The sequence below is a fragment of the Prevotella sp. P2-180 genome (assembly GCF_002251435.1).
GTDB lineage: Bacteria > Bacteroidota > Bacteroidia > Bacteroidales > Bacteroidaceae > Prevotella.
In genome coordinates this window covers 1-57,671 of sequence record NZ_NPJI01000076.1, presented here as the reverse complement: position 1 = coordinate 57,671, position 57,671 = coordinate 1, and the positions used below count along the sequence as shown (strand labels likewise).

General features: G+C 45.4%; 42 protein-coding genes and 1 pseudogene (1 of these 43 running past the window's edge). 25 read left to right on the top strand and 18 right to left on the bottom strand.

Annotated features, from left to right (window positions below; genetic code table 11):
* The 7 genes from CIK98_RS10960 to CIK98_RS10930 all read right to left on the bottom strand — a co-directional run.
* Positions 1-1,054, bottom strand: the 5' portion of a protein-coding gene (locus CIK98_RS10960; protein ID WP_094384276.1) for an ATP-binding protein. The gene continues 2,339 nt to the left of window position 1, outside the view; 1,054 of the gene's 3,393 nt are visible here — the first part of the coding sequence; the start codon lies at positions 1,052-1,054; the stop codon falls past the left edge of the window.
* A 231-nt stretch (positions 1,055-1,285) separates the two neighbouring features.
* Positions 1,286-2,278 carry a hypothetical protein gene (locus CIK98_RS10955; RefSeq protein WP_094384275.1) on the bottom strand — a complete coding sequence of 331 codons (993 nt, stop codon included), beginning with the start codon at positions 2,276-2,278 and terminating at the stop codon, positions 1,286-1,288.
* A gap of 46 nt (positions 2,279-2,324) precedes the next feature.
* On the bottom strand, positions 2,325-4,022 hold the full coding sequence (locus CIK98_RS10950; RefSeq protein WP_094384274.1) for a SusD/RagB family nutrient-binding outer membrane lipoprotein: 1,698 nt from the start codon (positions 4,020-4,022) through the stop codon (positions 2,325-2,327).
* Between the two features lie 25 nt (positions 4,023-4,047).
* Positions 4,048-7,140 carry a SusC/RagA family TonB-linked outer membrane protein gene (locus CIK98_RS10945; RefSeq protein ID WP_371683265.1) on the bottom strand — a complete coding sequence of 1,031 codons (3,093 nt, stop codon included), beginning with the start codon at positions 7,138-7,140 and terminating at the stop codon, positions 4,048-4,050.
* A 99-nt stretch (positions 7,141-7,239) separates the two neighbouring features.
* Positions 7,240-8,370 (bottom strand): glycoside hydrolase family 5 protein, encoded by a 1,131-nt coding sequence (locus CIK98_RS10940; RefSeq protein WP_253249708.1) that lies wholly within the window; start codon positions 8,368-8,370, stop codon positions 7,240-7,242.
* Between the two features lie 113 nt (positions 8,371-8,483).
* Positions 8,484-12,437 carry a hybrid sensor histidine kinase/response regulator transcription factor gene (locus CIK98_RS10935; protein ID WP_094384271.1) on the bottom strand — a complete coding sequence of 1,318 codons (3,954 nt, stop codon included), beginning with the start codon at positions 12,435-12,437 and terminating at the stop codon, positions 8,484-8,486.
* Between the two features lie 62 nt (positions 12,438-12,499).
* Positions 12,500-13,075, bottom strand: a complete 576-nt coding sequence (locus tag CIK98_RS10930) for a uracil-DNA glycosylase family protein (protein WP_094384270.1) — start codon at positions 13,073-13,075, stop codon at positions 12,500-12,502.
* Positions 13,076-13,360: 285 nt separating this feature from the next.
* Here CIK98_RS10930 and xyl3A point away from each other — a divergent pair, with 285 nt between their 5' ends.
* Genes xyl3A through CIK98_RS10910 form a run of 4 tightly spaced genes read left to right on the top strand, consistent with a single transcriptional unit; the run spans position 13,361 to position 20,642 of the window.
* Positions 13,361-16,000, top strand: a complete 2,640-nt coding sequence (gene xyl3A / locus CIK98_RS10925; RefSeq protein WP_371683262.1) for a xylan 1,4-beta-xylosidase — start codon at positions 13,361-13,363, stop codon at positions 15,998-16,000.
* A 6-nt stretch (positions 16,001-16,006) separates the two neighbouring features.
* The gene (locus CIK98_RS10920) at positions 16,007-16,699 is read left to right on the top strand and encodes an acetylxylan esterase (protein WP_094384269.1); all 693 of its coding nucleotides are present in this window, start codon (positions 16,007-16,009) and stop codon (positions 16,697-16,699) included.
* On the top strand, positions 16,696-18,147 hold the full coding sequence (locus CIK98_RS10915; protein WP_094384268.1) for a family 43 glycosylhydrolase: 1,452 nt from the start codon (positions 16,696-16,698) through the stop codon (positions 18,145-18,147). Before CIK98_RS10920 ends, CIK98_RS10915 begins: the two co-directional genes overlap by 4 nt.
* The gene (locus tag CIK98_RS10910; RefSeq protein WP_094384267.1) at positions 18,144-20,642 is read left to right on the top strand and encodes a glycosyl hydrolase family 8; all 2,499 of its coding nucleotides are present in this window, start codon (positions 18,144-18,146) and stop codon (positions 20,640-20,642) included. The genes CIK98_RS10915 and CIK98_RS10910 overlap by 4 nt, the downstream gene beginning before the upstream one ends.
* 18 nt (positions 20,643-20,660) lie before the next feature.
* Here CIK98_RS10910 and CIK98_RS10905 read toward each other — a convergent pair whose 3' ends face one another.
* The 8 genes and pseudogenes from CIK98_RS10905 to CIK98_RS10865 form a co-directional block, all read right to left on the bottom strand.
* Positions 20,661-21,944, bottom strand: a complete 1,284-nt coding sequence (locus CIK98_RS10905; protein WP_094384310.1) for a M18 family aminopeptidase — start codon at positions 21,942-21,944, stop codon at positions 20,661-20,663.
* Between the two features lie 4 nt (positions 21,945-21,948).
* Positions 21,949-22,509 carry a hypothetical protein gene (locus tag CIK98_RS10900; RefSeq protein ID WP_094384266.1) on the bottom strand — a complete coding sequence of 187 codons (561 nt, stop codon included), beginning with the start codon at positions 22,507-22,509 and terminating at the stop codon, positions 21,949-21,951.
* 38 nt (positions 22,510-22,547) lie between these two features.
* Complete coding sequence (gene folE, locus CIK98_RS10895; protein WP_094384265.1) at positions 22,548-23,126, bottom strand: GTP cyclohydrolase I FolE; 579 nt, start codon at positions 23,124-23,126, stop codon at positions 22,548-22,550.
* A gap of 3 nt (positions 23,127-23,129) precedes the next feature.
* Positions 23,130-23,714, bottom strand: coding sequence for an SPOR domain-containing protein (locus tag CIK98_RS10890; protein WP_094384264.1), 585 nt, complete (start codon positions 23,712-23,714; stop codon positions 23,130-23,132).
* A 46-nt stretch (positions 23,715-23,760) separates the two neighbouring features.
* Positions 23,761-25,834: pseudogene (locus CIK98_RS19070) on the bottom strand (BT_3928 family protein).
* A gap of 4 nt (positions 25,835-25,838) precedes the next feature.
* The gene (locus CIK98_RS10875; RefSeq protein ID WP_094384309.1) at positions 25,839-26,381 is read right to left on the bottom strand and encodes a DUF1599 domain-containing protein; all 543 of its coding nucleotides are present in this window, start codon (positions 26,379-26,381) and stop codon (positions 25,839-25,841) included.
* A gap of 118 nt (positions 26,382-26,499) precedes the next feature.
* Complete coding sequence (locus CIK98_RS10870; RefSeq protein WP_141210515.1) at positions 26,500-26,970, bottom strand: hypothetical protein; 471 nt, start codon at positions 26,968-26,970, stop codon at positions 26,500-26,502.
* 19 nt (positions 26,971-26,989) lie between these two features.
* Positions 26,990-27,697 carry a HesA/MoeB/ThiF family protein gene (locus CIK98_RS10865; RefSeq protein WP_094384260.1) on the bottom strand — a complete coding sequence of 236 codons (708 nt, stop codon included), beginning with the start codon at positions 27,695-27,697 and terminating at the stop codon, positions 26,990-26,992.
* Positions 27,698-27,847: 150 nt separating this feature from the next.
* Between CIK98_RS10865 and CIK98_RS10860 the strand changes: the two genes are divergently transcribed.
* On the top strand, positions 27,848-29,272 hold the full coding sequence (locus CIK98_RS10860) for a CCA tRNA nucleotidyltransferase (RefSeq protein WP_094384259.1): 1,425 nt from the start codon (positions 27,848-27,850) through the stop codon (positions 29,270-29,272).
* A gap of 2 nt (positions 29,273-29,274) precedes the next feature.
* Here the strand turns inward: CIK98_RS10860 and CIK98_RS10855 are convergent, their stop codons facing one another.
* Genes CIK98_RS10855 through CIK98_RS10845 form a run of 3 tightly spaced genes read right to left on the bottom strand, consistent with a single transcriptional unit; the run spans position 29,275 to position 31,082 of the window.
* On the bottom strand, positions 29,275-29,667 hold the full coding sequence (locus CIK98_RS10855; protein WP_094384258.1) for a CrcB family protein: 393 nt from the start codon (positions 29,665-29,667) through the stop codon (positions 29,275-29,277).
* A gap of 19 nt (positions 29,668-29,686) precedes the next feature.
* A complete protein-coding gene (locus CIK98_RS10850) occupies positions 29,687-30,628 on the bottom strand; it encodes an aldo/keto reductase (RefSeq protein WP_094384257.1) in 942 nt (313 codons plus the stop codon).
* Between the two features lies 1 nt (position 30,629).
* Positions 30,630-31,082, bottom strand: a complete 453-nt coding sequence (locus CIK98_RS10845; RefSeq protein ID WP_094384256.1) for a nucleoside deaminase — start codon at positions 31,080-31,082, stop codon at positions 30,630-30,632.
* Between the two features lie 259 nt (positions 31,083-31,341).
* Between CIK98_RS10845 and CIK98_RS10840 the strand changes: the two genes are divergently transcribed.
* From CIK98_RS10840 to CIK98_RS10745, 20 genes are all read left to right on the top strand, one after another.
* The gene (locus tag CIK98_RS10840) at positions 31,342-32,547 is read left to right on the top strand and encodes an efflux RND transporter periplasmic adaptor subunit (RefSeq protein WP_094384255.1); all 1,206 of its coding nucleotides are present in this window, start codon (positions 31,342-31,344) and stop codon (positions 32,545-32,547) included.
* Positions 32,548-32,562: 15 nt separating this feature from the next.
* Entirely contained in the window at positions 32,563-35,853 is a 3,291-nt protein-coding gene (locus tag CIK98_RS10835; protein WP_094384254.1) for an efflux RND transporter permease subunit, read from the top strand.
* Between the two features lie 12 nt (positions 35,854-35,865).
* Complete coding sequence (locus CIK98_RS10830) at positions 35,866-37,245, top strand: efflux transporter outer membrane subunit (protein WP_094384253.1); 1,380 nt, start codon at positions 35,866-35,868, stop codon at positions 37,243-37,245.
* A 62-nt stretch (positions 37,246-37,307) separates the two neighbouring features.
* Positions 37,308-38,084, top strand: coding sequence for an acyl-ACP--UDP-N-acetylglucosamine O-acyltransferase (lpxA, locus tag CIK98_RS10825; protein ID WP_094384252.1), 777 nt, complete (start codon positions 37,308-37,310; stop codon positions 38,082-38,084).
* A gap of 225 nt (positions 38,085-38,309) precedes the next feature.
* On the top strand, positions 38,310-39,479 hold the full coding sequence (locus tag CIK98_RS10820; protein WP_094384251.1) for a helix-turn-helix domain-containing protein: 1,170 nt from the start codon (positions 38,310-38,312) through the stop codon (positions 39,477-39,479).
* A gap of 171 nt (positions 39,480-39,650) precedes the next feature.
* Entirely contained in the window at positions 39,651-40,187 is a 537-nt protein-coding gene (locus tag CIK98_RS10815; RefSeq protein WP_094384250.1) for a hypothetical protein, read from the top strand.
* 79 nt (positions 40,188-40,266) lie between these two features.
* A complete protein-coding gene (locus CIK98_RS10810) occupies positions 40,267-40,509 on the top strand; it encodes a hypothetical protein (protein WP_141210514.1) in 243 nt (80 codons plus the stop codon).
* 86 nt (positions 40,510-40,595) lie between these two features.
* Positions 40,596-40,916 (top strand): hypothetical protein, encoded by a 321-nt coding sequence (locus CIK98_RS10805; RefSeq protein WP_094382192.1) that lies wholly within the window; start codon positions 40,596-40,598, stop codon positions 40,914-40,916.
* A complete protein-coding gene (locus tag CIK98_RS10800; protein WP_094382193.1) occupies positions 40,913-42,784 on the top strand; it encodes an Omp28-related outer membrane protein in 1,872 nt (623 codons plus the stop codon). The genes CIK98_RS10805 and CIK98_RS10800 overlap by 4 nt, the downstream gene beginning before the upstream one ends.
* Positions 42,785-43,106: 322 nt before the next feature.
* Positions 43,107-43,934, top strand: a complete 828-nt coding sequence (locus CIK98_RS10795) for a hypothetical protein (RefSeq protein WP_094384248.1) — start codon at positions 43,107-43,109, stop codon at positions 43,932-43,934.
* Between the two features lie 206 nt (positions 43,935-44,140).
* The gene (locus CIK98_RS10790) at positions 44,141-46,141 is read left to right on the top strand and encodes a hypothetical protein (RefSeq protein WP_141210513.1); all 2,001 of its coding nucleotides are present in this window, start codon (positions 44,141-44,143) and stop codon (positions 46,139-46,141) included.
* Between the two features lie 422 nt (positions 46,142-46,563).
* Positions 46,564-47,829, top strand: coding sequence for a site-specific integrase (locus CIK98_RS10785; RefSeq protein WP_094384246.1), 1,266 nt, complete (start codon positions 46,564-46,566; stop codon positions 47,827-47,829).
* Between the two features lies 1 nt (position 47,830).
* On the top strand, positions 47,831-48,226 hold the full coding sequence (locus CIK98_RS10780) for a hypothetical protein (protein ID WP_042517421.1): 396 nt from the start codon (positions 47,831-47,833) through the stop codon (positions 48,224-48,226).
* A gap of 744 nt (positions 48,227-48,970) precedes the next feature.
* Positions 48,971-49,699 (top strand): UpxY family transcription antiterminator, encoded by a 729-nt coding sequence (locus CIK98_RS10775; RefSeq protein ID WP_094384245.1) that lies wholly within the window; start codon positions 48,971-48,973, stop codon positions 49,697-49,699.
* Between the two features lie 66 nt (positions 49,700-49,765).
* Entirely contained in the window at positions 49,766-50,848 is a 1,083-nt protein-coding gene (locus CIK98_RS10770) for a C39 family peptidase (protein WP_094384244.1), read from the top strand.
* A 96-nt stretch (positions 50,849-50,944) separates the two neighbouring features.
* On the top strand, positions 50,945-52,732 hold the full coding sequence (locus tag CIK98_RS10765) for a dynamin family protein (protein ID WP_172409910.1): 1,788 nt from the start codon (positions 50,945-50,947) through the stop codon (positions 52,730-52,732).
* A complete protein-coding gene (locus CIK98_RS10760) occupies positions 52,733-54,358 on the top strand; it encodes a dynamin family protein (protein ID WP_094384242.1) in 1,626 nt (541 codons plus the stop codon). It abuts the gene before it with no gap.
* A gap of 3 nt (positions 54,359-54,361) precedes the next feature.
* Entirely contained in the window at positions 54,362-55,402 is a 1,041-nt protein-coding gene (locus tag CIK98_RS10755) for an Hsp70 family protein (RefSeq protein ID WP_094384241.1), read from the top strand.
* Positions 55,403-55,405: 3 nt separating this feature from the next.
* Positions 55,406-56,320, top strand: a complete 915-nt coding sequence (locus tag CIK98_RS10750; protein WP_141210512.1) for a hypothetical protein — start codon at positions 55,406-55,408, stop codon at positions 56,318-56,320.
* Positions 56,321-56,323: 3 nt separating this feature from the next.
* Positions 56,324-57,439 carry a hypothetical protein gene (locus tag CIK98_RS10745; RefSeq protein ID WP_094384239.1) on the top strand — a complete coding sequence of 372 codons (1,116 nt, stop codon included), beginning with the start codon at positions 56,324-56,326 and terminating at the stop codon, positions 57,437-57,439.
* Positions 57,440-57,671: the final 232 nt, after the last annotated feature.

The following is a 57,671-nucleotide window of genomic DNA, read 5'->3' as shown; positions in this document are numbered from 1 at the left end:
CATATTCTGCAAGGTTATATTCCGCACTGTTGCGTCTTACGGCCCATTCCACTTCGCAAGCCCTTTCCATGTATATAGGGTAAGCCTTGTCGAATTGTCCTGTAGCGACGTAGATGTCTCTCATCGCCTCGTCCTTATAAGCCTTTGTTTTGTGTTGCCCTGCCAATTTGAGAGCCTTTTCGGTGTCGTTGTCCACAAGGGCTCTCATCACCCTTAGGTTCAGAATGTCCTCTTTGTCAAAGCCTTTGTTGAACTGTTTTTCCGCCTCGGCGAATGTCTTCCTGTATTCATCGTATTTCTTGTCCCAAAAGAGAAGTTTGCAGAGTCGGAAATACATTGCAGATTTAGCGTAAGGGTTAACAGTATTTTCGAGTCCCTTTTTTATCAGGTCGATGGCCTCATTGCGTCTTGTAAGCTTGTCAAGACACTGTGCGAGGTCTATATATAAGTTTGAGCAGTATAGTTTCTCTGCATGATTATGATGGATGTTGATAGCTTGTTGATAGCATTCGGTAGCCTTCACATAGTCGCCGTACACATAGTAAAGGTTGCCCCGCAACTTGTGGTATGTATATAATCCATAGTGGTCGTTTTCGGCATAAGCCTGGTCGCCCATTTCCTTTATTACCTGCAATGCCTTTATCGTGCGGTGGGTGTTGAGGTAATAAACAGATAGAATCGAATAGGCGTAATAGTAGTAGGTGTTCAGTCTGGCATTCTTTGCCTCGTTCTTAAGCATTTCGACAGTATGCTCAAAGTTTTTCACGTCGTTATGTGACCGATAGTATGCCGCGGTGATGGAGAGTGATAGACAAGCTGCTTTTCCGTTGTTCCTTTTCTTAGCGAGGCTGTATAGGGAGTCGGCAAATGTTAGTCCGCTCTTGTCTTTTTTGGCGTTGTAAGCTTTTTGGTAAAGGTTGTAGAGGTCGTTGTCTATCTTGTAAGGATTGTCTTGAGCAGCTATTTTATATGGCGAAAAAAACATCATCATAACAACGAAAAACGCTGTTATGACAATCTTTAGTTTTAGTTCAATATTCAGGTTCGTATCCATATTTCTGTATCTCAACGCTGCAAAGTTACAACAAAATTGAATATAATACAATAGTAAGCAGTCTTTTTTTCTGAATAATGCAAAAAAAACGGGTCTATGGTTGCATATTGTTGACTAATACAAACAAAAAGGCGCACCGCTATTCACATAGAAGTGCGCCAAAGGTTGAAAACCTACTTCATAAATAATACGAAAAGTATTACTAACAAACTAACCTAACAATCATAATTCTCACTCTACTGTTATCTTGGTAATGGTGTATCCATCGCCTACGAAGAGAGCACCATTCTGTTCATTCATCAACTGTATTGAGTAGTCGGTGAGCTCATATTCGAGCACTGCAGAACCGTTGATCATGATGTCGCCACGATTCGGATCGCCCTGTCCGGTGATGATATTGTTCCACCATGCAGTGGTCATGGCCCCCTGTCCATTACCATTGACGTATGCACGAACAATGTTTCCTGCTTTTACAAGACTTGCGAACTGGTCTTTGAGCTGATCGAAAGGAGTGCCCCATGTCACGTTGAACGAACCCTCCCAAAGTGTTTCTTCCTGCACGACAGGAGCCTCATCGCTTACAACAATCTTATTGCCTCCATAGGCATTTCCTGCCGCGTCGTAGAGAGTGATGCGATAGGTGCCGAGAGCGAGGTCGGCTGGCACTGTATATTCCAGATAGCTTTTGTCTCCCTTGTTCACAAAGGTTGTAGAAGCTTCTTTGTCGCCGAAAGAAATCTTGGTCACTTGGTCCAAATTTGTTCCGTGGAGCTTTACCACAGAGCCTGGCACTACCTGGCGGTCGCGTATGTCGTTGCCAGGATTAGGGTCGCCATCGAGCGGACGAACCTGTACAAGTGCTATTCTATATGTTTCTTTGCCCTTGGTAGTGGTGGCAACCACTTTCAGAGTGTATTCTCCGGCGAGCAGAGAGTGGTTGATGGAAAGTCCCTCTGCCACCTCCTCATCGTCGATATACCATTTTACTGTGGTATGGTTGGCCGGTGTTACTATGACTTCAGCCTCGAGGTTCAGGTTGCGGGCAAAGTTTTTGAACACTCCTGGCTGTCCGTCGCTCCAGTCTGGGAAATAAGGGTCGAGGATGCGCGGTTCGTCGTCCTCTGTTGCTGTAATGAACGGATCGTCGTCAGAGCTACAGCTTGTCAGTGCGAGGCTGCTGGTCATAAGCAGCATAAACATCGCGAGAAAATATATCTTTTTCATAATTTTTCTTTTTTTTATCTTCAATTTTCAATCTTCAACTTTCAACTTATTGAAAGTTTTGTTCTGCCACGTCCCACCACATGCGCTTGTGCCAGTCGTCACTGCCTCCAAGTCGTTCAATGGCATCCTTGTAGTTCACGCTATTGTATTGCATCTCGAGGTTTGGATATTTCAGACGCACAGGAGTGTTGAAACCGTCAACGCAAGGATAGGTGAAGTTTCCGAACTTTGCACGGTCCTGGAGTGTAGGATAGTCAGAGCGTCGAAGGTTTGACCATGCCTCAGAAGGATTGGTGAGGTGTAGGATATAAGCCTCCTTGTTAATCTGCTCCTTCGGATTGCTTCCAAGCGGATTGGCAGCGATATAGTCATTGATTTCCTCGTCGCTAATCTTGCCTTCTATCTTATAGTTGTCGTTAAGGAACTTCATGGCCGCACGCACTCCAGCCTCATAATGGCTATTGACAGAACCAGGCACGTTCCAACCCTTCAAGGCTGCCTCGGCTAATAGGAACTGTGTCTCGGCATAGGTCATGAGAACTCCGGGACAGTCAGGCTGCTCGAAAGCCAGTGCAAGGAACGGACGAACCATGCGGGCTGGATAGTTGCTTTGGTCGTAACCCTTTTCAGGATAGTCGTTTACAAGGCGGTTGAGTGTGGGTATTTCTGAGTTGGCGGGAACGGTAGGCCACTGGTCCCACCATGCTGCTCCCGGGTCGTTGGCCTGTGGACCTGTACCTCCAGCATTGCCCCATGCAATCACCTCGTCGGTCACATCGTAGCTTCCCTCTGGTTTGTCCTCGCTACGTGTTGTGTTGATATAGTGACGGCAGATCTTTAGTAGGCGAGGGTCGTTGTTGTCCTTCAGCATGTTATATAAGGTTGAGCATATGAAGGTTGGTGATGTCGGGTCCTGACCGTAGAGTATTTCGCTCAGTGCGTTGGCGCGGAAGTCGAGGTCGCGTGATCCGTCATAGAGAGTGAAAGGTGAGTTCATGTATTTCACGAGCGCATCCTCGCTGCTGTTGGCTATGCATCCGCTGTTGACAGCCTTCTCAAACTCTTCCTGAGCCTTAGATTGGTTGACGTCAGAGATTCGCATTGCGAAGCGCATGCGTAGAGAGTTGGCAAACTTTTTCCATCCGGTCACGTCGCCGGAGAGAGTAGTCACGTCTCCAGAGATACGGTCGTTGCCACTGCCAAGCTGTGCTACACAAGCATCCAATTCGGAGAAGAACCAGTTGTAGATGTCTTCCTGCTTATCGTACTTTGGATTTGAGATACCCTTAATGTAACCAAGTCCAGCCTCAGTGCAAGGCACGTCGCCATAAAGGTCGGTGAGCACCGACATCATGTATACTCGTGTGATGCGCAGGGCGGCATTGGTGTTTGGGCTCTCCTCGGAGTTATAGATGGCGTCCACGAGGTTCTTGATTCCAACGCCATAGTACTGGTCCCACACGAGACGGAGCTGGTCGTTGTCTGGATTGACAGAACCTGCATAGAAGCTGACGTTCCATCCACCGGCATAGTACTGGGTGAATCCGGTGATATAGCTGCGGAAGGTGTCCATCAGACCAAAGTCTCCATAGGTCTGCAACAGTGCTGTGGTGAGCTGTGCGTTAGGGTCGATGGTAGGTGACTTGGTGTCGTCGGTGTTCACATCTTCCATGTGGCTATCGCTGCATGAGGCGAGGCTGCCTCCCATAATTGCAAGTGCAATAAATATCTTTGTTAGTTTCATATCTTTCTTTTTTTTTATTAGGGAGTTAGAATTTCATGTTCACGTTAAGACCATAGCTGCGGCGAGATGGCAGCGAACCATATTCAAGTCCCATGCCAGAGGTATTGTAGCCAGAGTCAGGGTCGATGTTCGGGATGTTCTTCCAGATGATGAACGGGTTGCGTGCCACAAACGATACGTTGAGTCCCTTTACAAATTTGCCAAGCATCTTTTCTGGGAAGGTGTAGCCGAATGTTATCTCGCGGCACTTCACATAAGAGTTGTCGTATATAAACATGCTTGGTGCGTTGCGTGATACGCTTTCCCAATATGTCTGCGGGTCGATGGCAATGTCGTTTTTGCGGTATGTGCCATCGCCATTGTCAATGACACCAGGTGCGTAGAATCCATCGCACTTGCCGGCTGCGCGCCACTGTTCGATAGTCATACCTTCCGCCATGCGTTTCTCTTCAGAGGTGTACCAAGCCTCGCGGCCTTCAAGGGTTTCAGGAGCTTTTCCTGTTTGGAAAGCCGAGCGCATAGACATTGAGAATATGTCGGCGCCTACCTTCACGTCAAACGCTGCCGAGAGACGGAAGTTCTTGTAAGTAAGAGTGTGGTAGAAGCCGCCTGTCCAGTCCCATGAGGCGTTGCCAAGGGTGCGTGTGGTCTCGTCATACTGTGGCAGACCGGTCTCGGGATTGATGAGTATGTCGCCGTTGGCATTACGCTTGAAGTCAGGGCCAATGATTGAACCGAAGTTCTTACCTACCTCGGCACCGACCGATACATTACACCATATGGCTCTTTCGATTTCGAAGTAGTCCATGCCTTCGGTAAGCGACTTTACCTTATTGCTGTTCTTTGAGAAGTTGACACCGAAGTCCCATGCGAAGTCTTTAATCTGCAAGGCTCGTCCGTTGAGTGCCACCTCGATACCCTTGTTCTGTATCTCACCGGCATTGATCAGGCGATACTGGTAGCCCGAGGTTGATGATGAGGCGAGGTTGATAATCTGGTCGCGTGATGTCTGGTTATAGTATGTCACATCGAGACTCAGTCGGTTGTGGAAGAACTTCATCTCAAGACCCAACTCATAGGATGTGGTCATTGTAGGTTTGAGGTCCTTGTTGGGCTGGGTGTTGTTATTTATCATACCGATGGTGAAGCCAGAGTAGGAATACTTTCCGGTAGAGTAGTTGAGAGCGAGCTGGTAGGGATCGGTGTCGCTACCTACCTTTGCCCATGATGCACGGAATTTTCCATAGTTGATGATGTTCTTGTTCTTCAGATACTCTGAGAACACCCAGCTGGCCGATACAGAAGGATAGACGTAGGTGTTGTTGTTTACGGGAAGTGTTGACGACTTGTCGCCACGCAGTGTACCTTCGAGATAATAGGTGTGGTCGTAGCCGATGCTTGCACTACCATAGATAGAGTTTATCTGCTTCTTGTAAGTGCTTTGCTGCACGCTCTGCTCTTGATAGTTCATAATGGCTATCACGTCCTTCATCTGCTGTCCCAGTCCAGTGAGGATGTTGGTTTTGTTGTCCACCTTATATATATTGCCTCCGAGGGTGGCGTTAACGTCGAAGTCGCCAAACTGGTTGTTGTAGAGGGCGAGGATTTCGGCGTTGAGTGTGCGGTTCTGGAACACGCTTTCCTGTAACTGTCCTGCCGATTTTCCTGGTGTGGTTCGGGCTATGTAGTCTTGGAAGTTCATGTTGTTGATGTCGGTACCGATGGTTCCCTGTATCTTCAAGTGGCTGTCGATGTTGTAGATCGCCTTAGCTGTGAAGCGGAAAACGTCTTTGTCAGACTTGTTGCTGTTCTTATATAGGTCCCAGTATGGGTTGCGGTTATACTGGTCGAGACCGTTCCAGTTGGCATATTCGCCGTCGGCGGTCTGATAGTTCTTCAGCCATGCCTGATTGTAGGTGTTGGCAAGAGTCATGAGGTTTTTTCCCACGTTACTCTGCGAGTCGCCAAGTGCTGGACGGTTTTTCACGTTTTCGCGTGTGTAGTTGGCAGTGAAGTCGAAGTCAATCTTTCCGAGCGATGTGTTGACACGTAGGTTGAAGTTGTCGCGGCTCATGTTTGTCTCGGGCAGGATGTCACGGTTGCGCATGTCGGTCACTGAGAAACGCATGCCCGTCTTGCCTGAGTTGGCAGATATAATGGCAGTGTTCTGAGTGGTGAAACCAGTGCGGAAGAAATCGCTGGCATTGTTGGGATAGATATAGAACGGGCGTGACTCTCCGTCGAAATATGTCATATTGAAGTCGTCGGCCTTTGGTCCCCAGCTCATGTTTGTACCGGTAGTGGCAGTCTGTGAGTATTTCCCATTATTACCCATACCGTACACCTGCTGAACGTCGTCCCACTTGGCGAGCTGGGTGTCGAAGGTGAACGAGCCGTTGTATTCCACTGACAGTTTGTCCTTGTCAGCCTTTTTGGTTGTGATAAGAATCACACCGTGAGAGGCACGGCTACCGTAGAGAGCCGATGCGGCAGGACCCTTAAGCACTGTCATTGTCTCGATGTCGTCGGGGTTGATGGCAGAGATACCGTCGCCGAGGTCATATCCACCCTCAGTTCCTGCAGATCCGAAGTTAGTATTGTCCAATGGCACACCATCAACTACATAGAGCGGTTGGTTGTTGCCAGTCATCTCAGTGTTACCGCGGAGCAACACGCGTGTTGAACCCGATGCGCCACCGGCAGTGTTCTGTACCACGAGACCAGCCACTTTTCCCGATAGAGAATTGATGACATTGGTTTCCTTTGCCTTTGTGAGTTCCTCACCTTTCACCTCAGAGAGGCCATAGCCGAGAGCTTTGCGGTCGCGCTTCACTCCAAGAGCAGTTACAACCACTTCGTTAAGCACCTTTCCGTCAGCCTCCATCGTCACTGTCATGCCATCTTTAGCCTTTGCTGTGATGGTCTTATAACCGACATAAGAGATTTCAAGAGTAGTGCCAGGCTTACATTGGATAGAGAAATTTCCGTTAAAGTCTGTTACTGTTCCGTTGTTTGTTCCGGCCACTTTTACTGTGGCTCCAATCAGAGGACCATCGGCGTCAGCCACTGTGCCCTTAATTACCTGGTTGTCAGGTGCGGCAACAATACTTGTCCTCATGTTAGCATCTGCTTTTGCAAAGGCCAAGGAAGGTGTCCATGCCATGCCTGCTCCGAGCAGGCATAGAAGTACTTGATTTTTTCTCATATAGTTTTATGTTTAATTATTAAATAATCCTTTCAGAATCCATGGAGACTTTACCTTCATGCCACGCTCGCGGTCGAAGATGCCAAACATCTCCGGTCCACTGCCAAACTTGTTGTTGTCCCAAATGAATGTGGAAAAACCTCGCTTGCGGGCCTCGGTAACGAAGGTCTTGCAGTAGTAGCTCATGTTTTCGTGTTGTTTGTCGGCATCTCCTTTATAATGGTCGGTAACACCCCATTCTCCTATACAGATACCAAGACCTTGTTTTCCCCATACGTTTACTACTTTGTCGAAGAAGTCGGTCATGTTCTTCTCTGTCGTAGGAGAAATTTCGCCATACTGCCTGTAAGCCTCACCCCACCAAAAATACTTACATTCTCCACAATAGTCGTAGGGATTGTAGTAGTGGAATTCAACGGTCATATAGTCGTTGCCGTTGCCCTCGATGTCAGTGGGAACGATAAAGTCGCCATTGTTGATTCCGAAGTCGGGGTTGCACACATAGGTCTGTACCAAGAGATTGCGTTTTAGGTTGTTGCCGCCCGTGGCACGCACTACGTCAACAAACACCTGATTGTAAGCGTTCTGCACTGCGAGGTTCTCGGCATCAGGAGCTCCCCATTTACCTGGCTCATGCACTTCGTTTGTACCAGCAAACGCCACGCGGTAGTCATAGTTGGCAAATTCCGTTGCGATGTTCATCCACAGTAGTGCGAGCTTTTGGCAGTTTTCTTCTTTATTTTTATAATAAGGAGTACTCTCGAGCCATTTCTCGTGATGCACGTTAATGATAACCTTTAGGTCGTTGGCAAGACACCAGCCCACGACCTCCTTTATGCGTGCTATCCATGTCTTGCTGACAGACATCGCCCTTGGGTTAGTGATGTGACACTGCCATCTTACTGGTATGCGTATGGCATTGAATCCAGCATCCTTTACAGCTTTTATGGTTTTCTTTGTTACCACAGGGTTTCCCCATGCTGTTTCGGCGTTGTCGGCATTGTCGGGGTTGCCGATAGCCATCGACTCTCCATCTTGTCCTGGAGCCGAACATTCAAACTGATTGCCCAGGTTCCAACCTATTAGGTTGCGATTCCATTCTTGGGCTTTTTCTTGCGCATAAGTTGGTGCACTGGCAAACATTATGGCCAGTGCTGAAATAAGTAATACTTTCATATTGTTAATTATAAGTTTTCGGCTGCAAAGGTACAGCGAAAACTTATAATCAGGGTTCGTATACTATCATTTCAGGGTTTCTATTCTATCAAACTCGCATTTTCCTTTATTTTACTTGGAGAAACGCCGAAATGTTTTTTAAACACGGTGCTGAAGTGCTTTGTATTCGTAAATCCCACAAGTACAGATACTTCCTGCACACCCTTGCCATCGCGAAGCAAGGCTGCTGCACGTTCTAATCGTATGGTACGCACGAAATCCTGCGGTGTCTGGGCAGTGAGTGTCTTCAGCTTTCCGTAGAAAAGGGTTCGGCTCATAGCCATCTCGCGACAAAGCTCTTCAATGCCGAAATTTTCGTCGGAGAGGTTAGAAATGACTATCGAGGTGGCCTTGTCGATAAAAGCGGAATCGGCTGCATTTTCTGTTGTGTCATGTTCTGTCGTATGACAAACTTGTGCTATCGACACAATCCTTCTTCTGTAGTATTCGCTTGCTCTACGTCGGTTGGCAAGCGTTGTGGCAATCTTGCTTTTCAGTATATCTGTGTCGAAAGGCTTTGTCACATAGTCGTCGGCGCCAATGTTTAGACCTTCTATCATGAACTCCTTGCCGGCCTTGGCGGTGAGAAGTATAACAGGCATCCATGATGTGTCGGGATTGTCCTTTATTCGTCGGCAGAGTTCGTCGCCGTTCATACCTGGCATCATCACGTCCGACACCACAATGTCGCACTCGTTGTTTTTCAGCCACTCCATCGCAGCCTCTCCGCTATCTAAAGTCACCACTGTGTATATGTCTGAAAACGCTATCTGAATATAGTCTCTCAGGTCGTTATTGTCGTCTACGAAGAGGATGGTGTCTTGGGTGGAGCAAGGCGTGGCTTTGGAGGGGAGTGCAGTTTGGTGTGGGGAGAGAGTAGAGATGAGAGAGGAGAGTGGGGTGGTGAGTGAGGAGCGAGGAGTGGTGAGTGAGGAGTGTGATGTGTTTGTAGAGGGAAGGGTGATGATGAAGGATGTGCCTTTGCCTTCCTCACTCTTGAATGTGAGTTTACCGTCGTGTAGAGTTACTATCCTGCGGGCGAGCATCAGTCCAATGCCACTACCTGTCTCACTGCTGTTGATGGCATTTTCTGCACGGTAAAAATTCTTAAAAATATTCTTCTGCGCAGCCTTAGGTATACCTATGCCGTCGTCTTTCACTTCTATGTATACCTTGCGTGTTTCAGTCCATGCCTTTAGCCACACATGCCCTCCTTCTGGTGTATATTTTATGGCATTGGAAAGGAGATTGTCGAAGAGTTTGCCAGACAGATTCACGTCCATCAGCACTTTAGCATTCAAGTCACAGTCGGTTATTTCCATTGAGATTTTTTTCTCGTTGGCAAGATGCTGAAACTTCTCTACCTGTGTTGTTAGCATTGTATTCACCATTATCTCCGTTTTTACAAGTCCTTCGCCCATTGTGTCAGCCTTTTGGAAGTCGAGAAGTTCTGTAATAAGCCCGTGTAGCTTGTTGCCGTTGCTCTGAGCTATCTCGATGCAGCGACGGCTTTTCTCGCTAAGCGTCTTGTCGGAGGCAATGTCGGAAAGAGGTGCCAGTACAAGACTTAGCGGTGTGCGTATGTCGTGGGCGGCATTCACAAAGAAGTTTATCTTCTCGTAGAAATACCTTCGTTCGAGTCTGCCATGATAGTTGCGAAGCAGCAGAACCGCGATAGTTGTCAATATCATGATATACAAAGTCCATGCCCACAGTGAGTTCCACCAAGGTTCGGCCACAGAAATATCTACAGCACGGGAGTCTATCACTCTACCGTTGCTACTGCTCACTGCCCTTACCTCAAGTTTGTAGTTTCCGGCAGGCAGGTTGGTGAATTCCACAGATGATGTTTCGGCCAGAGCGCTCCACTTCTCATTGAATCCGTGTAGGCAATACTGAAACAAGATATCTTTTCTGAATCTGTAGCATATACATTCGTAGTCTATTCGAAACGTGTTCTGTGAGTTGCTAAGAGATATTTTACCATTTGTAAGTTGTGTAAAGAGTTTTTGTTTCGAATCGTCATCCAGTTCTTCGCTTTGGATATTTAAGCCTAAAAGTCTTAGTTTGCCCTTATAGTCAATCATATCGATAAGCCACGAGTTGACAATCACTGCACCGCTATTGCTTCCGCACACCACTCTTCCGTCGTCGAGTATCTCCATTGCCATTCGGTTGTATTCTCGGTCAATACCATTTATGAAATTGAAGTTCACCACTTTCTCTGTGTTTGGCTTTATGAACGAGAGTCCAGCATCGGTTCCCACGAAGATGTTGCCTTTAGCCCCTTGTGCAAGCGAATATACACAGTTTGATGGCAGTCCATCTTCCATGTTAATGTTTTTTATCTTTTTGCTTTTAAGGTTGTAGGTGTAAATTCCTCCTCCATCTGTGCCGATCCAAAGCTTATGGTCGTTGGCTGCGAGCATTGATGTGATGTAACTATTTATGCCCTTGCCCTTTAGTTCTTCTGTATGGAAATGATGCACAGTGGTTCCGGTATTCGGGTTAATAACGAAAAATCCGTTGGCTGTGCCTACCACCACGCTCCCGTCGGCAATGTTTATGATACACTGCACTGTCTTTATGTCAAATTGCTTGCATTCCTTGTTGGGAGTCATCTGAATAAGGTTTCCGTCAAGTCCTCCTATCCAGATGTTTCGATATTTGTCTTGCTTTATGCTGTACACATAGTCAGTGGTGAGTGTTCCTGCCGCAACAGTCCATAGCGGTCTGCTATCTCCTCCGTTTATGACATAAACGCCGCTGCCGTATGTTCCTGCCAGTATACCTAGGTGTGTGTTGGCCAATGTCAGCACCACTTTCCCGTCAAGCGTGTGTCTCCATTGTGATTTTTTTGTGTCGAAAATGCTTACGCCCCTGTCGGTGCCGAAATAGATTAGTCCGTTGTTTGCCATCACGGAGTTTACTCCATTGTTTATTAGCGACTGGCTGTTGTCTTTTCTGTGTTGCAGGCTTTGCACCACGGTTCCTACGGGATATGCGATGTCTATTCCTCCGGTGTATGTCCCGATCCAAATATTATCATGAGAGTCACGCAACACTTGATACACACCATTGCCGTGTATTACGTTGTTGGTCTTGTCGTCGTCACTCCAAAGCAGTCTGATGTCGGTGCCGTTGGTAGATGCGGTATACACTCCATTGCCATCGATGCCGAGCATCATCACTTCGTCGTTTAGTCTTTCTATAGTTCTCACTGGTGTGTGTGGCAGTTGTCGCTCCATGTCGGTATGCACTGTTTTCCATGTATTCATGTCCACTATCACTGCTCCGTTTGAGAATGTGCCTAACCATAGCCATTGTTTTTTATTGTCACAATAAGCTGTTTCGGTGTTTTCGTTGAGCAGTGTCTTGATTATGGTGTTTGTCTTTAAGTCGAAAAGGAATGTTCCTGTAGTAGTGCAAATAACAAGATGTCGATTGTTGACAATCGTGTTGTTTACATATAGATGGTTGAAATATCGTCTAGTGCTGCCTTTGGCTATCTTGAATATGCCACGACTGGTTGAAGCCCAGATAGTGCCTTCTGAATCGATGTCTATGTCCTTGAGAATCAAGCCGCCGGGCTTGTTGTTTATCTCGTTGAATGTATTAGTGAAATCTTTAGCTATGGGAACATATCGGTCAATATTCTCCACATATTTATATATAGCCCCTTTGTTGTCGTACGCCACGATATCGCCGTTGTGGTCTTTGGTGAGACGGACAATCATTCCTCCGTTGTTATACCATTTGTCAGGTTCCCATAGCGAATAGTTTACGAGTGTGCGTCCGTTGTATCTGGCCACTCCGTTTTTCATTCCTATCCACATGCCTCCATGCCTGTCCTCTACCATTGAATACACTCTCTGGCTTGCCAGTCCCTGTTCCAAACCTACATGGTCGTACATAAACTGGCGATAGTCCACCATTCCCTTGATTGGAATGGCGGCAGATATCAACATCATGATTATGAGCGGCAGTATTTTCATATATTTTGTATATTTGCAACGATTATGTTATATCAATAAAGAAGCCATTACTAAGCAAAAAACTATTTAAGTGCTGAAAGTGCCTTCATATATTGTTCAGCCTTGCGCTCTGGCTTCATGGGGTAGGCACGTGAACTACTTGGCATTCGGTAGATGCGGATTTTCCGTTCCTTATACTCCACTACCGCACAGTCACCCACTTTTGGCTCCCTAACGTAGAAACGGCGACAGAGTGTGGTGGTGGCGAGTTGGCCAGCAGTGATAATGACATTGCATTGGGGCATGCCATCGAGTATTGCCTCAATGTCGGTTTCCTCGATTATCTTAAGGTCTTTGTCAGAGGCAGTGTTCTTGGTACGCACAATCCTTGTGGCTGTGTCATACATTGCAATGCCTTTTTCTCTAAGAAACGCCTCTATCCTATGCTGGTCGAACCGTTTCTCTCCCTTGACGATAAAATGCTCCTTGTCGTTGAAGAAGATAATGCCCATAATACGCCACATGTCATTCTGGAAATTGGGGTAATAGAAAGGCATACACCAGCGATGTTCCGCCGGTGGAAATGTGCCTAACATAAGTACTTTTGCTCCTTCTGGTACAAAAGGGGCAAAAGGGTGATTCTCGATATTCTCATTCATATTTCAATCTTACTTCTGTGGTTGCAAATATACATATAATCGAAGGAATCAACAAGCAATTTGGACATCAAACTCCCAAAAACAACAATATTTAACAAAAAACTTCTATGTTGAAATTGCGAGTCCCGCCCAGTCAGCAGTGAATGCTGACTATAATAGATAACGATTTTTTTGGAAATGTTACATATTTGATTAAATATGATACAAATCAGTTGTTGTCCTTCAGCAAAAAGTAGTTACCTTTGCAAAAATTTTTTTTATTTAGTAATCAATATCAGTAAATCTATGTCATTTTCAAAAACCAAAATCAAAATTAACAAGAAATCGAAAACATTGTTGCTTCTTGCCGTTATCATGTTTGGCGGAAAAGCATCAGCACAAGTATTGCCGTATAAAAACACGAACCTCTCCGCCCACGAGAGAGCCGTTGACCTCACTTCAAGACTGACATTGAAGGAGAAGGCCGACCTTATGTGCGACGAGTCGCCTGCCATCCCACGCTTGGGAATAAAGCCGTTCAGCTGGTGGAGCGAGGCTTTGCACGGACTTGCCAACCAGGGTAATGTCACAGTCTTCCCCGAACCAATCGGCATGGCGGCATCGTTTAATGTGCCTCTTGTTGAGAAGGTGTTCTCGGTGGCGAGCGACGAGACCCGCGCCAAGTGGAACGAGCAATATCAGAACGGCATTCCCACTACAAGATTCCACTGCCTTTCGGTGTGGACTCCCAATGTAAACATATTCCGCGACCCTCGCTGGGGACGTGGACAGGAGACATACGGCGAGGACCCTTATCTGACTTCGATGATGGGACAGGCTGTGGTGCGTGGACTCCAAGGACCGGAGACTGCCAAACACCGCAAACTGCTCGCTTGTGCCAAGCACTACGCCATTCATAGCGGTCCGGAATGGAGCCGACACGTGGCAAATATAAATAATGTGACGCCACGCGACCTGTGGGAGACATATATGCCAGCATTCAAGGACTTGGTGCAGAAGGCAAAGGTGAGGGAGGTGATGTGTGCCTACCAGCGTTGGGACGACGAGCCTTGTTGCGGTAGCACCAAGCTTCTTCAGCAGATACTGCGCGACGAGTGGGGATTCAAGTATATGGTGGTGAGCGATTGTGGTGCCATCGCCGACTTCTTCACTACCCATAAGTCGTCATCCACACCTCAGCATGCAGCTGCCAAGGGCGTCATTGCCGGCACCGATGTGGAATGTGGATTCGGATATGCATACGCCAAACTGCCCGAGGCGGTGGCAAAGGGACTTATCACCGAGAAGGAGATTGACAAGCATGTGGTGCGTCTGCTCGAAGCCCGATTTGAACTGGGTGAGATGGACGCTCATGAGGATTGCGAGTGGTCGAAGATTTCTCCTTCCATACTCAGTTGCAAGGAACATCGCCAACTCTCTCTGGATATGGCAAGGCAGAGCATTGTGCTTCTCAAAAATGAAGAATGTAGAATGAAAAATGAAGAATTGTTGCCTCTTTCAAAGAAACAGAAGATTGCTGTTATTGGTCCTAATGCCGACAATATCCCGATGATGTGGGGAAATTATAATGGAACTCCAAATTCAACAGTGACTATTCTTGACGGAATACGCGCCAAGGTAGGTAAGAAGAATGTAACATACCTTAAGGGATGCGACCTTACTGAGGAGTGTGTCGTAAACAGCTTCCTGACGCAATGCAAGGCCGACGGCAAGAAGGGTATCAGAGGTACGTTCTGGAATAATACCACACGCTCGGGCAAACCGGTGACTACGGAATATTACGTCAACCCAATCGCTGTGACTACAAGCGGTCAGCATACCTTTGCCAACGGGGTGAGGATGGAGGACTTTTCTGCTATGTATGAGACTACATTCGTGCCCGAAAAGTCGTGCAAGGCTGTGATACGTATGCAATACACCGGTGCCTTCTCGCTCAAGGTGAACGGCAAGACCCTCGCAGCCGACAGTACATGGCGCGACCAACCGATGCGCTTCGAACTCGACGTGGAGAAGGGAAAGACATACGACGTGGAACTGGCTTACCATACAGTGAAGACTTGGGGAGCAAACATGAAACTGAACATCGGCGAGGAATTGCCCATCGACTATAATGAGACAATCGAGAAACTGAAGGGTATTGAGACCGTTGTATTCGTAGGCGGTATTTCATCTCAGCTCGAGGGCGAGGAGATGCCAGTGAAGATTGACGGATTCAAGGGTGGCGACCGCACTCATATCGAACTGCCGAAAGTGCAGCGCGAGTTCATACGCCATCTTGCCGAGGCTGGAAAGAAGATTGTATTTGTCAACTGCTCCGGTTCTGCCATTGCCCTTGCTCCCGAGGCAGAGCGTTGTGCAGCCATTGTGCAGGTGTGGTATCCCGGTATGGAGGGCGGTACGGCAGTGGCTGACGTTCTCTTCGGTGACTATAATCCCCACGGTAAGTTGCCAGTGACATTCTACAAGAGTAGTAGTCAGTTGCCCGACTTTGAGGACTATTCGATGAAGGGTCGCACATATCGCTACTTCTCTGATCCGCTCTATGCCTTCGGATATGGATTGAGCTATACAACATTTAAAAATGATAATATAAAGATAGAGAAGCAACCCGTAGGCGATTCTTCACTCTTCACTCTTCATTCTTCATTAATGAATACGGGCAAGCGTGAGGGCACCGAGGTCGTTCAGGTGTATGTGCGTCGCTGCGACGATGCTGACGGTCCGCTGAAGACCCTCAAGGCCTTTGAGCGTGTAACATTGAAGCCAGGAGAGACCAAGAACGTGGAAATCAAGCTCGACGAGGAAGCGTTCACTCTCTTCGACCCTGCTACAAACACTATGCGCGTAGTGCCTGGAAAATACGAGGTGTTCGTAGGTAGCAGTTCACGTCCGGAGGACTTGAAAAAGTTGAACGTTGAAATTTGAAGATAGATGAAGAAATATTGTATGATGGCTATTGCACTGATGATGTCAGTGGCAATGCATGCACAACGAGAAAACTGGAAGGTCGCCGACAAGGGGCCTTCCATTGACAATTATTTCATTCCAGCCACATCCGAAGCAGTTTGTCCCGACAATGAGGGCTTTATACGCAGATGGACATTGCTTGAGCCTATCGACAAGCCCAATAGGGGAAATACGGTGTTTACCGATTCTTATATCAAGCAACATCTTGGTATGGAATATTTTAAAGGGCAATTCTCTCTGCTACCTAAGGACGGACAGAAAGTGAAAGTGGGTAAGCAGAAACTGCAATGGCATAAGATGGACAGTAAACTGTATAATGTCAAACTGTTCCGCTTTGCCACAGGACTTGACAAAAAGTATTACGGCATCGTCTTCCTTGCCACGACAGTGATAGAGTGTGACGAGGATATTGATGGTGTGCGACTTTCTGTTGGTTCCAATTCCGCCTCGTTGTGGTGGCTAAACGGCGAGGAGACACTGATGCTCTCGGGCGACCGACGTATGGTGGCCGATGACGGTATGTCGAAGAGGATTACCTTAAAGAAGGGAATGAATGTGCTGCGAGGTGCAGTAATCAATGGTCCTGGAATGAGTGATTTCTGCGTGAGATTTATTGATGAAAACGGTAATCCAGTGAAAAATATCAGAATAAGATGAAGGCAAAAAATATTATCGCATTGGCAGTCACAATGATGGCGACAATGGTAGCTGAGGCACAGATAGGACAACCATGGATTCACGACCCATCGACACTCGTGGAGTGCGATGGAAAATACTATACCTTCGGCACTGGCGGCGGTGGACTTATCACCGAAGACGGATGGACATGGAAGGGTGGGGCAGAGCGCCCTGGCGGCGGAGCTGCTCCCGACGCATTGAAGATAGGCGACAGGTATCTCGTGGTGTATGGAGGTACGGGCGGTGGTCTCGGTGGAGGGCATTGCGGTATAATATATACAATGTGGAACAAAACCCTCGACCCGAAGTCGCCCGACTTTAAGTATTCGGAACCTGTTGAGGTGGTGCGCTCTGCCGACCTTGAAGATTGCGATGCCATCGACCCCGGACTCCTGCTCGACCCGACCACTGGACGCCTGTGGATGAGCTATGGCACATACTTTGGATTCATCCGTATGATAGAGCTCGATCCCAAGACAGGACGACGGGTGGAGGGCAACAAGGAGAAGGATGTGGCTATCGACTGCGAGGCCACCGACCTTATCTACCGCAACGGATGGTATTATCTGCTTGGCACCCACGGCACTTGCTGCGACGGTGTGAACTCTACATATAACATTGTGGCGGGACGCTCGCGTCAAGTAACCGGACCATATCTTGACAATGTGGGACGCGACATGATAAAAGGTGGCGGAAAGATGGTTGTGCCAGCATCGAGAAGAGCCGTAGGCGCAGGACATTTCGGTCGCACCATCATCGACGAGGGTGTTGAGGTGACCTCGTTTCATTATGAGGCCGACTTCGAGCGTAGCGGCAGAAGTGTGCTCGCCATCCGTCCGCTGTTGTGGAAAAACGACTGGCCAGTGGCTGGCGAACAGTTTGAGGGTGGCACAATGAGCATCGAGTCGGAACGCCGTGGTTATGCCTTGGAGTTGGCAGTGGACTTCGTGCGCATAGAACAGGAACGACGCATGTGGTGGAAGATAGATCCCGCAGAACCCACCAAACCGCTGCCATCGCAGACTCTCGACGAGGTGAGGCGAACATGGCCAGAGGGGGACATAGCTGTGAGAGCGGGCGACAATATGTTCCGACCGCATCAGAGATGGACAATCACGCCAGTGCCTGAGGCTGGTGGATATCTTAGCAATCCTTATTTCAAGATAACCATCGAGGGAACCAATCGTGCCTTGGCAGCAACAGCCGACAAGGAACTGACCACTGTGCCGGAATATTCAGGAGCGGCTGAGCAGTTATGGCGCATAGAACAGCTCACCGACGGCACATTCCGCATCATGCCAAAGGCTATCCCAGGCATCGATGGAGTCAACACCAAATATTGCATCTACTCAGTGGCAGACAGTACGCCGACATTGGCTGAATATGATTTCAACAGTGATAACTCTAAATGGAATTTCCGTAAATGAAAAAGAATATATTGCTATTGACAATGATGGGCATGGCAACCTCTGTTGCCTTGGCGCAAAATCCTATCATACGCGACCAATATACCGCCGACCCAACGGCAAGAGTATTCAACGGCAAGATGTATGTATATCCATCGCATGACATCGTCAGTCCGGTGGAACCCGAGAAAAAATGGTTTTCGATGGAGGACTATCATGTCTTCTCGTCGGAGAATCTCACCGACTGGACCGACCATGGGGTGATTGTCACACAGAACAAGGTGCCATGGGTGAAGAGAGACTCATACGCCATGTGGGCTCCTGACTGCGTGGAGAAGGGTGGCAATTATTATTTCTATTTCCCTGCGGCACCTCGTGGCGAGAAGAAAGGATTTGGTGTGGGAGTGGCTATTGCCAAAAGTCCCGAAGGACCGTTCCGACCTATGTGGCGACCGATAGATGGGCTGAATGGTATTGACCCTTGCGTGCTTATCGATCCCAAGGACGGTAAGTCATATATCTATTGGGCTGGTATGGGAATGTGGATGGCACGACTCAAGGACAACATGATGGAACTCGACTCCAAACCAGAACAGGTGAAGAACTTGCCCGAGGGATTCAAGGAAGGACCCTTTGTCTTTGAGCGACAGGGGAAGTATTACTACACCTTCCCGTGGGTGCGCGACTCAACAGAGACTCTGGCATACGCTATGGGCGACTCACCTATGGGACCGTTTGAGTTCAAGGGAGTTATTATGGACGAATCGCCAGTGGCATGCTGGACCAATCACCATTCCATCGTGGAATATAAGGGACAGTGGTATCTCTTCTATCATCATAACGACTATTCACCTGAGTTTGACAAACTGCGCTCTGCACGTTGCGACTCGCTCTTCTTCAATGCAGACGGAACAATCCGCAAGGTTACGCCCACACTGCGAGGAGTGGGAGTGACTTCGGCACGCAATCGTATAGAGATTGACAGATATAGTAGAATATCTGGTGGTGCTGATATCGCGTTTGTTAATCCTTCTGCACCATTCGAGGGATGGAAGACGATATTCCCCAAGAAGGGAGCATCGGTGGATTATAATCGTGTTGACTTCGGCAATGACGCTGTAGGCGAGATTGTCGTTAGGGCAAAGTCGGCTTCGGCAGCACGCATTGCCGTAAAGGCAGGAGGCAAGGTTGTGGCTATGGTAGATATCCCGAAGACCGACAAATGGCGCGACGTGAGAGTAAAGGTGAAGGAATCACCGAAGGGTATCAAAGATATTAATGTAACGCTTATGAAAGGAACAAAAACCGAAATCGACTATATAGGATTCGGCATGATGCCATGGGCGCAAGGGGCTATGAAATCAGGGAAATACCGCAATCTGTTAGCCGAAATGGGATATTCGCAGACAGCCATCGACGCAAAGTTGCAAGAGGCCTTCAACGGACTTTTCACAGGCAAGAACAAGGTGTATTTCGAAGTGGGCGACTCTATGGCATACATCTCAGACATCAAGAACAACGATGTGCGCACCGAGGGAATGTCATACGGAATGATGATTGCAGTGCAATGGGACAAGAAAGAAATGTTCGACCGTCTGTGGAGATGGGCGAAGAAGTATATGCAGCATCAAAAAGGGCAGAGAAAGGGATACTTCCGTTGGAGCTGCAAGACCGACGGAACGCCAAATGCACAGGGCGCTGCATCCGATGGCGAGCTCTATTTCATCACCTCCCTTATCTTTGCCTCAAACCGTTGGGGCAACGACACTGGTATCAACTATCATGCCGAGGCACAGAACATTCTCAACTGCTCTATGGAGAAAACAGGTATGTCGGAGGCCTCTCCGCTTATCAATATTGAGCACAAACTCATCACCTTTACTCCTGACCCATGGGGAGGACAGTTTACCGACCCCTCGTATCATATTCCCGTATTCTATGAGATATGGGCGAAATATGCTGATGACGGACGTGAGCAGTTCTGGCTCGACTGTGCCAAGGCTTCACGTCAGTATCTTCACAAAAGCATACATCCTGTGACAGGACTCAATCCCGACTACAACAACTATGATGGAACACTCATGCATCGTGGTGGTGTGCTTGGTGATGCCTTCCGTTATGACTCATGGCGAGTGCCCATGAACATAGCCATGGACTATTCCTGGTCGTGTGCCGACCGAGAGTGGCAGCAGCAGTATGCCAATAGAATACAAAACTTCCTTTACGAAAAAGGCATCGACACCTTCCTCGACCAATATAATATCGACGGCACTGAGCCAGCTGACATCCTTGAAGCCGGAGGCTACAAAAAATTGCGTCATTCCGTTGGTTTCGTAGCCACATCCGCAGCCGTGTCGTTGGCAGCCACTCATGTGAAAAGTCGAGAGTTCATCGAACGTCTGTGGAATACCCGTCATGAGCCATACGACGATGGCTATTTCGATGCCTACTACGACGGTCTTGTCCGCCTCTTTGCATTGATGCACTTGAGCGGACAATATAGGATAATTGAGTAAGTTGAATTTACTTGTCAACTATTTATAAAACCTTGTAAAGGCTTTTACGGTGTAGATATGGTCAGCCACGCTTCCCGTCTCCCTACAGCTGTGCATGGCGAGTATGGCGTTGCCCATGTCTACACCCCTTAATGCAATCGACGAGGTAAGGATATTGCCAAGTGTGCTTCCACCAGCCACGTCGCTATGGTTTACGAAACGTTGGCAAGGTACACCAGCCTCTCGGCAAATCTCGCTGAATATTGCCGCTGACACAGCGTCGCTTGCATATTTCTGTGATGCATTGAATTTTACAACCGGACCTCCGCCGAGCATCGGATGGTTTGTCGGGTCGTATTTCTCGCTATAGTTAGGATGCCATGCGTGTGCATTGTCAGCCGAAACCATGAACGCCCTTTCCACAGCCTGGCAGAAAGCCTCTTCGCCGCCGCCCTGTGCAATACATATTCTTCTTATCATCGATGCGAGGAAGTTGCTGCCTGCTCCCTGTTTTGTTTGCGAGCCAGTCTCTTCATTGTCAAAGATGGCAAGAATGTTTGTTCTTCGCGTAGTTTCAGAAGCAAGCAGAGCCTCAAGTCCTGCATAGCACATCGAGAGGTCGTCGAGTCGTCCTGATGAGATGAATTCGTTGTGCATGCCAAAGGTGCATGCTGGTGTGGTATCGGCAAGATAGAGGTCGAAGTCGAGCACTTCTTCACGGCTGACGTTCAGTTCTTTTGTAATGATATCCATCAGCATATTGCCCCGTTCCAGTTCGTCGTTTACGATACCGAGTATAGGCAGCACATCTTTTTGCTTGCTTATTTTCACCCCGTCGTTCACCTGTCTGTTGAAGTGAATGGCGAGGTTGCTGATTTGCATGAGAGGTCGTTTCACATGCAGCAGCCTTGTCTTTGGGTTCATGGCGTTGTCGCCTTTAAGTATGACTCTTCCGGCAATGGTGAGCGGTCTGTCAAACCATGTGGAAAGAATAGGTCCGCCATATACCTCAGTGTTTAGTTTAACTATACCCCCTTCGCATGTCATCTCAGCGTTGGGTTTAATTCGGAATGTTGGTGAGTCGCAGTGAGCGCATATGATATGGAAACCCTCGTTGTCGAGTCTTTCTTGTCCGATGTGGAATGCGTATATGGACGAGTCGTTTTTCTTCACATATATTTTGTCGCCTTCGGTCACTTTCCCAATAGGATTTCGAGGGTCTATTTCCCTGTATCCGGCCTTGTTCAGTATCTTTGCTATATTATCTACTGCAAGGAAGTTTACAGGTGAAGCATCGAGGAAGTCTAATAGTCGTTTTATCATATTTTTATCTATAAGTGTCATACGTGTTACCGAAGTCAGGATCTTGCTCAGGGTCACCATCCACGGAGAATTCGTTTTTGATGATTCGCTGGTTGTAGTCCTTACGAAGAGGAGCCATTCGCATTATGAAGTCGCTGAAGTCAAGTGATGGAATGACGAGACCGAACACACCGACTCCGACTCTCTTTCCGTCAGGTATCACGTTGTTGAAGAGGTATGCAGTGTGATAGAACGTATGTTTGTAGTATACTATGCGATTATGTTTTCTGAAAGTATCCATTGTGTCATCATCAGGAATAGAGTCGGCATGAGTGAATACCGACATGGTATTTCTGACCAAGTCATCAGATCCGTCAGCAAATTTTGCCTGACATTCCTGTATACATTGTATGATGTCGTCGTTCATTTCCGCTTCCATTTTTGCCTTGGAAGGTACTGTGGCCTTAGCCACGAACAAGACGATGGCAGTGAGTATGCCTATGATAATAAATCTACCGAGACAACTTCTAAGGAATAAGTCTACGTAAGATTTCTTTGCAAATTGTTTTTTGTCAGGTTGATCCATAATTTCTTAGGTTATTGTTTTTTTGATAAATGCAATGCTTATTGATGAATCAGGTTCATGAATTCCTGTCGCGTCTTGGCTTGGTTAAAGGCGCCGCAGAAGTCGCTTGTCGTGGTTATAGAGTTTTGTTTCTCTACGCCTCTCATTTGCATGCACATGTGTTTAGCTTCCACCACAACCATCACGCCGAGCGGTTTTAGAGTTTGCTCTATGCACTCCTTTATCTGCAGTGTCATTCTTTCCTGCACCTGAAGTCTATGAGAGAAGATATCCACCACTCGTGCTATTTTGCTAAGTCCAGTGATGTATCCGTTAGGAATATAAGCCACGTGTACTTTGCCGTAGAATGGCAGCATATGGTGTTCGCAAAGAGAGAAGAAATCGATATCCTTAACTATTACCATTTGGCTATAGTCTTCTTTGAAGAGAGCGTCGGTGAGCACTTTATGGGCGTCCATGTTATATCCTCTTGTGAGCACCTGCATGGCCTTTGCCACTCTCATTGGTGTTTTTTCGAGTCCTTCTCTTGTAGGGTCTTCCCCTAAAAGTGAAAGTATTTCCTTGTAGTTTGAGGCAAGTTGTTCCAAGCCTTCCCGGTATTCTGTTTCTGGATTCATGATTTAATATTTAACGCTGATTTTACCTTTTACTATAGAAGCCTGTTTGTATCCCATTTTTTGTATTTCCAGCAGCATGGCGTGTGCTTCCTCGTAAGTCCTGAAATTGCCAATTCTGCATATCCATCTTGGCGAGTAGAAGTGTACATATACGGGTTGGTCAGGGAATGCCATCTTTATGGCATCGCCAATATTTCTTGCCTTTTCTCTGTCAGCCCTTGTGTTTCCTCCTGCATAAGCTTGCACTCTATACCCTGTGACTTTGTAGCTTCTGCCCATCACCTTGTTTCTCATATCGATGGTAGGCGTGTCTTGTTGTTCGTTATAGGTAGCGTTGTCTTGTTTTACGTGCGACGTTGTTTTCTTTTCTGTTTCCCCAGCTTTTTGTTCTGTCTGTTTTGCCGTTGTCGGTTTTTCAGGCTTTATGTCTGGCTGGTTGCCGTTCACGAGTTTGTCAATTGCCGCACTGTGAACCACCTTTACGGTTCCCTTTCCTGTATTATTCTTCTGCAGGCGTTCTGTGAACGTCTGTGCAGATGATGTTGTGCAAACACATATCAGTGTAAACAGTGCGGCAATTATTTTCATATTATGTTATTATCTATTAATGCTTGTCAACTTGTCAACAGAAATATTATTTCCAAGCGTCGATGATGCCTTTGAAGTCAGCTGCTTTCAGAGAAGCGCCACCGATGAGTCCTCCGTCGATGTCAGGCTTTGCGAAGAGTTCAGGTGCATTGCTTGCCTTGCAGCTGCCGCCGTAGAGGATAGATGTGTTTTCAGCCACTTCGTTGCCATACTTCTCAGCTACGCAGCTACGGATGAAGGCGTGTATTTCCTCGGCCTGTTCTGCTGTGGCAGTCTTTCCGGTTCCGATAGCCCAGATTGGCTCGTATGCGATTACGATATTTTTGAATTCTTCTGCAGAGAGGTTGAATACGCTGCCTTCGAGTTCTGCTTTGCATACTTCGTTCTGCTTTTCAGCTTCACGTTCAGCGAGGCTTTCTCCGATGCAGAAGATTACCTTCAGTCCGTTCTTCAGTGCGAGCAGCACCTTCTCTTTGAGAATCTCAGGAGTCTCGTTGTAGTATTCACGGCGCTCAGAGTGTCCGAGTATGACATACTGTGCTCCAGTGCTCTTAACCATTTCAGCCGAAACCTCACCTGTATAGGCTCCCTTTTCCTTGTCGGCGCAGTTTTCGGCACCGAGTCCAATAATGTCCTGGTTGAGGAACTGAGCTATGCTGGCCAAGTGAATGAATGGTGTGCAAATTACCACTCCACAGTTTGGCTTTTCATTTGTGAGAGTCTCGTTAAGCTCTTTTGCTAGAGCGATGCCATCCTGCAGGTTCATGTTCATCTTCCAGTTGCCTGCTACAATTTTCTTTCTCATTGTTTTACCTTTTTTTAATATATTAATAAACTAATTAAAGTGTCGTTTTTGCTTAACTTTCAGAAGTTAAGGAAGCTCTTTTCTTTACCACTCCATCCGCAATAGTCAGCAATGTGAGTGGTACTATAAACCAAAGTATCATGACCACAGCCATGCTGGTGTCGCTTCTGTCGTTGCCCCTTAGTCCGCCTTGTTCTATTTTTGGTGTTTGTGGCGAGACGTCGGGCAGGGCGTTATGACTCCATTTCCCTTTTATGCTTCCGTTGTGCAGAAGCACGAGTCCGGGGTTGCTGCGTATTATGGTCTTCAGCGTTGTCTCGTCGGTGTTGGCAAACTTGTATTCGGCTCCTGTACGGTCTTTCCATCTGCCTATAGCCTCTTCCGTGCTTGCTGTGAGACACAGGAATCTGTAGCCATGTTGCTTAGTGTAGTCGTAGAGTCGGTTTATCTCGTCGAAGTGAATGTCGTCTGCCTGTTCGAGGTGTGGTGAGACTAAAAGCAGCGAGTATCCTTTGTCTGCCACTATCTCTTCTGTAATATCTTCCCCTTCGTCCACCGTGGTGATACTGAAGTCGTGTATAGTCGGTACATATCCCTTTTTTGTCTGAACCGTCCGGCTATCGATGAATGTCCATGTAGAGTCTGGATATTCTTCGAGGCTGAATTCTTTTCTTTGCCCATTCTTTTCTAATATGAAGGTAGTCACAAATTCAGGTTGTTCCGCACCTTCGGGAATCTCCATTCCTTTTTTTATGTCAGCTCCCACGTGATATGGTCTGAAGTCGAATTGGGGCAGGTAGTAGAGGCTGTATCCCGAAACGGCGAGAATGAACACCACCGTGTAGTTTATCACTATCCACTGAGTGTTTTTTCTTATGAGTCTTGCCATTTCTAATGGCCATATTGCCATTATTATCGCCGCAGCTGTCAGCACTATGTTTTTTGCCAGTGTCTGTCCGTTGGTGAGTGTAATGGCGTCGCCGAAGCATCCGCAATCGCTCACTGGGTCGCTAATGTATATCCACAGCGTCAGAATGGTCATGGCTGTCATCAGCATCAGAGCCAATCGGCTTACCACTCTTCTCTGTATGGCAAAGAGCAGCATCATGCCGATAAAGAACTCTGCTGTAGACAAGGCAATGGAAGCAGTCAGCGTAAGCCAATCGGCGTTCCATGCGTCCAGTCCCCATGCGCTCAGGTAGTCGTGTATTTTATATTGTGTACCTATGGGGTCTACAGCCTTCACGAATCCTGAGAATACAAAAGTCAGTGCCATCAGAGCCCGACATATGTTTACGGCTATTTTCTTTGCCATTGTCCTACCTTTGTTGTTCTCTGAGTTTGATGACTCCGAATACTGCATAGTTTATAATGTCCATATAGTTGGCGTCAATACCCTCGCTTACGAGAGTCTCCCCCTGTAGGTTTTCAATTTCCTTCACCCTTTGTATTTTGGTGAGAATGAAGTCGGTGTAGCTGCTCACCCTCATGCTTCTCCAAGCCTCGTCGTAGTCATGGTTTTTCCTTAACATTAGTTCGAGAGCTTCCCTTGCATTTTTGTCGTAGAGTTCCATTGCTTCCTCCACGTCGATGTCGACGTAGTCAGCGAATCCCTTTTGTAGTTGTATCAGTCCCACGATGCCATAGTTGACGAGTGCTATGAATTCGGGCAATATGCCTTCTCCCACCATGGAAACCTTTTTAATCTCCAGGCTTCTGATTCTTTTTGCCTTTATGAAGAGCTGGTCGGTGAGTGCCGTTGCTCTAAGTATTCTCCATGACGCTCCGTAGTCGTGCAGTTTTTTTTCAAACAGCGTCCTACAGTCTGCCAATGCCTCTTCAAACTGTTTTTCGGTGTTCATTGTTTTTTTATAAATAATGACGTGTTTCTGATACTGTTTCATCAACTTTCGGCTGCAAAATTACTATTTTTATTCGAAACAGCCAAGGAAAACCGGCAATATGTTATATTTCTTGCCGTTATTTTATCACTTCTTTTTGCTTTTTGTGAATGTATTTGATTTTTGCACATTGCATGTCGAATCTCACTCTTAGTGAGTCGAGCTTCACCTTTGTCTTGTTCAGCATGCTCAGTTCCTCTTTTGTAGCCCTCAGCATTTCCCGGTCTTTGTCCACTTTTGTCTTTTGGTAATTATAATCGTGTGTTACGGCCTGTAGTATGCTGTCGGTGTTAGCGAGGTCTTCCTGTGCCTGTTTCAGTGCTATGCTTTGGTATAGTCCCAACGCTTTTTTTCTTGTCTCAATGGCGTTTGGGTATATGTCTCTTAGCGAGTCGATTTTAGTGAGAGCTTTGTCGTATTCGCCCTTATTGAACAGTTGTTCAGCTTCTTTCAGCAGGCTGTCTGCCATCTTCTGTTGGCTATTGTCGCACGATGCGAGGCAGCAGCATGCCGCGATGCCCAATAATGCAAAGATGTTGTTTTTTTTCATATCTTATATTATTTGTATACTATTTTATTCCCACTTTTCTCACTTCCCACGTTCTTGCATCGAATGTAAGAATGCAATTTGTGAGCAGTTGGCCAGCGCCTGTGATATATTTTATCACTTCTGTGGCTTGGATGGTTCCTATTACGCCCACTACCGTGCCGAGCACTCCTGCAGTAGATGCCGAAGGAATATCGGCGGCAGAGGGTTCTGGCCCGAAGATGTCGCGGTAGTCGGCAGTGTCGGGCAGGTGTGTGAACACGTTGCCTTCATAGCAAAGAACTCCTCCGTGAACAAATGGTTTCCCAGCTTCCACACATGCGTCATTCACCATGTATTTCGACTTGTAGCTGTCTGTGGCGTCCACTACGATGTCATAGTCGGCGGCTAAAGCCATGAGCCTCTCTTTTGAGATAAACTCATCAATTTCCATTACCTTTATTTCAGGGTTGATGTCGCGCATTTTCCTTGCCGCGGAAGCCACCTTCAGTATTCCTACATCGCTTGTAGTGTGTATCACTTGCCGTTGCAAGTTGGTCACATCCACTCTGTCTCCGTCAGCAATGGCGATGGTGCCCACGCCGGCTGCGGCGAGATAGAGTGCGACAGGCGACCCGAGGCCTCCTGCTCCCACTATAAAGACCCTCGCTTCGCTAATGCGCCTTTGCCCCTCTTGTCTTATTCCGTCGAGCAACAAGTGTCGACTGTATCTGCCATTTATGTCAAACATCGTACAATTCATTTTTGCAAAATTACAAAAATAATTCCATTATTCTTTCCTCTTACGTCTGATTTAAGAAGAATTAACTCTCAGGACAGGCTTTAATCCTTTGTCATTTCTTCCTTTTTACGTAATTTTGCACCCTCAAAATAGAACGTGATGAAAATATATACCGACGAAGAGCTTGCACAGCTATTAGACAAAGACATTTTCCATACCATATCAGAAGTGGCCGACCAATTAGGTGTCGACTGTTATGTCGTAGGCGGATATGTTCGCGACATTTTCCTGCAGCGACCGTCCAATGACATTGATGTAGTGGTGGTGGGAAGCGGCATTGAAGTGGCATCGGCATTAAAGCAGCGACTTGGAAAGAAAGCTCATCTTTCTGTGTTTCGCAACTTTGGCACTGCCCAAGTGAAATTTAAGAACACTGAGGTTGAATTTGTGGGGGCAAGAAAGGAAAGCTACAACCACGACTCGCGAAAACCCATTGTAGAGGATGGAACATTGGAAGACGACCAAAACCGCCGCGACTTTACCATCAACGCCATGGCCATCTGTCTCAATGCCAATCGTTTTGGAGAACTTGTAGACCCGTTCTATGGCATTGAAGATCTTGAAGATGGCATTATACGCACACCGCTTGATCCTGATATCACCTTCTCCGATGATCCCTTGCGCATGCTTCGCTGCATCCGCTTTGCCACACAGTTGCGTTTCCTCATCGACGACGAGACCTTTGACGCTCTTGAACGAAATGCTGAGCGAATAAAAATCATAAGCGGCGAACGCATAAAAGACGAGCTAAACAAGATAATGATGACACCCACGCCCAGTCGTGGCTTTGTCGATCTGCACCGATGCGGACTCCTTAGGCTTATACTGCCCGAGCTTACTGCCATGGATATAGTGGAGACCACCAACGGTCGTTCACACAAAAACAATTTCTACCACACTCTTGAGGTGCTTGACAATATCTGTAAGCACACCGACAACCTTTGGCTTCGCTGGGCAGCCTTGCTTCACGATGTGGGCAAGCCACGCAGCAAGCGCTGGGACCCTGCCATTGGGTGGACATTCCACAACCACAATATTATCGGAGCAAAGATGGTGCCGCAGATCTTCCGACGGCTATCGCTGCCACTTGACATGAAGATGAAGTATGTGCAGAAACTGGTAGACCTCCACATGCGTCCAATTGTCATTGCCGACGATGTGGTGACCGACAGCGCTGTGCGTCGGCTTATGAACGATGCTGGCGACGACATTGATGACCTTATCTGTCTTTGTGAGGCGGACATCACGAGCAAGAACGAGATAAGGAAGAAAATGTTTTTGGAAAATTTCCGCATGGTGCGCGAAAAACTCGCCGACCTAAAGGAAAAAGACTACAAGCGTCTCCTCCAGCCCGTTATCGACGGCAATGAGATAATGGAGATGTTCCACCTGAAACCGTCGCGCGAGGTGGGCGAACTGAAGAAGGTGCTGAAAGACGCCGTACTCGACAACCGTGTGGAGAACGAGCGTGAGCCCCTCATGCAGCTCCTCATGGAGAAGGCGAGGAAAATGGGACTGCTATAGTTCTATCCTATTATTGCGCTTGCTATTTTATAGCCTGCAATAAGGGCGGCCATGCCTAAGGCGAGGCTGGAGATGGTGTATATGGCGAGCATCATCATGTTGTCTTTGCCCAACAGATAGTTTTCGTTCATGAATGTTGAGAAGGTGGTGAAGCCGCCGCAGAATCCGGTGACCAACACCAGTTTCCACTGTGCCGGCAGATGGCCTGACGAGGCGATGCCTGTAAGCAGTCCGATGAGCAGACAACCAATGACATTTACGGCGAATGTGGCCCATGGAAACGAGCCGCATGCCACCGCAGATGTAGTCATCAGCCTGTTTTGCAGTAGGGCTGCCAAGTATCTCATTCCGCCTCCGAAGAAACTCCCAATGCTTACCAATAACAGTTCTTTCATCGTTTTAGGAGTTAAGGTGTCATGAAAGCGCTTTCAGGTTTTTTTCAAGCTGTGCAACGCTGCTTGCGCCTACTAAAACCGATGTTACACCTTCATGGTTGAGAATCCAGCGTAATGCTTTCTCAGCAAGCGTTTGTCCGCATTTTTTAGCTTCTTCGTTCCATTCTTGCAGCTGGTTTAACAACTCCTCGGTAAGCATGTCCTTGCGCAGGAATTTCTCTTTGGCCATGCGGCTGTCGGTTGGAATGCCCTGAAGATAGCGGTCGGTGAGAAGACCTTGTGCCAGTGGGGAGAAAGAGATGAATCCCACTCCGCGGCTCTTGCAAAGTTCGAGTGTCCCGTTGGTTTCAGGGGTGCGGTTGAGCATGTTGAGCTTGTCTTGGAAGATGAGTAGTGGAGTGTCGCGCTCGGCAAGGTAGTCGATGGCCTTTGCAAGTGCGTCGGCTGGCCAACGGGAGATGCCGAGATAGAGAGCCTTGCCCTGACGTACGATGTCGACCATGGCCTGAAGTGTCTCTTCTATAGGGGTTTCAGGGTCGAAACGGTGACTGTAGAAAAGGTCTACATAGTCGAGGTGCATGCGTCGCAGGCTTTGGTCGAGGCTTGCCATGAGATATTTTCTCGAGCCCCAGTTGCCATAGGGTCCGGGCCACATGTCGTAGCCAGCCTTGGTGCTGATGAACAGTTCGTCGCGATAAGGCGCAAAATCATCCTGCATCAGTCTTCCCAGGGTTTCCTCTGCACTGCCATAGGGAGGCCCGTAGTTGTTTGCGAGGTCGAAATGTGTGATGCCGTGGTCGAAGGCGTATCGTGTTATCTCACGGCTACGCTCATAAGGGTCTACACCACCGAAATTGTGCCAGAATCCGAGACTTACCTTAGGTAGCAGTACACCGCTGCGTCCACATCTTTCATACTTCATGCCGTTGTCGTAACGGCTTTCATTTGCTTTGTAGTTCATATTATCGTTTGTTTTTGAAAAAATCGGTCATAAGTCTTGCACATTCTTCCTCGAGTACACCACCCACTACCTCCGCCTTTGGGTGCATTGCCAGCGGTGCATATCGTCTATAGCCCCGCTTCTCGTCGTAGGCGCCGAACACTATGCGTGGTATTTGAGCCCATCCGATGGCTCCTGCACACATCACGCAAGGCTCAACGGTGACGTAGAGCGTGCATTCGGTGAGGTATTTGCCTCCGAGGGTGTTTGCCGCGGCAGTGATGGCCTGCATCTCCGCGTGGGCAGTGACGTCGTTTAATGTCTCAGTGAGGTTGTGTGCTCTTGAGATGATTCTTCCCTTGCACACCACTATGGCCCCAATAGGTATTTCTCCCACCTTTGCCGCCTCCTCAGCCTCAGCCAATGCCTTGGCCATATACTGTTGGTCGGCTTTCAATTGTTCTTCTGATGTCATGATTATCGACAAATAATTTGTTTTTGCTTGCAAAAGTAGCAAATATTTCTTGTAATACAATGGTTTTTCCGAAAAAATATAATTATTACGTCGATATTCCTACAAAATCACAATTTGAGAGAAAAGATGTTAAATATGATAGCTATTTGTGTGTTATTATTATAATAATGTGTACCTTTGCACCTCGAAAACTATGAATTAAGATTAGGTTTTCAGAGAATATATTAAAGAATTTATAAAACATATAATTTAAATAGGTATGAAAAGAACAAAAATGTTAATGATTGCGGCTCTCGGAGTAGCGCTCGCTTCGTGCGGAGGAAAGTCTGGCGGCAAGCCAAATTTCGCAGACAATGAGTACGCTGTGAGAACCGTGGAAACACAAGGTACAGAGTTGCAGACCACTTATCCTGCTACAATCAAGGGTATTCAGGATGTTCAGATTCGTCCGAAAGTATCAGGATTCATTACTAAGATTTGCGTACACGAGGGTCAGACCGTAAGTGCCGGACAGTTGCTGTTCGTCATCGACAATGAGACCTACCAGGCGCAGGTGCGTCAGGCAAAGGCTTCGGTTAACACCGCAAAGGCCCAGCTCGCCACCTCAAAGCTCACTTACGAGAACTCCAAGGAACTCTTCGCCAACAAGGTTATCGGCGACTTCGAACTCCAGACTTCAGAGAACAACTACACAACAGCCCAGGCAGCCCTCGCTCAGGCTCAGGCTGCCCTCGCGTCAGCAGAGGAGGCTCTTAGCTTCTGCTATGTTAAGAGTCCTGCCGCCGGCGTGGTTGGTTCACTGCCATATAAGGTTGGTGCACTGGTAAGTGCATCGAGCGTTGACCCTCTGACCACCGTTTCCGACATAAAGACCATGGAGGTCTATTTCTCGGTGACTGAGAAGGACATGCTCACCATGACAAAGGGTGCTGACGGACTTGCAGGCGCCATTGCTGCCTATCCCGCAGTGAAACTTCAATTGGCAGACGGAACAGTATACGACCAGCCTGGCAAGGTAGTGAAGGCGAGCGGTGTCATTGACGCTGCCACTGGATCAGTGTCGCTCATCGCACAGTTCCCGAATCCTAAGCACGAGCTCCGCTCTGGAGGTGCCGGTCAGATTATCGTGCCTGTTACAGCAAGCAACGTGGTAATCATACCGCAGGAAGCCACATCAGAAGTGCAGAACAAAAAGTTCGTTTACCTCGTGGGTAAGGACAACAAGGTGAAGTATACAGAGATAAAGGTTAACCCACAGGACGATGGCAACACCTACATCGTGACCGAAGGACTGAAACCAGGCGACCGCTTCGTGTCAAAAGGTATCACCTCGCTCACCGACGGTATGGAGATAAAGCCCATCACCGAGGAGCAATATAACAAGAAGATCGACGATGCAGCAAAACTTGGTGAGAAGCAAGGCTCTGCATCCGACTTTGCCGATGTAATGAGTGGGAAAAAATAATAAAAAAATAAGCAAATGACATTTACAAACTTTATAAAGCGCCCGGTGCTCTCGACGGTGGTCTCCATCTTCTTCGTGCTGCTGGGTATCATCGGAATCATTTCACTGCCTATCGAGCAGTATCCCGATGTAGCACCGCCTACCATCTCTGTGCAGACAACCTATACAGGAGCCGATGCACAGACGGTGCTTAACTCCGTCGTTACGCCTCTTGAGGAAAGTATCAACGGTGTGGAGAACATGACTTACATCACCTCACAAGCCACCAACGACGGTATGTGTTCTATCACGGTTTACTTCAAGCAAGGCTCTGACCCTGACATGGCTGCCGTGAACGTGCAAAACCGCGTGAGTCAGGCACAGGCATTGTTGCCTGCCGAAGTGACAAAGGTGGGTGTGACTGTAGAAAAACGACAGACATCAAATGTCATAATGTTCACCCTCACCTCTGAGGACGGACGATATGACGATGAGTTCCTCACCAACTACAACAATATCAATGTCATTCCTGCCTTGAAGCGTATTTCGGGCGTAGGTGGTGTGCAGTCACCAGGTATGAAAACCTATTCTATGCGTATATGGCTCCAGCCTGATAAGATGAAGCAGTACGGACTCGTTCCGGGCGACATCACCGCAGCTCTCGCAGAGCAGAACATTGAGGCTGCGCCAGGTAAGTTCGGTGAGCAGAGCACCATGGCATACGAATACACCATGCGATACAAAGGTCGTCTGAAGACTGCCGAAGAGTATGGCGACATCATCATCTCAAGCGACCAGAACGGACAGACTCTCCGACTGAAGGATGTGGCAAGGGTTGAGCTTGGCGGACTCGTCTACAGCGTGTCTATGAAAAACAACGGACAGCCTTCTGTAATGGGTATGGTGCAGCAGATTGCTGGTTCTAACGCTACACAGATAGCCGAAGACGTGAAAGCTGAGCTTGAAAACCAGGCAAAGTCGTTCCCTCCTGGCATGGAATATAAGATTAACTACGACGTGACAGAGTTCCTCTTCGCCTCTATCGAGGAGGTTATCTTTACCTTGGTAATCACACTGTTGCTCGTGTTCGTGGTCGTATACGTCTTCCTGCAGGACTTCCGCTCTACGCTCATCCCTATGATTGCCGTTCCGGTGGCGTTGGTGGGTACGTTCCTCTTCCTTTGGATCTTCGGTTTCTCCATCAACCTCCTCGTTCTCTCCGCCATGCTCTTGGCAATTGCCATTGTGGTGGACGACGCCATTGTGGTGGTGGAAGCTGTTCACGCAAAGCTCGACCAGGGCTACAAGAGTGCGCTCACTGCAAGTATCGATGCCATGAACGAAATCTCCGGTGCCATCATCTCCATCACCCTCGTGATGTCTGCGGTGTTCGTGCCAGTGTCGTTCCTCGGCGGTACGAGTGGTACGTTCTATCGTGAGTTCGGTGTGACTATGGCTGTGTCCATCCTCATCTCGGCTGTCAACGCCTTGACCCTCTCTCCGGCTCTCTGTGCCATCTTGCTGAAACCGCACGACAAGGATGCTGAGCACGGCAAGATGTCGGTTATCGACCGCTTCCATGCTGCCTTCAACTATCAGTATGAGAAGATTCTCGCCAAGTATAAGAACGGTGTGGCAAGCGTCATCAAACACCGCATCATGGCTGGCGCTGCCGTTGTGGTCGGAATACTGGCAATGGTCATCACCATGGCTACCACCAAGACCGGTCTTGTGCCCGACGAGGACACCGGTGTTATCTTCTGTACCGTGTCAATGGCACCAGGTACTAGCCAAAACCGCACGAAGGTGGTTATCGACCAGATAGACAAGATGCTTGCCAACAATCCCGCAGTGAAGACCCGAGAGCAGCTGTTAGGCTATAACTTCATAGCTGGTCAGGGTTCCGACCAGGCCACGTTCATCATCAAGTTGAAGTCATTTGAGGAGCGCCCGGCAGGATTCTTCTATAATCTCTCTGGACTCTGGCAAGGCGACGGCATCATGCGATTCTTCGTCAACCCGATGTCTTCCACGTCAGTGCTTGGCATGATCTATAAGCAGACTGCCGAAATCAAGGATGCACAGATTCTTGCCTTCGCACCGCCAATGATCAATGGTTTCGGTGCAACCAATGGTATCACCTTCTCAATGCAGGACAAGACCGGTGGCGACCTCAACAAGTTCTTCGAGATTACCAAGATGTACCTGGCTGAGCTGAACAAGCGTCCTGAGATTTCCAACGCCATGACATCTTACAATCCTAACTATCCACAGTACATGGTGGATGTTGACGTTGCGAAGTGTAAGCAGGCTGGCATCACTCCACAGACAGTGCTCTCCACACTGCAGGGCTACTACGGAGGTCTCTATGCCTCAAACTTCAATGCCTACGGAAAACTCTTCCGCGTGATGATTCAGGGTACAGTTGACAGCCGCAAGAACACTGCCACGCTGACCAACATCTATGTGCGCACACCGAAGGGAATGTCGCCAGTGAGCGAGTTCTGTTCGCTGCGCCGTGTCTATGGCCCGTCAAACGTCAACCGTTTCAACCTCTTCACCTGTATCAACATCAATGCCTCGGCAGCCCAGGGCTACTCCTCCGGTCAGGCCATCCAGGCCATCGAGGAAGTTGCTGAGCAGGTGCTGCCTGCAGGTTACGGACTTGACTACTCAGGTATGACTCGTTCGGAGCGTGAGTCGAGCGACTCTACGTCAATCATCTTTGCCCTCTGTATCGTGTTTGTCTATCTGATTCTGTCGGCACAGTATGAGAGCTACATCCTCCCGTTGGCTGTAATCCTCTCCATACCGTTCGGTCTTGCCGGAGCGTTCATCTTCACCAACATCTTCGGCCATTCCAACGACATCTATGCCCAGATTGCCCTCATCATGCTCATCGGACTCTTGGCAAAGAACGCCATCCTTATCGTTCAGTTCGCCCTCGAGCGTCGTATGACAGGTATGGCCATCCGCTATTCAGCCATCCTCGGAGCCGGTGCCCGTCTGCGTCCTATTCTCATGACCTCATTGGCAATGATTATAGGTCTGTTGCCACTGATGTTCGCCTCGGGAGTAGGTAAGAACGGTAACCAGACACTTGGTGCCGCTGCCGTAGGTGGTATGCTCATCGGTACCATTTGCCAGCTGTTCATTGTTCCGGCACTGTTCGCTGTGTTCCAGTGGCTGCAGGAGAAACTCCGTCCTATCGACTTCAACGACAGCAACACCACTGCCGCTTCTGAGATAGCCCAATACTCCAATCCATTTGCTGGAGAAGCGTTGAAGAAGATTATTGATGCAAGAGAAAAAGAGAACAATAAGTGAAAATAGCATAGAATGAAAAAGACAATATTAATGTTTGCGGCAGCGTTGACCATGACGAGCTGCGGACTATATAACAAATACGAGCGCCCTGAGGTTAATACTCAGGGACTCGTGCGCGACCCACTGTCGCTTACCGACACGCTTGCCGTGACAGACACCACAAGTTTCGGCAACTTACCTTGGCGCAGCGTCTTCACCGATCCGCAGCTGCAGACTCTCATCCAGCAGGGACTCGACAAGAATGTTGACCTGCTCAATGCTGCTCTTAACGTGAAGATGATTGAGGCCCAGCTGGCTTGTGCCAAGTTGGCTTTCCTGCCTTCAGTGGCCTTCACACCACAAGGCACGCTCTCGTCGTTCGATGGTTCAAAGACAACCAAGAGCTATCAGCTGCCCATTTCCGCCAGCTGGAATGTTGATCTCTTCGGTAATATTCTCTCGCTAAAGCGTGGTGCACAGATGCAGCTGCTGCAGGCAAAGGACTATCAGCTTGCCGTGAAGACAAACATCATCACTGGCGTGGCAAATCTTTATTACACACTGCTGATGCTCGACCGCCAGCTTGAGATTCTCACTGATATGGAAGGACTTACCAAGGAGACCTGGGACATGATGGCACTGCAGATGAAGTACGGACGAGCCCGCTCCACAAGCGTACAGAGCGCAGAGGCAAGCTACTATTCGGTGCAGTCGCAGATAACGGATATGAAACGTCAGATTCGTGAGGTGGAGAATTCTCTCTCTCTGTTGCTCTGCCAGCCCGGCCAGACAATAAGCCGCGGCAAGCTTTCCGACCAGTCGCTGCCTTCAGAGTTCAGCACAGGCATCGCCCTTCAGATGCTGAACAACCGTCCTGACGTTCACGCTGCCGAGATGAGTCTTGCCGCCTGCTATCACAACGTGCAGACAGCCCGAAGCCGCTTCTATCCTTCAATCAACATCACCGGTTCCGGCATCTTTACCAACAGCATGGGCACACAGACCTTCAACCCCGGCAAGTGGCTGCTTTCAGCCATCGGAAGTCTCACTCAGCCCATCTTCGCCAACGGTCAGCTTGTGGCTGGTCTGAAGGTGGCAAAGGCACAGCAAGAGCAGGCGTTCAACAACTGGCAGAACGCCATCTACAAGGCAGGCAACGAGGTGAGCAACGCCCTTGTAAGCTACAACTCATACGACGAGCGTAGCCGATTGGAACAGAAGCAGACCGAACTCTACCGACAGAATGTGGAAGACACACGCCAGCTCTACAAGAGCAGCGGCACGTCTTATCTTGAGGTTATCAGTGCCCAGGCAAACCTGCTCAACGCTGAGATAACAAAGGTAAGCGACGACTTCTACAAGATGCAGGCAGTAGTAAGTCTCTACTCTGCTCTTGGCGGAGGAAGGGAGTAAGTCGTATCGCATTGCGATGCAATACGAAATTAAAGAATTAAAGAATTAAAAGATTAAAGTTCATGAGCAATATAAGTGAAAAAGCCCATGTCAGTCCAAAGGCAAAGATAGGTAAGAACGTCACCATCTATCCTTTTGCATATATTGAGGACGATGTAGTGATAGGCGACGAATGTGTCATCTATCCTTACGTGAGCATAATGAATGGCACAAGAATGGGACGCGGCAACCGCGTGTTCCAAAACACTGTGCTCGGTGCCGAACCGCAGGATTTCAACTACTGTGGCGATGCCTCACAGCTCGTCATAGGCGACGAGAATATCTTCCGTGAGAATGTGGTCATCAACCGTGCCACATTCAGCGACGGACAGACCGTCATTGGCAACCGCAACTTCTTCATGGAGGGTGTGCATGTGTCGCACGACACAAAGGTGAAAAACTACTGCACCTTCGGCTATGGTACCAAGGTGGCTGGCGACTGTGAGATTTTCAACGGTGTCATCTTCTCGTCGAGTGTCATTGTCAATCCTAACGTGCGTGTCGGTGGTGGATCTATGGTCACTTCCGGTGTGCGTATCAGCAAGGACGTGCCACCGTTCATCGTAGCCACCCACAACCCCGTGGCCTATGGTGGCATCAACCGCAAGATTCTTGAGGACCTCGGCACTCCAGAGAATGTCATCGGCCACGTTGCCAATGCCTATCGTCTTGTGTTCCACGGACAGACAAGCCTCTTCGATGCCATCCATCAGATTAAGGATCAGGTGCCAGACGGCAAGGAAGTGGGCATCATTGTGAAGTTCCTTGAAGAGACCAAGGGCATCATTGCAAAGATGTAAAAATACCTCTCATAGCTAATAAATGTGGAACCCCGGCATCTCCATTTCGTGTGGAATGTCGGGGTGCGTTTTTTTGAAATAAAAATACTACCTTTGCACAAGAATAATGGTGACGTTCTTCCTTCTTTATGGGTTTGACATTAATGTCGGATAGCCGTAAACAGGCAAAAAAGTAAAGCAGGTAGGTTCTCATTAATAATAAAAACACTTCAAAAAGCTCATTCTATGACACTCGACATACAATCAATAGAAGCCTTGGCACACTACACTCGCGGTGGCGTGACCATATTCTTTGTCTTTTGGTGCTTCCTGCTCAGGAAATACGAGAAACGCAGCTATATGCTGAAGTTGCTCTATTTTTCATCGCTTCTCATTGCTGTTTGCTATGCCAAAGACGTGCTGTTCGCTTTCACGTCGATAAAATATTCCACCCACTTGAACAACATTTGCGGCATATTGGACATGGTTTACATACCCGTGATTTCCGCCTTCTTCCTCGAAGTGGTTCGACCGGGAGCAGTTTCCATGCGGCAGACATGGGCTTTGGTGGCGTTTCTCGCGTCGTTTGCCCTTATCTACGTTTTCTTGCCCTTCAAGGCGATTGAACTAATCGCTTCCTGTGTGGCGTTCGCCATTTCTGCCATAACGTTGGTCTATGTTACTGTGTTTGCGGTGAGATACCGCAAAATGCTGTATGAAAACTATTCCTACACCGAGAATGTGGATGTCGTTTGGGTGATGCTGTCGTGCTATGCCTATTTCGGCTCTTTCGTCCTCTACGAACTGATGTTCCAAAACACCGTGTGGCTCAGCGATGTCATTTTCAACATCTCAGGCATGGTGTTGTGGACTATAGTGTTTATGTTCGCCCAAAGGCACAGGGTGCTGAAAATGTTCTTCCTGAATAATGGCAGTCCTGCCGACGACACCATGGGCGAAGAGGCTGCGGAAGAAGAGCTCGAAACGGAGCAAGGCGACACCGACGAGACAGGACTGACGGAGACAGAGGCCGACATGCGGAAGCAAGAACGCTACAAATACATAGAGTCGCGCATTCCGCTGTTAATGGAACAAGAGAAGCTCTTCCTCATGCCAAAACTCACTATCATGGACCTGGCTACAAAGATAGGCACCAACAAAACCTATCTTTCCGAATATCTGAACAGCAACCTGAACATGTCGTTCCACGACTTTGTTAACAAGTATCGTGTGGAAGAGGCGTGCCGTATTATGGATGCCTTGCCGCAGGACAGCAAGCAGACGATAATAGACATTTCAAACAAGAGCGGATTTAATTCCATCTCGTCTTTCTACCGCCAATTTGCGAAATTCAAGGGAATAAACCCAAGGAAATATCTCTTCGAGAAAATGACGAAGGCGGAGGAAAACGAGTAGCCAAAGAAGGGAAAACATTGCAAAAAAGGTAGAAAAAACGGTAAAAACAGCCCTAAGAACTCACTTTTTTCCGTTTTGACAAATGTTTTGCTGTTTTGACAAGCCTCTTTCGAAGTTTTTCCGTATCTTTGCGCCAAAATATGTGATTATTATTTTTAAAATAAAAAAAGAATGAAAACAATTGTTATGAAGATGTGGCTTGTCGTAGCGGCAGCCCTAACAGTGACTTTAACTTCGTGTTCAGACGATGACGACAACAACACAAGCGGCGGCAGCGACAAGATAACCTATTCCGTGGAAATCGAGGTGAGCGACGATGTCCTCAGCTTGGCTACCGTAAACCTGCAGGAATACGGCAACAGCGGACTGGGAGCTGCAACGCAGTTGACAAAAACCAAGTACGACTGGTCGAAGACCATCACTTCCTATCCCGCCAAGGTGGGTCTGGCACTTAGCATAGAGCCAAAGAACCAGGAACTGACCAAGGAGAAGTATGACATCAAAGTGGTGTATGTGGTGACCATGAAGAACGCGGAAGGCAACATAAAGGGTGCCGTAGAAGGCTTCTACAGGAGATTGTCAGGCGTGCCGGCTGCACGTGTTCCCGGTGAACTTGAGAAAATTAAGGAAACGCTGCCGAATAGAAAGACACTCATCGACTTCACTTCCGCTTCCAACTTCACCATAAGGTCGAAGAGTGAGTTATAAATGACCAGTTGGCGAGAGGACGAGTTGACTGCCCACAGTGCGCTTCCTCACCGAACTGAGGGCGAGATTCAAGGAAGACATGGAGGCATCGGACCCCACCTGTATCGACTCGCTCTACACCGACTCGCTGATTGTTCCTGACAGCAAGTTTGCCGAGGAGCTAAAGCGCAACGGCACCTCAGTGACTTCCATCTCAACTGACAACGACGGCCCATCGGAGTACTACAACCTCAACGGACAGCGCATCACCGCACCCGCCGACAAACGCCAGCTCTATATTGAGAGGCGAAACGGAAAGGCGACGGTGAGGGTTAGAAGATAGTATAGGCTTGAAGACCGAAGCTCAAAGCCCCCTCCAGCTTCCCCAAGGGGGCTTCGAGTGGGCATTTAATTTATAAAAAGAAGCGTATGAATAAGAAAAAATGGTTCCCTATGCTGCTGATGGCAGCAATGTGTGTGTTAGGATTCACATCGTGCAGTGACGACGACGACATCGGCGACAACCCCGACACGCCGTCGAAGGAAATACCTTTGACAAGGATGACAACCTTGTGCTCAATAGCTATACCACAGGAACACGCAGTCTGCTTTACGACGACAACACCGACGAGACAGAATGCTCAAAATAACGGTGAATTTGTAACTTTTTTCCGTTTTGACATTCCTGTTTCCCTTTTTCCAATTAACTTTGCAGCGTTTTTGAAAATAACAAAAATAATTATTATATGAAAAAGAAAAGCTTTTTATTGATTGCAGTTATGCTGACAATAGCGGCTTCTGCAATGGCACAAAAGCATGTGGTAGAGGAAAACTACTGGTGGAACGACCAGCCGGAAGGCTATCTATGGTCTATGGGTACATTCTCTACAGCCGAGGTTAATGTGGCTGCAATGATTCCTCAGGATATGGAGGGATGCGTGATTGACGAGGTGGCGTTCTATGCCTCCGACATATCGCAACTCACAGACATCAAACTCTTTGTGACACGCAAACTGAGTAAAGACATCAACAACCTTGACATTGTGCTCACTCCTACAGAACTGCCTACCGAGGCCGATGCCCAGGGCAAATGGCGAGTGAGAGCAAAACTGCCAGAGGACTTCATAGTGCCCTTCGGAGGTGCCTACATCGGATATAAGGTGACACCAACCGACGGAATGGCATCGGCCATGAACACATGGACTGACTCTCCTGACGGATGGCCTTTACCAGCTGACAAGAGTATGTTCATACAAGGAGGCCCGGAACTGCAATGGTCATCATTAGGCGACACATTCGGTGCAGCTGCGGTGACGGCTCACGTAAAGGCAAGGAATGTGGAGGACAATAGTGTGGCTCTGTATGAAAAGACTGAATACGTGAAACTGACAGGCGAAAAGGACTTTGAGTACATACTGCCAGTGAAGAACCGCAGTGCCAAGGACATCCAGTCATTGACTTATACCGTGAGCATTGACGGCGGCGAGGCAAAAGAATTCACCTATACGTTCCAGTATCAGTTTAAGGCATTCGGACTTAGCTCTATAGTAGGCAAGATTGACGCTCCCGACACTGATGGCTGCCATTCGATGGACATAGATATTACAAAGGTGGATGGAGTGGAAAATACGTCAGACGCAAGGAGCATGAAGCTGATGCTTGTCACTGTGCCGAAGTCTGCACCAAGAAACACCATCGTGGAGAGCTTTAGGTCGGCGGGACTCGGCATGATGCCACTTAACATTATTGGCGAGCGCAAACTGAAGGAACTTTACGGCGGTAAGGCGATAATCCTTGGTGCTAATAGCGACGACTATTGGGAATGCGCCGACTATCAGGAAGTGGTGAGGAAGTACTATTACAACAATCTCAATAATTTCTGCTTCGACCGTGCTCTTCCAGCCATCGACCCTTATCGTGGCTATCATCTTTATGAGAAATCTGGCGAGATGGTTTACTCCACCAACGAGGCTTTCGACTATATCAATGCCATCACTTCGGAAGCCACTGTCGGCATCGACGCAAGATGGCATAGCGACGAGGGAACAACTATTGACGTGGATGTGACCACAACATTCCTCTATGACCGTGAGGATGCTCCCTATCATCTTGAGCTGTATCTGAAGGAAAGCCCTATTCAGGCTGTTGGCAAAGATGATGACAACTGGTGGAACGAGGCAATCTCAAATGCCTACAGCGGCAGCGAGGAAGAACTGCCCGAGGAGTTTGACTGGTTTGTACAGGCAGTGCCCATCATTCCGGGATATATTTTTGAGAATGTAGTAAGGGCATGTTGGGGCGCATTGACCGGCATTGATGGCAGCATAATGGCTCCAATTGTCAAGAATGTTCCACAGACATACAGCACCACTCTCGACTTGTCGGAGATAGACATCCGCGACAAGAACAACCTTCACCTTGTGGCAATGCTTGTCAATGAGGGAGGCACCGTAGTGAATGCCGCTGAAGTGTCGCTTGGCAATGCCACTTCAATAGAAAGCATAAAGGAATCGACAAAAGCAATTGTTCCCGACCAAATCTATAACCTCCGCGGCATTGAGATGAAGACCGAGAAGGGCATATATATAAAAGGTGGAAAGGTGAGGATTAAAAATTAGGAATGAGGAATTAGGGATTAGAAATTAGGAATGAAGTGGCTTTTCCGTCGCGAAAAGCCACTTTTTTCTTTATTGACCGAAAGTTTTCTTTATTGACAAGTGACTTTCGGATATTTTTCGTAACTTTGCAGCCAATAATTTGAATTAGAAGTAATAATATGATTAAACAATGAAAATTATGACATACAAAGCGTTAAAACATTTCAGATGACCATGGTAGGGCACAACTTCTCCAGGGTTTACACCCGACAGGCTTCGACAGAGAGCGAATAAGATAATAATCGTCATTGATAACCAAAATAATTAGTAATATGAATAAAAAATGAAGAAGACTCTTTTTGCAGTAATGTGGCTTGCGATAGCAGGCGTATTTACAGTTTCGACATTGTCGGCATGTTCCGACGATGACAACGACAACAAGGCAGGCTCTTATGTTATCCAAAAGAATGGAGTGGTGGAGCCTTCGCAACAGGTGGATATGGGAGTGTTTAACATCGACGGTAAGAACTACAGACTTATCTTTGCCAAGACCAACCTGACGGCGAGGGGGCTTGCCAAGGCTGAGAGTGACTTCGGCGACTTTTTCTCATGGGCAGCTCCTGAACCATGGTGTACAGCATACGAGCGCACTGCCACATCTTTGTCTCCCACGGCATGGATTTCGGGCAAGACGGATGGATATACATTGGGTAATGCGCAATATTATGACGGAACACGATACACGAAATACCAAAACGAGAACGAGCAGTTGTCGGCAGAAGATGATGCTGCCCACAACTTGCTCGGAGGCGACTGGCAGATTCCGTCGCGTGCCGTATGGCAAGCCCTGTTGGATGCCAACAACCAATCGGTTACATGGGGCAAGGACGGAGAAATGAAAATGACCTTCATCGACGAGACGGGAAAACCGGGAATGAAGATTTCAAGCAAGTCGAATCCTGACAACTACATCTTCCTGCCTGCAACAGGTAGAATAATTGAGAAGGAATTCCTCTATGTAGGCATTCAGGGTAATTATCTCAGCTCTACCCTTGGTACACCTTATAATATATGGGGTATGGGATTTGGAGAAGGCTCTGCGGGAGTGTTCACGACATGCCGCAGGATGACAGGCTGTGTCATTCGCCCTGTACGACTCGTGGCTGAATAATAATCATTATTAATAATAAAAGTGGCTTTTCCGACGTGAAAAGTCACTTTTTTCTTTATTGACCGAAAGTTTTTCTTTATTGACAAGTGACTTTCGGTTATTATTCGTAACTTTGCAGCGGAATTATAACTCGACACATGTCAAGCATATAAATATAATTTAGGTGAAAAAGTAAAGTGGATTAATTAATTAAATACTATTCAATTATGTCAGCAACAAGAAGTCTATTAGTAGCCTTGGCTGTCTTTATTGCATCGACAGCTACTGCGCAGTTTAAGAGAAATGAGTTGAGAGATGCCTTGCTTAATACGGCAACTCAGAAAATGCAGATTCGCGAAGGTGAATTACTGAAGAAGGACATTCAACGCGTCAGTAAGTTTAATCCAGAAAGCAAAGCCCCGACAAGGGCGCCTGGAATCATTGACGATTTTGAAGAAAGCGATTACATGCCATTGTATCAGATGCCTGATGATTTTTTTCCATGTCGATGGTATTATACGAAAAAGGGCTCTTATTCAGTGGCAACAGAGATTCCTGCAACGTATGAGGGATGTACATTTGATGCAGTCGTTCTCACTTTTGACAGAAGCACATTCGCCGGCAAAAAAGTGAAGGTGTGGATTGGCGAAAGTAAAAAAAATCCAGAGAATGTGGTGGAAGTCGTAGTCCCTGATGATGACAATTACACCTTGGAGGTTGAGTTCAAGGAGCCATTCCTTGTGCCTGAATACGGTGCCTATATGGGATATTCATTCGACATCGAGGAAGATGGTGAATTTCCCTTATTTTCTGCCTTCGTGGACGCCGACTATAATGTGATTCCAGCCGAATCGGAATCATTACAGATCAAGATCGGTGATGGTGACTGGTATTACTACGGAGAAGAATACGGTCCTCTTTATGCCTTGTTTAGGCTAAAGTCAAAAGATGCCACAAAGAACAGTGTAATGCCTTACTATTTCTATGAGATATTCGGTACGCCCAATGAGAAACTTGACATGGGCTTGGCATTCTTAAACGAGTCGGGACACAAGATGACTGACTTTGACTACAAGATCACCATTGACGGCGAGACCATAAAGGAAGGCAACTATACTCCCGAAGAGCCTGTATTAGCTAAATCGATTGGATATATGCCATTGACACTGTCATTCCCCAAAGAAGAGGGATGGCATTCGTTCGATTTTGAAATATCAAAAGTCAATGGACAACCCAACACCTGCGAAAGAACTGTGGCAGACAGCTGCAGACTATTTACAGTGGCTGAATCATCCCACCGCAAGTCATTGGTTTATTATTTTGAGAACGTCAACCACGGTTTGTCGCCAATGGTACTTGTAGCCGACAAAAAGCTGAAGGAACTGTATGGGGATGACTATATTCCCTTGGGCCTGCACATTTCAGATGCGATGTCAGTTGATAAAACCAAGTCATTGTTCCTCTTTTATTACAATAATCCAGTGTCGATGACAATTGACAGACGCTATTGCTATCTGACACCCTATGGGTCTTATGTAATTGAGGATGGCGAATATAAATTGCCGTTCACCAATGACAAGGCGATGGACGCAGCCTTGGCACGCACTTCCGAGGGAGATGTTAAACTGACAGCATCGTTCGTTGACGAAGAGAAGACAGCCATCTCTTATTCATTCACCACTACATTCAATTATGACAGGGACAGAAACCCATATAGTTATTCTGTATATCTTGTGCACGACGACATGAAGGGTGAAGGAGACGGTTGGGATATGTACAATCTCGTTTCTGGAGAATATTCCATCTTCAATGACGATTTCAAAGACTTCCTTGAGGCAGATAAGTCTGTTAAGGGATTAGAGTATGACAACGTGGTGATTGACTGCACATCCTTTCCGTTATTTGGCATAGACTTAGACAAGAAGGGCAGTATAGTTAAGGGTAAGGAATATACTGTGAGCGGTACATTCGAGCTTGAGGGCAATCCGCTCGTGCAGGACAAGGACAAACTGCGCCTTGTGGTGGAAATATTAAATGGTGCGAACGGCAGTGTGATGAATGCCGATATGGCAGTGCCTACAGTTGCCACAGGCATCAACTCCGCCCTTACCGACAAGACTGCCACCCGCTCTATTTACAATGCCAACGGAATGCGCCTTAATGGTATGCAGAAGGGCCTGAACATCATCGAGATGCAGAATGGCAAGCGTGTGAAGGTTATAAAATAAACAGGATAAGGAAGGTAGTAACCGGATAATAGATTACTACTCTGATAAAGCTAAAAGTGACTTTTCCGACGTGAAAGTGCATATAAAAAGTGTTTGAGAGAAGAATGAGGAAAGTTTACTGGTTATCAGTTACTTTCCTCATTTTGGTTAAAAGTGGCGAGGACAGACGAAGATGGGAATACGACAAGATGAGACAGAGGAATGTTACCTATCCGTAACCTATACCCCAAATGGGGAATGTTGAGGTTCGGAAGAATAAGGAAGGTTACGAATTGGATTTGAACGCTCTGATTTATAGTGAGTTACTAATGAGCAACGTAAGGTTTTTGGTTACGAACCAAATTTGCCGTGAAATGCCGTGAAATGCGTAGCAAGAAAAGACTCTTCATGTATTAATTTTGAACGCAAAAAAGAATGACGTTATGAAGAGTACATTTTCAATTATCTTCTACCTCAAAAGACAGGTAGTAAAGAAAGATGGTACAGTTCCAGTTATGGGACGTATCACTGTGGACGGAACACAGGCACAGTTCAGTTGCAAGATGACTGCGAATCCCAATTTGTGGGATACCAAGGGCGGACGCATGATAGGTAAGAGTATGCAGGCTTTGGAAGTGAACCGCAAATTGGACAAAATGCGTGTGAGTATCAGTAAGCATTATCAGGAGATTATGGACAGAGACAACTTCGTCACTGCCGACAAGGTTAAGAACGCCTTTCTTGGATTGGAGTATCGCTGCCATACCTTGATGAAAGTCTATGAGCAAAGCAGGGATGAAATGGAAAAACAATACAAGGCTGGCATGAAATCTTTGAGCACATTCACAAAATATAGAATCGGTTGTGCTTACGTGGGCGAGTTTTTGCAGTCGCATTATCGTGTAAAGGACATTGCCTTGAAAGAATTGTCCCTGCCGTTTATTACGAACTATGAGACATTCCTTAGAATAGACAAGCAACTGAAGATAAATTCCGCAATGGTGTTTGTCCGTAATCTCCGTGCCATGATTTTTCGGGCGATTGATAACGAGTGGCTCGTCAAAGACCCTTTCAGACGATACGAGTACAAGAACAAGGAAACAACAAGGGAGATTCTGACAAAAGAAGAAATTAACCTGTTGATGGAAACTCCTATCACCAGAAAACATATGGGGTTGGTGCGTGACTTGTATCTATTTTGCTGTTTCACAGGTCTCGCATTCATTGACCTGTACAACTTGAAGGAAGAGAACATCAAGACATTTTTTGACGATGGCGAGTGGATTGTTATCCACCGACAGAAGACAGGAACGGAAGCCGACATCAAGTTGCTTGACTATCCCAAGCAGATAATGGAGAAATATCGTGGATTGTGCAAGGATGGCAGAGTCTTTCCTGTACCACCTTATAGAAATTGTCTGCGTTCGCTCAAAAGATTGGGAAAGAAATGCGGTATCACCAAGCCACTTTCCTGGCACGTGGCAAGGCACTCGTTCGCAACCTCGGTTTGCCTCTCCAATGGTGTACCAATAGAAACAGTAAGTTCCATGCTTGGTCACAAAGACATCAAGACCACGCAAGTGTACGCCAAGATTACCAAGGAAAAGTTGAGCAAGGATGTAGAAAAGTTGTCCCAACAACTCAATCACATTGAGGAATTCACATTCGGGAATGTTTGCAGCGATAATACAAACACAAAAAAGGCATAGTATGAAACGACAAGTGATAACAATACAGGAAAACATGGTTATCTACGCTCCACATCATGGTGAGGTATGGATGACTGCTTGGGAAATAGCAGAACTGTTGTATGTGACAGGTACATTTGTGAATAATGCTATCAAGCGAATTTGGAAGCAAGGTGTCCTAAAGGATTTTGAGCATTCACAATACATCAAACTTGAAAATGGATATTCAGCTGATGTCTATAGCTTAGACGTGATAGTCGCCATTGCATGGCAAGTGGATACTTACCAAGCATTGCTTTTCAGAAGATGGCTTGTTGAAAAGATAGGAAATCGCAAAGAATGTCAAGCTACTCCAGGAAAGCAGGGGCGAACGACGATTATCGTGATGAATGGAACGATGCCGAGAGGTATCAGTTAAGCATTACACCTTAATTATATAATAGCGTACAGGGAAGAAATACCAAATGGTTGTATCACTCTGTGCGCTTTTTGCTTTCTATTTGTAGCGCAGTTTGCATATTTTAGAATGTTTGTCATCTATTACAGTGCGCTTTATTACACAAAATAATCGAGATATTCAAGCGTATTGGCTTAAATAGTCTTAAATTTGTGTTATAGTATTTGTATTTCCTGCCATTTCTTGTCTTTTCTCAATAAATTTTCGTATTTTTGCAGTCGGATTGTATAGCCAGACCGCAGTTGTCGCTGTAAGACGAGTTCTTTCATGATAACCGAGTCGGCAGCCTACGCCGTGCTGAGTGTAGTGAAGCCAACCATGACATATCTATACGAAAGCGGGCATTGGGTGGGAAGGCAATCCAGACATAGAAGGCGTTTATCGACGCTGTGTTTAAGGCGAACTGAAATCTTCCAAAACTATCAGTATCAAAGTCTCGAATATGGTCAACGGTAGATGTCCCGGGTGTGATTATATCAATCCCGTGGAGACCTGTAAGCATAGATTGTATCCTTTTGGACGCAGTCTTTATATAGGTCTCTTTACGGTAATGATTTTCATATCGGCGTGGGCTCTGACGTTGTCTGTTCAACTTTGATAGGCAGTTGGAAGAGCCTCAGTTCGTGGAATAGACAACAGGACGATTCCACGCTTTTTTTTGTCGCAATTTAACGGATTTCTGTCTAGAAAAAAGTTAGCACCGATATGAAAGTCGATGAATGGACATCAGAAGATGTACACACCCCAGGAGGTGGTGAATTCCCTCCTTGCGCTGGACTTACCTCCAACGCCCTCCCCGAAGCTCAAAGCACTGTTTCCGCTGAGAGTTCACAAACAGGGGTGTCCACCAGAAGTGTCCATATATTAAGTAAGTCTAAAGTACAAAAAGAGGAAGAAATTCCTCATTGGTATGCTTTACGCACTACCTATGGTAGAGAGAAAAAGGCATACGACTATATGACAGCCAAAGGCATCACGGCTTTCTATCCTACTACAGACACTGTAAAACTTATAAAAGGTAAGCGCAAAGTTGTTACCGAGTCTCGTTTACCAAATATCTTCTTCGCCTACGGTACAGAAGAACAACTCAAATCTTTTGTTTACGACAACGTAAACCTCCCATTCCTTCGTTTTTATTATCGACACGTCCACGTTGGTCGCAGAATAGAGAAGATTCCTATGATAGTTCCTGACTATCAGATGGATAGTTTAAAAATCATCTGTGCTGCCGATGCGGATAACACAATCGTGTCATTAGCCGAAGTGCCAAAGTTCAAGCAAGGACAGATGGTGAGAGTAATAGACGGAGCATTCAAAGGAGTGGTAGGCAGAGTTGCAAGATGGCAAGGACAACAGAGAGTGGCTGTTGTGCTGGAAGAACTGGTAACGGTGGTGACAGCGTATGTGCCGAGTGCGTTTTTGGAAAAATTATAAGATAAATAATGGTTACTTTGTGATAATTCTTACCATTAAGTTTTATATAATCAAAAGAATATAGTTATGTCAGAATATTATAATCCAGAAGTTCAGCAACTTTATCCAGATACTTGTGCAATTAAGTCGCAACAATTGATCCTTAAGGATTTCGGAATAGATGTTTCTGAAACAGAGTTAGTACAAGCAGCCAATGCAAATGGCTGGTATAATGGAGGTGGTACGTCTCCTGAAGATGTTGGCAATTTGCTTAATCTTGCCGGTATACCTGTGTCAAAACAATCTGATGCAAATGTATTTAACTTGGTCAATGAATTGGCACAGGGACATGAAGTCATTGTTGGCGTTGATGCTGATGAATTATGGCACAATTCAAGCATTAACGAAAAATTGTCAAATTGGTTCAATGATGTTTTTGGAGAGCAAGGAGGCAATCATGCATTGATTGTTGCAGGAATAGACACTCGTGATCCAAACAATATACAAGTTATAGTAAAAGACCCTGGAAGTGGTGAAGACGGTAAACCTTATCCTTTGGACCAGTTTATGGACGCTTGGTCTGATACTCAATGCTATATGGTATCAACTGATGTTGCTGCTCCCCAAAATGTAAGTGGCATGGAAAACTTTAACTATCAAAGTGGACATATAGATAATGTTGTAGGTATAGACTATTCTCAATTCCAAATATTTAATGATATTAGTACGGGACTCCCTGCTCCTATTACTGATATTAATGGAAACATTGCTTATAATCCTTCTATGTCATCGTTGGTTGATGCTTACTTTGATGTAGCGCATAATGAGATACCATTGTCGCAGATTTGGTCTCCCCAATATGAATTTAACAACTACTTGGATTTTAATACCATTCAATCGGCAATGTGTGATACTCTCAATTCTGGACTTAATCATATAAATGTAAACCCAGAGTTAAGTTGGGATGATTATATGGCAACAAATGGTTTGTCAGAAATGACAAATATCGATTATTATAATTATCTTAACCAAACGATAGGCTCATTAGACCCAATCACTGATATGGCTTCGATAGATGTGTATAATCAGCAGCTAATGATGCTGGATTATTGCAACTACAACAACTTGGATTTTGGTACGGCATTTTACGACAATTGTTTTGACCTATAACATTTGGCAGAAATGATAAATATTCAAGAAACGACAACTCGCTTAAAAAGTATATTCAATAATGTTTGCAAGATATTTAACGAGTATCATAAGAAAATGGCTATTGATACAATCAATGAGTTGTTTTCAAAATTATCCTCAAACCAAACTACAATAATGGTTTGTGGAGAGTTCAAACGTGGAAAATCAACTTTTATTAATGCTTTGTTGGACATACCCCTATGTCCAACCGATGAACATATTGCGACTTCAACAGTTTCTATTATAAAATATGGAGAAAAGCATAAAGTAACTCGTTTTTATGATACAGAGAATGGAGTTAAAGAGGAAGAAATAGAATACGAGCAAATAAAGCAATATGCAAAAGGTTCAAACCTTGAAATAGACAATACAGTTATGCTTGTGATTGAGGTACCATGTGCTCGCTTGAAAAATGGGTTGACAATCATTGATACCCCAGGTGTTGGAGGTTTAAATCCAAGACACAGATTTTTGACATTAAGTGCAATATCTAAAACCGACACGATTTTCTATATGGTATCGGTTGGAGAACCTATGACTACAATTGAACTGGATTTTCTTAAAACGGATATATTACCCAAATCAAAAGCATATAAGGTAATTTTAAATCGTGTAGATGAATTAGAAGATGACGAAATAGAAGAAGCCATTAATGATTGCAAAAAGAAGGTTTGCTCCTATTGTGATGTTGACAATATAGACGTAATTCCAGTGTCAGCTTATTTGTGGCAAGAATATAATCAGTCACATGACAAGATTGATGGAGAAGCATCATGCCATAAACTTATCGAAAAGGCTATAGATGAGATCTGTTATACTTATCGCTTGTCATTGCTGCAGGTTCTTAAGAAAACTTTAGTTGATGAACTACAAAGCATTTTGTCAATTATAAAAAACGAAATAGCGAATCTTTCAGCCCCTAATTCAGATAAAATAAAGGAAATTATTGCGAGTCGGGAGAAACTTCAAAGTATGTTATATGGATTGCAAAATGATGGTTCAGAAATTAAGAAACAAGTATCTTTAGTTTTGAAAGAGGCGCATGCAAATGTGTTATCTGAAATCACCAAAAGCAGTGTGCTTTTATCATCCGAAAAATTGGATGATATATTGAATGATGACAGAGCTGTCGAAGATGATGGAGCCAAATGGGTCTTGGATGAGATAAATAAGAATATACAGAATCTTATTGACAATATTGATGAAGAAATCAATTTTGCGTTCGAAGATTCGCTAGAAATTATTCAGAAGGATTTGAATATTGATCAATATTCATTTAATGGTCAAATGGTGGCTAATCTCAAAGGAAGAGAGCGCAAGGATGGAGAGGTAACTTGTGGCATGGTGCGCCAAGTGCTTCCAGGTTTATCAGTTGGAGGTATTGGTTGGGGTATCGCTTCTGCAACTGGTGGTTTTTTTAGTAGTTTAGGGACTGCTCTAACAGGTACTGCTTTGGGTTCTTTGTCTGTAGGATTAGGATCTTTAATCAGTACGGTTGCATTGCCTGTAGGAATTGTTGCTGGTGCTGCATTTATATGGCAATCTTTAAGATGTGAAAAAAATGCTCGTAGGATTGCTGAAATGCGACAGAGACTGGCTCCACGTATCTCACTTTTGACAAACGAAATTCAAACCTATGTTAATGCGAGATTTGAAGAATTTAATACAGCTATAACTGATTATTTTGAAGGAACGGCAAAAGAGTTGAATGCTCAGATGGTTGATTTGCAAGAAAACTACAAAAAATGTCAGCAAGACAGTTTAGCAATAGCAAATAGACGTAAAGAATTAGAAAGTAAACTACAAGTATTAAATACTGCTTTAGTACAGGCAAAAGTTCTACTTTCAAACTCATTTCATTAAATGAGAAATACAATAAGTTATATAAATGAACAGTTGTACAACACCCTTGTTGCATCCAAAGAAATACTTGGTGGATGTAGTCAAGAGATTAGCAATTGTTTGGATAATGCAATAAATAAGTTAAATGCACCGATTCAGCTGGCTATCATTGGTAAAATAAGCAGTTCTAAGTCAACTTTGGTAAATGCTATATTAGGTGCTTCGGACATTGTTGCAACAGGAAAAGCAGAACTTACGTACAATGTCAATTGGTTGAAGTATGGCAGTCTTGATGATGACATAAAAATAGTGTTCAAAGATGGAACATTTGATATTAAGCCACGAAAAGAGTGGACAAGATTGGCTAATAGACTTAGTGATGAGGAAGCTATTGAAAATGAAGAACCAAAACAATATATTGATAAAATCAAGTATATTGAAGTTCCTTACCCTTCTGAAATTCTAAAGTATGTCAATATCATTGATACCCCAGGGTTATATTCATATTACCGTAAGGATTCTGAGAACACAATATCTTTTTTGAAAGAAGTCAAGCCAGATGCAGTAATAATGTTGTTTACGAAAAGCATTCTTTCAGAAGATATGGAAACACTTTCTAAATTTCAGGAAAAGGCTTCAGAAACACAACGACTATTTAATCTAAATCCATTAAATGCTATAGGTATGTTGGCAAAAATGGATGAATGTTGGAAATTTTCTGAAAAGGAAAATCCATATAGTGTCTGTAGAAGGGTTATAGAGGATTTAAAAAGAGAGAATCCAATATTGAATACGACTTTTTTTGAAATACAACCAATCAGTGCAATGTTGGCTTTAGCATCAACATTTGTGAAGGAGGATTTCTCCTTATTGTCGAATTTGGCTAAGTTGGATGATAACAACATTGAGAATATGTTTAAATCTAAACGACATTTTTTAGCCGGAGCGGGTTGTATTACACTGACGCAAGAGGAACTAAAACAACTTATAGGGCATTATGGATTATACGGTTTGTATGCAATTGTTACATTTATCAAGCAGCACAATAGTTGTTTGCCGGAAGACTTGGCTCTATACTTAGAACAAATAAGTGGTTTTAAACAGTTCAGAAAAATCTTGTTGGCACATTTTCGTGATAGAGCTGTTTTGATAAAAACACAAAATTATGTTTCGGAAATCATCCATACATGTGAGAAAGTCAGAAATGCTACAAATGACATTTTCACAAAAGAGCTTATAGACAAAGTACAGATAAAAATAATGACCATGTTGATGTCTATCCATGAATATGCAGAATGGCATTATCTGGCAAAAATATATAATGGTGATTTTAATCATTTGGAAAAGAATATGGTAGAAGAATACAAAATGATTTGCGGTGAGAACGGCAATTCGGTTATAGACAAACTTTCACTTGATCCTAAAAGTAACGTACAAGATATGCGTGCAAAGGCTTCTGAACGTGCTTCTTATTGGAATATCCAATATAATGTGGCAAGAATTAGAAAACCCAAAGATGCAGAATTGTGCAAAGTAATGTCTGAATCATACAAGGTTCTTGGACAACGTATAGACGAAATGGCACAAAAAGAGAAAGAAGCTAAGGAGATTCTAAATATGGCGCATGCCTTTTTTTATGGTGAATAACATATGAATATAGCTGTTGAAATAGGTGCTTATGGCATAAAAGTGGCCATTCAAAACAATGGAAAGGTGGAGATGGTAAAATTAGGTGACTCTTTGTCACCCAATATTATTCCATCTTTAGCTTATGTTGCAAAATCAGGGCAAATCATTTTTGGCAATTTGGCGGAATTGTGTGACATCAACAATGGCGAGCGTATTTATTTGTCAGAAATGATGCCATCAGACAACAAGACTGAAGAAATATATGAGAAATTATTTGCTTTTATAAAAGATCTGATAGTTTCTTCGTATAAGCAGTCTGTTTCAAATGTTGCAATGATTGTGCCACCTTATTTCCAAAGTGTTGATCCCAGAAAAAAAGTGATGCGAGAGGCTTGGATGCATAATGGCATATACAATTTAGATTTCATTTCATCTGATGTTTCTACTTGCTATAGAAAGTTGAATTTAAGCAACAATGAGTCTGCACTTGTTTTTGACATTGGGTATAATGGCACTGTTATATCGGTTGTAAGACGAGATAAAAATGTATTTCGTTCTATAGCAAATAAATATATAAAAGGTATTGGAGGAAGAGTGTTCTGTAATATGATATACTCAGACATAGAAGAGCAATCCAAATTACAATATGATTCTTTTGCACAGATAATCCAAGTTCAGAACATAGATAGGGTTAGCCGTATGATAATGGAATGTTTATCGACTGAAGAACATGTTGTGACAAGTGTTCCTTTTACGGATTATATCTATTCTATTTCCAGAGAAAAATTTAATGAAATGATAAACAAACCTTTAGAAGAAACGCTGAACGAATGTCTCGCTTGCATAAAAGACTCTGGCGATTCAATGGACAATATTAAGAAAATTGTATTGACAGGAGGTTGTTCACAAATACCTTATATAGAAAAAATATTAAAATTGTTTTTCAATACAGGAAATTCAGAAAAAATAGATATCATAGCCCCCAAAAGTACAGAAGACTCATTGTTTGCGGCTTGCAAGGGAGCATTCACAATACAACAAACTTCAATTTTAAAATTCTAAAAAATGAAAATAAGCATATTAGGAGTATCACGATCAGGAAAGACGTGCTATATAAGTGCGATGTCACAAGTTCTAAAGAATTGCAATTTGGGAAATGGATGTAGAGTGTCACTGAAAACTAATGATATTGCCAAACAACTTGAATTAGATAATAATTTTATGAGTATGGCAACAGAAAGAGAATGGCCTAAGGGAACTGATACAACAACATCTTATGATTTCCGAATCCATTTTCAAAGTCAAGATGCAAGTCTACAGCTATCGTCACTGACAATGGATGATTATAGAGGCGGTATGTTAAATGGCATGGGGAAACAAGACAAGATAGACCGTGATAGCTTTATAGAATCATTATCGGATACTGCGGTTATAACATTCTTGATTGATGGAACTACCGTCTTAAATGCAATGGATGAGTTGGATAAGGACGCAACTCATAGAGGAGAAACACAAGCTTCTGAAAAGTTGGCGGCGATAAATGAAATCTCTATAATGGAGAATATCCTTTATCAACGAATCCAAAATAAAACCGATATTCCACCCGTATTAATCGTAATAACCAAGTCAGACGTTTTTGCCTCAAAGGAAGAACTTAATAATGGCATTTCCTTAGTTAAAGATTTGTTGTCTGCATTGTTTTCCTTCGGCAATAGACTTTTTGTTGGAATTACAACAGTTTCTTTAGGTTCTGGTCTTGACAAGGGGGATAACAATAGTATTATTGGTCAATTAGATATAAGTACTCAAAACAATATACATATTCCGATGCTATTTGCATTCTATGCATATTTGGATGCAGAATATGAAATTTTTCCTGACAAAACGAATACAGACAAGGTTATGTCAGCTATTAGAAAAGTATTTGCAGGAAAAATTTCATTTTATGACAATGGTAAAGAAGCATTTTCAATAGACTAAAATATGACACGAAAATATATATTTTGCTATACTCGTACCAAAAACATAGACTATAGAAATATCTATGGTGTTGATGCTTCAATCTGTCCTCAACCAATACAAGATATGTGCTTGGGTAGGATAAGTGCGTTATTAAACAATACGGCAGACGAAGATCTCAAAGATCCTGTGTATGTCTATTTTAGACAAGATGATTTAATACTTTATGGAATTGCCTGTTTAAATAGTGTTCTTTCCGCAGATTACTGTTTGGAAAAAACAAATGGCCGTGTTAGAGGATTCTTTGGAATAATTGAGAAAACAAATGATGTCGTACAAACCATTCCATATTCACTTGACTTTTATATTAAATTGTATGAGAAGTATATTGTTCCCAAATGGAGTTCGTTTACTTTCCACTACAATGAAAATATAGAACTTGACATTCCCATAAATGTTTCGAAGGTTGTAATAAATCCTTTGTCTGGAGGTACTTTAAATAACGACTTAAATATTTGTAGGGTGTTTTTGTCTCCACGACTTTCCAAGAAATTGTTATCAGAGGCACTGGCATACAAAGGAAATATGTCTATAGCAATAGGAATATCAGACAGAGAACAAGTTATAGAAGATAATTTTCCTTTAATGAATGCTACATTAAGAAATTATGATTATCGGTCTTACGAAGATGTCTCGGTTTGTCATATATGTTCAAAATGTGGAAGAAAAACTAAGCAAATACACCCCAACGGTTTATGTACTGAATGTTACGAAAAACAAATTGCTGATTCACACAAGATAAAGGATGGTTCTGTAATATCAGAAACTCCACAATTGTTTTGCAACAAATGTGGAAAGAATGTCAATGAACTTTATACAGAAAAAGGATTGTGTGCTGAATGTTATAAAGAATATGTTGTTCGCAAACAAAAATCACGTAGAAATATCGGCATTATAATTTCTTTAATAATAGTTGTTGGCTTAATATTTTTATTTAATACGAATTATTTGTCAAACATCTTAAATGCAAATGTCAAACAAATGGACAAAGGCAAGAAACACCAATATTCTACAAGTATTGCCGATAGTTCAAAAGACACCTTAAAAGTAGATACTTTAAGTAAACAACATAAAAAATAAAGAGATTATGAGAGGATATAGTCCGAATACGAAGTACAATCAGATAACTCCCAAACCTCCAAAATTGGAATCGAACAATTCGCAGGATAGAAATTCAAATAGAAATCTTCTAAAAGAAAGTTTTGACTGGTTGTTAAAAATATGTAGGATGATTCTTATTGTATTTGGAATTTATTTAATGGTAAGTTTTTTTTATTATTCAAAGAATAGTGTTATAGACACGGAGCATTTT

Excerpts from the sequence above, each read along its gene's own strand:
- CIK98_RS10955 (WP_094384275.1), bottom strand. The coding sequence starts at position 2,278 with ATGAAAAAGATATATTTTCTCGCGATGTTTATGCTGCTTATGACCAGC.
- CIK98_RS10950 (WP_094384274.1), bottom strand. The coding sequence starts at position 4,022 with ATGAAACTAACAAAGATATTTATTGCACTTGCAATTATGGGAGGCAGC.
- CIK98_RS10945 (WP_371683265.1), bottom strand. The coding sequence starts at position 7,140 with ATGAGGACAAGTATTGTTGCCGCACCTGACAACCAGGTAATTAAGGGC.
- CIK98_RS10940 (WP_253249708.1), bottom strand. The coding sequence starts at position 8,370 with ATGTTTGCCAGTGCACCAACTTATGCGCAAGAAAAAGCCCAAGAATGG.
- CIK98_RS10935 (WP_094384271.1), bottom strand. The coding sequence starts at position 12,437 with ATGAAAATACTGCCGCTCATAATCATGATGTTGATATCTGCCGCCATT.
- CIK98_RS10930 (WP_094384270.1), bottom strand. The coding sequence starts at position 13,075 with ATGAATGAGAATATCGAGAATCACCCTTTTGCCCCTTTTGTACCAGAA.
- xyl3A (WP_371683262.1), top strand. The coding sequence starts at position 13,361 with ATGTCATTTTCAAAAACCAAAATCAAAATTAACAAGAAATCGAAAACA.
- CIK98_RS10920 (WP_094384269.1), top strand. The coding sequence starts at position 16,007 with ATGAAGAAATATTGTATGATGGCTATTGCACTGATGATGTCAGTGGCA.
- CIK98_RS10915 (WP_094384268.1), top strand. The coding sequence starts at position 16,696 with ATGAAGGCAAAAAATATTATCGCATTGGCAGTCACAATGATGGCGACA.
- CIK98_RS10910 (WP_094384267.1), top strand. The coding sequence starts at position 18,144 with ATGAAAAAGAATATATTGCTATTGACAATGATGGGCATGGCAACCTCT.
- CIK98_RS10905 (WP_094384310.1), bottom strand. The coding sequence starts at position 21,944 with ATGATAAAACGACTATTAGACTTCCTCGATGCTTCACCTGTAAACTTC.
- CIK98_RS10900 (WP_094384266.1), bottom strand. The coding sequence starts at position 22,509 with ATGGATCAACCTGACAAAAAACAATTTGCAAAGAAATCTTACGTAGAC.
- folE (WP_094384265.1), bottom strand. The coding sequence starts at position 23,126 with ATGAATCCAGAAACAGAATACCGGGAAGGCTTGGAACAACTTGCCTCA.
- CIK98_RS10890 (WP_094384264.1), bottom strand. The coding sequence starts at position 23,714 with ATGAAAATAATTGCCGCACTGTTTACACTGATATGTGTTTGCACAACA.
- CIK98_RS10875 (WP_094384309.1), bottom strand. The coding sequence starts at position 26,381 with ATGAACACCGAAAAACAGTTTGAAGAGGCATTGGCAGACTGTAGGACG.
- CIK98_RS10870 (WP_141210515.1), bottom strand. The coding sequence starts at position 26,970 with ATGAAAAAAAACAACATCTTTGCATTATTGGGCATCGCGGCATGCTGC.
- CIK98_RS10865 (WP_094384260.1), bottom strand. The coding sequence starts at position 27,697 with ATGTTTGACATAAATGGCAGATACAGTCGACACTTGTTGCTCGACGGA.
- CIK98_RS10860 (WP_094384259.1), top strand. The coding sequence starts at position 27,848 with ATGAAAATATATACCGACGAAGAGCTTGCACAGCTATTAGACAAAGAC.
- CIK98_RS10855 (WP_094384258.1), bottom strand. The coding sequence starts at position 29,667 with ATGAAAGAACTGTTATTGGTAAGCATTGGGAGTTTCTTCGGAGGCGGA.
- CIK98_RS10850 (WP_094384257.1), bottom strand. The coding sequence starts at position 30,628 with ATGAACTACAAAGCAAATGAAAGCCGTTACGACAACGGCATGAAGTAT.
- CIK98_RS10845 (WP_094384256.1), bottom strand. The coding sequence starts at position 31,082 with ATGACATCAGAAGAACAATTGAAAGCCGACCAACAGTATATGGCCAAG.
- CIK98_RS10840 (WP_094384255.1), top strand. The coding sequence starts at position 31,342 with ATGAAAAGAACAAAAATGTTAATGATTGCGGCTCTCGGAGTAGCGCTC.
- CIK98_RS10835 (WP_094384254.1), top strand. The coding sequence starts at position 32,563 with ATGACATTTACAAACTTTATAAAGCGCCCGGTGCTCTCGACGGTGGTC.
- CIK98_RS10830 (WP_094384253.1), top strand. The coding sequence starts at position 35,866 with ATGAAAAAGACAATATTAATGTTTGCGGCAGCGTTGACCATGACGAGC.
- lpxA (WP_094384252.1), top strand. The coding sequence starts at position 37,308 with ATGAGCAATATAAGTGAAAAAGCCCATGTCAGTCCAAAGGCAAAGATA.
- CIK98_RS10820 (WP_094384251.1), top strand. The coding sequence starts at position 38,310 with ATGACACTCGACATACAATCAATAGAAGCCTTGGCACACTACACTCGC.
- CIK98_RS10815 (WP_094384250.1), top strand. The coding sequence starts at position 39,651 with ATGAAAACAATTGTTATGAAGATGTGGCTTGTCGTAGCGGCAGCCCTA.
- CIK98_RS10810 (WP_141210514.1), top strand. The coding sequence starts at position 40,267 with ATGGAGGCATCGGACCCCACCTGTATCGACTCGCTCTACACCGACTCG.
- CIK98_RS10805 (WP_094382192.1), top strand. The coding sequence starts at position 40,596 with ATGAATAAGAAAAAATGGTTCCCTATGCTGCTGATGGCAGCAATGTGT.
- CIK98_RS10800 (WP_094382193.1), top strand. The coding sequence starts at position 40,913 with ATGAAAAAGAAAAGCTTTTTATTGATTGCAGTTATGCTGACAATAGCG.
- CIK98_RS10795 (WP_094384248.1), top strand. The coding sequence starts at position 43,107 with ATGAAGAAGACTCTTTTTGCAGTAATGTGGCTTGCGATAGCAGGCGTA.
- CIK98_RS10790 (WP_141210513.1), top strand. The coding sequence starts at position 44,141 with ATGTCAGCAACAAGAAGTCTATTAGTAGCCTTGGCTGTCTTTATTGCA.
- CIK98_RS10785 (WP_094384246.1), top strand. The coding sequence starts at position 46,564 with ATGAAGAGTACATTTTCAATTATCTTCTACCTCAAAAGACAGGTAGTA.
- CIK98_RS10780 (WP_042517421.1), top strand. The coding sequence starts at position 47,831 with ATGAAACGACAAGTGATAACAATACAGGAAAACATGGTTATCTACGCT.
- CIK98_RS10775 (WP_094384245.1), top strand. The coding sequence starts at position 48,971 with ATGAAAGTCGATGAATGGACATCAGAAGATGTACACACCCCAGGAGGT.
- CIK98_RS10770 (WP_094384244.1), top strand. The coding sequence starts at position 49,766 with ATGTCAGAATATTATAATCCAGAAGTTCAGCAACTTTATCCAGATACT.
- CIK98_RS10765 (WP_172409910.1), top strand. The coding sequence starts at position 50,945 with ATGGCTATTGATACAATCAATGAGTTGTTTTCAAAATTATCCTCAAAC.
- CIK98_RS10760 (WP_094384242.1), top strand. The coding sequence starts at position 52,733 with ATGAGAAATACAATAAGTTATATAAATGAACAGTTGTACAACACCCTT.
- CIK98_RS10755 (WP_094384241.1), top strand. The coding sequence starts at position 54,362 with ATGAATATAGCTGTTGAAATAGGTGCTTATGGCATAAAAGTGGCCATT.
- CIK98_RS10750 (WP_141210512.1), top strand. The coding sequence starts at position 55,406 with ATGAAAATAAGCATATTAGGAGTATCACGATCAGGAAAGACGTGCTAT.
- CIK98_RS10745 (WP_094384239.1), top strand. The coding sequence starts at position 56,324 with ATGACACGAAAATATATATTTTGCTATACTCGTACCAAAAACATAGAC.